We start from the raw sequence: 57,671 nt of genomic DNA, 5'->3' as shown, positions 1-57,671 counted from the left end.
CGTGCCGCACACCTCGGCGACGCCGCCGGCCTGGTGGGCGCGGCCGACCTCGCCCGGCACCGGTCCGGACGAAACGGACCGAGCGAGTGAGATGCTCGTCACGTCCGTCGGTGTGAGGCGGGACCCCGGCATGCCACGGTGTGCACGGCAACACCTCGCCGTCGTAGAGTCGATCGGCAGGCACGGTCTGCCTGCGCGTTTCGGAGACGGGGAAGGACGCCATGTGGTATTGGCTATTCAAGTACGTCCTGCTGGGGCCGCTGCTGTGGCTCATGGGGCGGCCGAAAATCGAAGGTGCGGAGAACATTCCGACCGACGGCCCCGCGATCCTCGCCAGTAACCACAAAGCCGTCCTCGACTCCTTCTTCCTTCCGCTCGTGGTGCGGCGGCGCATCACCTTCCTCGCCAAGAGCGAGTACTTCACCGGCACCGGATTCAAGGGCCGGTTCCAACGTTGGTTCTTCTCCGCGGTCGGTCAGGTCCCGATCGACCGCACCGGGGCGGATGCGGCGCAGGACGCCCTCAACGCCGGTGTCCGCGTCCTCTCCCAGGGCAAGCTGCTCGGCATCTACCCGGAAGGCACCCGGTCGCCGGACGGGCGCCTGTACAAGGGCAAGACCGGCATCGCCCGGCTCGCCCTGCAGACCGGCGTCAAAGTGATCCCCGTGGCGATGATCGGCACCGACGAGATGAACCCCATCGGGTCGAAGATGTGGAAGCCGGCCAAGGTGACGGTCCGGATCGGTGAACCGATCGACTTCTCCCGCTTCGAAGGCATGAGCGGCAACCGATTCGTCGAGCGCACCGTCACCGACGAGGTGATGTACGCGCTGATGCGCCTGTCGGACCAGCAGTACGTCGACATCTACGCCGCCACCCTCAAGAACCGGCCCGCCGAGGAGGATGCGGCGTCCGCAGCCGCCGACGCGGACCGCCTGCCCGACACGCAGGCCGGCTGACGCCGGCGCCGGCGGCACCGTCCCGGCCGTGACCGGGCGCCGGCGGCACCGCCCCGGCCGTGACCGGGCGCCGGCGGCACCGCCCCGACTGTGACCGGGCGCCGGCGGCACCGCCCCGGCCGTGGCCGGGCATAATGTGCGCACGTGCGTTACTTCTACGACTGCGAGTTCATCGAGGATGGTCGCACCATCGAGCTCGTGTCGATCGGTGTCGCCTGCGAGGACGGGCGCGAGTTCTATGCGGTGTCGACCGAATTCGATCCCGAGCGGGCCGGGCCGTGGGTACGCCGGAATGTGCTGCCGAAGCTTCCGCCCCCCGCGCACCCCGCCTGGAGGTCCCGGACCCGCATCCGCGACGACCTGCTGTCCTTCCTGATCCCCCGGCCGGGCATCCAGCCCGAACTGTGGGCCTGGCTCGGGGCCTACGATCACGTCGCGCTCGTCCAGCTCTGGGGCACGATGCCGGAACTGCCCGACGCGCTGCCCAAGTTCACCCGCGAGTTGCGCCAGCACTGGGAACAGCACGGCAGGCCGCCGCTTCCGGCCGTACCCGACGACAATCACGACGCCCTCGCCGACGCGCGTCACAACCTCGCCAAGTTCGAGGCCATCGAGGCCGCCCGACGACGCCGCTGAGGTCCCGAGCCGAGGTCGGCGCGGGGGGTGTGGCGTCGACCTACCCGGGGGTGCGTATCCGTCGTCGCGCCGGGGCCATATCCTGATGGTGTGAACTGGACTGTCGATGTGCCGATCGACCGCTTGCCGACCCTTCCGCCGCTCCCCGACGAGCTGCGCGAACGGCTGGACGCGGCCCTGGCCAAGCCCGCCCTGCAGCAGCCGAGCTGGCCCGAGGACCAGGCGTCGGCGATGCGCACCGTGCTCGAGAGCGTGCCACCGATCACCGTGGCCCGCGAGGTCGAGGAGCTGCAGAACCACCTCGCCGCGGTCGCGCGCGGCGAAGCCTTCCTGCTCCAGGGCGGCGACTGCGCCGAGACCTTCGCCGACAACACCGAGCCGCACATCAAGGCCAACATCCGCACGCTGCTGCAGATGGCCGTCGTGCTGACCTACGGCGCGTCGCTGCCGGTCGTGAAGGTCGCACGGATCGCCGGGCAGTACGCCAAACCGCGATCGTCGGACATCGATGCGCTCGGGCTGCAGTCGTACCGGGGCGACATGATCAACTCCCTCGTCGCGGACGCGGCCGTGCGCGCACACGATCCGTCCCGGCTCATCCGTGCCTACGCCAACGCCAGCGCCGCGATGAACCTGGTCCGGGCCATCACTGCCGCCGGCGAGGCGGACCTGCACCGGGTGCACGACTGGAACCGGGAGTTCGTCGCCTCGTCGCCGGCCGGTGCGCGGTACGAGGCCCTCGCCTCCGAGATCGACCGCGGCCTGCGTTTCATGGACGCGTGCGGCGTCGTCGACCCCAATCTGAAGGCCGCCACCATCTACGCCAGCCACGAGGCGCTGGTCCTCGACTACGAGCGGGCAATGCTGCGGCTCGACAACACCGACGGGCACCCGCGGCTGTACGACCTGTCCGCGCACTTCCTGTGGATCGGTGACCGTACCCGGCAGCTCGACGGCGCCCACATCGCCTTCGCCGAGCTACTCGCGAACCCGATCGGCCTGAAGATCGGTCCGAGCACCACGCCCGAGATGGCGGCTGAGTACGTCGAGCGGCTCGATCCCACCAACAAGCCGGGCCGGTTGACCCTCATCTCCCGGATGGGGCACGCGAAGGTGCGCGATCTGCTACCTGCGATCATCGCGAAGGTGCAGGCGACCGGACGTCAGGTCATCTGGCAGTGCGACCCGATGCACGGCAACACGCACGAGGCGTCCACGGGGTACAAGACCCGGCACTTCGACCGGATCGTCGACGAGGTGCAAGGCTTCTTCGAGGTGCACAACGCACTCGGCACGCACCCGGGCGGCATCCACATCGAACTCACCGGCGAGGACGTCACCGAGTGCCTCGGCGGCGCGCAGGACATCTCCGACATCGACCTGCACGGCCGCTACGAGACGGCGTGCGATCCCCGCCTGAACACGCAGCAGTCGCTGGAGCTGGCGTTCCTGGTCGCGGAGATGCTCCGCGGCTGACTCCGGCAGGGTCTCAGGGCAGGGCGGTGAGGGTCACCGTGCCGCCCGGCTCGACCCGGTCGCCCGCCCCCGGGCTCTGACCGATCACCACCGAGCGGTCGGAGCCCGCGAACTGGCGCACCTCGACGTCCAGACCGAGCCGGCCGAGTTCGTCGCGCGCCGCGGCGACCGTGCGGCCCAGCAGTGAGGGCACCTTCACGGCATTCGACACCAGCAGCGTGACGCTGCCGCCGGCGTTGACCCGGTTCCCGATCGCCGGATCGGTGCCGACGACTCGTCCCGCATCGACGTCCGCGTCGAACACCTCCCGCGACTCGCGCACCGTGAGTCCCACCGTGTCCAGGGCCCGCCGGGCCTCGTCGACGGTGCGGCCCGCGACGTCGGGCACATCCACCGGCGGTGACCCCTTGCTGACGATCACCGCGACTTCCGCCCCCACCGGAAGGACTGTGCCGGGTGCCGGGTCGAGCGCGGCGACCCCGCCCTCCTCGACGGCGGTGCTGTAGGCCGAGCCACCGTCCACCGGGACAAAGGTCCGGTTACGCAGTTCCTGTTCGATGACGTCGCGGTCGCCGTCACCGACGATCGTGGGCACGGTCGGCCGGCCCAGCGAGACGAGCAGCACGACCTCGTCGCCCCGGGCGACCCGGCTGCCGGCCTCCGGGTCGGTGCCGAGCACGGTGTCGACGGAGGCGTCGTCGGAGTACTCCCCCCGTACCTCGGGGGTCACGTCTGCGGCCTGCAGGGCCGCGAGCGCGGTGTCCCGATCGGCCCCGAGCACGCTCGGGACGGTGGTCATCCGCCCGGACCCGAGCCACCATCCGCCGAAGCCGACGGCCAGCGCCAGGACCAGGATCGCCAGTAGCCACAGCAGCGTCGTCCGCCGGTTCCGTCGGCGCTCGGCGGCGAAATCGGCCGGCTCGGCCCGGAGCCCCGAGGTCTCGGCACGCGGGTGTTGCTGGGTGACGACCTTGGTGTGCTGCGGACCGGCGGGGGAGAGCTGGGCGGCGAGACCCGGAGCCGCCGGAGGGGGCAACGGTCGCGACGGCGGTGCCGCTGCGCGCACGGCCACGGTCGGTGGCGCGGGATCCACCGTAGCCGTCGCCGGTTCCGCGGCGGCCGAACGATGCTGCGCGGACCGCTGCGGAGCGGGCACCCGGTAGCGGGGCAACGCCAGGGCATCGCAGACCTCGCTCAGCGCGGCGGCCATCGCCCCGGCATCCGGGAACCGCTCACCGGGCTCTCGTTCGGTGGCGTGCCGGACCAGCTCGTCGAACTGCTCCGGGACCCCGTCGATGAGGGCGCCGGGGTCCGGGACGTCCCGATCGACCCGCTGGTAGGCCACCGACAGCGACGTGTCGCCGGTGAACGGGGTGCGTCCGGTCAGCATCTCGAACAGCAGAATCCCGGTCGCGTACACGTCGCTGCGTGCGTCCGCGGTACCCGTGGTCACCTGTTCCGGCGACAGATATGCGGCGGTCCCCAGGATGACACTGCGCGACGTCGTCGTTGCCGCGGCGACCGCACGCACCAGGCCGAAATCGGCGATCTTCACCTCCCCGGCATCGGAGATCAGCACATTCTCCGGCTTGACGTCACGGTGCACCAGGCCGGCGCGGTGCGCCACGGCGAGCGCCCCCAGCACCGGCGCCGCGACGGCCGCCGCCGCGTGCGGGGGCATCGGGCCCCGCTCGCGCAGCAGTTCACGCAGCGTGCCGCCCTCGACCAGTTCCATCACCAGGAAGACGTGGTCCCCGTCCTGTCCCTGGTCGTACACCGCAACCAGACCCGGATGGGTCAACCGCGCCACCGAGCGCGCCTCGAACTCGAACCGCGCCAGGAACTGGGGATCGGCCGCGAACTGCGGATCCATGACCTTCACCGCCACCGGACGGTCGAGTCGCAGGTCCGTGCCTCGGTACACGATGGACATGCCGCCGCGGGCGATCGGTGCCTCGATGCGGTAGCGCCGTTCGAGCACCGTGCCGATCAGGCGGTCGCCTCCAGAGCTCACCCGGTGTACCCCCGTGTCCGTGCCGTCGTCTTGCTGCGTCAGGTGCGGCGTACGACGGGGAAGACCGCCGGGTTCGCCTCTGTCGATCGTAGCCAGCGCACGAACCGTCCGGTCGCCCGAGCGCGGCTCGCCGCGGTGACACCTGCGCGGCTCGCCGCGGTGACACCTGCGCGGCTCGCCGCGGTGACACCTGCGCGGCTCGCCGCGGTGACACCTGCGCGGCTCGCCGCGGTGGCCACCCGTACCGGCCGTTGACGGCCCGCCGCCGTGGACCCGATAACGTTGGCAGCGTGAGTGCTATCCCTTACAGCGAAGACGTCCTCGACCGCTCCGTACCCGTGCTCCAACTGGTCGACGTGGCGAAGCAGCTCGGTCTGGTGATCACCCGGGTCCACCAGCTGCTGCGTGACCGCCAACTCCTGGCGATCAAGCGGGACGGCGTGCTGGCGGTGCCTGCGGCATTCTTCGACGACGACGGTCAGATCCTCACGGGCATCCCCGGTCTCATCGCGGTGCTGCACGACGGAGGATTCCGGGACGACGAGATCCTGAACTGGATGTTCCGGGACGACGACACGCTCACGGGCGGCTCTCCGGCCGCGGCGATGCACACCCACGCGAGGCGGGAGGTCATGCGCCGGGCGCAGGCACTCGGCTTCTGACTCCGGGCGTTCAGCGCAGGCGGGCCAGCTGGGTCAGCGCAACCCGCGCACGGCGCCGGCCGGGGACCACGGCGCGCTCGTCCAGGACGCGGTAACCGCTGCGCTCGACCTCGTCGAGGATTCCGCCGTACAACGCGAAGGCGGTGCGGATGCCGGGCCGGATCCGGTCCGGCAGCAGCGCCAGACCGGGCTCGGCGCGCCGGTACTCCGCGCGCGTGAGCGCCACGAAGTGGGCCAGTGCCCGGCGCACCCGCGGATCCGGGGTCCCGCCGGTCCGCCGACCGTGCTCGAGCAGCGCGACATCGACCCCGAAGGCGGCCCACGTGTCGGCCGGCAGGTAGGTGCGTCCCCGGTCGAGGTCCTCGCCCACGTCCCGGATGAAGTTCGTGAGCTGGAAGGCTTCTCCGAGCGCCGCGGCGTAGGGTGCAGCCGCGTCGATGTCGGCCACCTCGAACACGGGCAGCAGCTGCAGCCCGATGACCGCCGCCGAACCGTACATGTACTCCCGCAGCTGCGGCATGTCGTCGTAGCGCGGGCGGAACTCGGGGGTGCCGGGAATGTCCATCCGCATCGACCGGACGAACGCCTCGAAGTACTCCAGAGGCAGGTCGTAACGCCGGATGGTCTCGGCCAGCGCCCCGACCACCAGACCGGTCGCGTCCGCCGGTCCGGGGTCGCCCGCGAGCGCGGCGTGCAGCCGGCGCTCCGTTTCGGTCACCTGCAGGGCAGCGGCGGCCGGGTCGTCGACGGCGGTCACGTCGACGATGTCGTCGACGAGACGAGCGAAGCCGTAGAGGGCGTGGACCGCCGACCGCCGCGGCCGGGGCAGGAGACGAGTGGCGAGATAGTACGTCCGGCCGTGTGTGGCCGCCAGTTCCTCGCAATAGCGGAATCCTGCGTCGGTCTCGGGCACGGTCACCTCGGATCCGGGCGGACGGTGGGGACGGGCGGTTCCCGTCGCGCGCGCAGCCGCAACGGGTCGACGGTACGCAGCGACGCGGCGGCGATCACCGAGGCGACCACAGCCAGGAGCACATGGGCGAGGTTGTACATGCCGATCGAGCCGTCGGGGTTGAAGATCAGCATCAGCCAGGTCGACAGGCCCACGAGCACCGCCAATGTGGTCGTCGACAGGGCGAAGCCCGCGGCCACCGCGAGCGGCCACGAGTAGTACCACGGCAGGGCGGCCGGCGAGAGCATCGTGATCGCGGTCAGCGTGATCACGATGCCGAGCACCGCATCGCGCTCGGTGCGCCGGAACCGCCACCACGTCACCACCATGATCACCAGCAACGCGACGGCGCAGAGCATGCGGGTGACATCCAGGATCGAGCCCAGCTGCCACGGCGTGAACCACGTGACCGCGTGCGCCATGATCGTCGGCAGCGACAGCCAGTTGATGATCTTCGACGAGCCGGACAAGGCCGTCAGCCAGCCGATGCCGACTCCTGCGAGCGCCGAGGCCGCCCCGAACACGGCCGCGAACACCAGCAACCCCGCGCCTGCGGTCTTCCCGAACAGCACGATCGGCGATGCCGGTTCGCGGCCCTGCGCCCGCGCCCGGTCCCGCTCGTGCAGAATCCAGATCCACACCAGGAAGGGCAGCGCGATTCCCGCCGATGCCTTGACCGCGGCGCCGACGGACACGAGGGCGATGCCGCCGACGTGTCGGCCCTCGAGTACGAGCACGATGCCGGCGATCATGAACCCGACCATCAGCATCTCGTTGTGCACACCGCCGATGAGGTGGATCAGGATCAGGGGGTTGAGCACCGCCAGCCACAGGGCGATGCGGGGGTTGCCGCCGAGCCGGCGTGCGAGCTTCGGCACGGCCCACGCGGTGAGCACCAGCCCCGGCAGCATCGTCAGCCGCAGCAACCAGGTACCGGTGACGACATCGTCGCCGGTCAGCGACGTGATGCCCGCGCCGAGCAGCAGATGCACCGGACCGTACGGGGTGGTGGTCGTCTTCCACACGTTGCTCACGTTGTCGAGCAGCACACCCGGGTTGACGACCGGACCGTCGAGGTACGGGTCGAAGCCGTCGCGCAGCATCGCCCCCTGGGCGAGGTAGGAGTAGGCGTCGCGGCTGAACATCGGCGGCGCCACCAACAGCGGCGCCACCCACATCGGCAGCACCGTCCACAGCTCGCGCAGGGTCACGTGCCCGGAGAGTGTGCTCCGGCCCAGCCGCACCCAGGCCGCGATCATCAGCAGGACGCCGGCCCAGATCAGGATCGTCGAGAGCAGCAGGCCGTGCCCGAACCGCAACCAGGACAGGTACAGCTCTTCGAGCAGCGGGTCCTGCCGCCGGACGCTGCCCGCCCCGAAGCCGCCGAACGTGACGAAGGCGGCGCCGAGGGCGCCCAGGAGGCCCGCATTGCCGGCCGGGCTCCGCAGGAAGTCGCCCGGTCCGCTCCGCGCGGGCCGCGAGGCGGCAGGCTGCTGTTCCGGCGGGCGCTGCTGTTCCGGGGGACGCTGCTGTTCCGGGGGACGCTGCTGTTCCGGGGGACGCTGCTGTTCCGGGGGACGCTGCTGTTCCGGGGGACGCTGCGGTCCGGACGGATGCTGTGGAGCAGCGTCGGAAGGGGCAGGGGACGACATGGTTGCGAGTTCCTCCCCCGGGAAGTCGTGGACGGTGCGGGGCCCGGGCGCGGCGCGGGCGGACAGGTGAACGAGGTGACAGTTTAGTTCAGCCGCCACCGTCCGCGGTCCACCACTCACCGCGAGGTGCGGACCCCGAGCCGCTCGGCCGCGAGCCGGCCCGACAGAACGACCGTCGGCACGCCGACCCCCGGCACGGTCCCGGAGCCCGCGAGCACGACGTTGGGATGGCGCGGATCCAGGTTCCGCCGCCGGAACGGGCCGGTCTGCCGGAAGACGTGCGCCCCGGAGAACGGGCTGCCTTCCAGCATGCCCCGGGCCTGCCAGGTGGCCGGGGTGTCGATGTGGTCGATGCGGAACTCGTCGGCGACGCCGTCGTATCCGCGCCGGCCGAGGACGGTCAGCAGTTCGGCGGCGTACGGGTCGGCCAGAGCGGACCAGTCGTACGGGGCGCTGTCCAGGTTGGGGCACGGCGCGAGCACCGACAACGGCTCGTGCCGGACGCCGTCGCGGACGAAGCCCTGACCCGGGTCGCTCAACGCCGGCCGGGTGATCAGCAGCGACGGGTCGCTCATGAGCCGGCCGCGGCCGCGTCCCGCGCTGATCTCGGCGAACGTCTCCTCCCACGACGCCCCGAAGTCGATGGTGTGGTGGTGGGTCGCGGGCCAACGCGCGGCAACGGCGGACGGCACGCTCCCGTGCAGCACCACGGCCGACGGTGACGCGAGCACGCGGCGCCGCCGACGTGGCGGCAGCAGCCTGTCCACGACCGGCAGGTCCGGGCTCAGCACCACGGCATCGCACAGCACGCGTTCCCCCGAGGCGGTGCGCACGGCGGTAGCCGTGCGGCCGTCGAAGTCGAGACCCGTGACCTCGGTGCCGAGGCGCAGGTCCCCGCCGGCAGCGACGATCGCGTCGGCCATCGCGCGGGCCAGCACCCGCATGCCACCCTCCACCGCATACACGCCGAGGGAGGTGTCCATGTGGGCGATGGCGCCGTACACCGCCAGGGCCCGGGCGGGTGCGACGCCCGCGTACAGCGCCTGGAAAGTGAACACGCGGCGCAACCGCGGGTCGGTGATCCGGCGGTTCACCTGGGCCCCGAGCCGGCCGAACCCTCCCAGCCGGAGCAGCGTCGCCAGGTCCCGCACCGCCGCGGGGGAGGCGACCAGGTCGAGGGGGGAGTCGAAGTTCCCGGCCATGAACCGGTCGAACTCGGCGTCGAAGATCTCCGCGAGCCAGGAGCGCAGCCGAAGGTAGCGTTGCGCCTCCTCGGCCCCGCACACCCGGGTGATCTCGGCGACCATCGCGTCCGGATCGGTGTGCACGTCGAGGGTCGTGCCGTCGGCGAACCGGGCGTGGTACGCCGGGGCGAGCCGGCGCAGCCGTACCGCCGGGGTGACGGACTCGAAGTCGGCGCCGACCGCCGCCAAGGCGTCGGCGATGAGTTCCGGCATGGTGAGCACGGTGGCGCCGTTGTCGATCTCGTAACCGGGTCCGGTGTGCACCCCCACCCGGCCGCCGACGGTCGCCTCGCGTTCGAGGACGGTCACCTTGCGGCCGGCGCCGAGCAGGTACAGCGCCGTCGAGAGCCCGGCCAGGCCGGCGCCGACGACGACCACGCGCTCGGCGCCCGTCACGGTGCGCATCAGGCGGCCCGCCGCGTCGCGTCGAGCGCCGCCGCCCGCAGGCGGGCCTTGCCCTCGTCCGTCGCGCCCGAGCCGTCGAGCGTCGCCAGCGCGGCGTCGGTGAGCGCGGCGATGCGCCGCTCCACCCGGTCCACGGCTCCGAGCTCGGTGATGACCGTCCGCAACCTCTCGACGTCCGCGTCGGACAGGTCCGAACCGATACTCTCGCGCAGCAGCCGGGCGGCCTCGGGATCCCGGGCGTCGGCGGATTCCAGGGCCAGCGCGTACAACACCGTCCGCTTGCCCGACCGCAGGTCGTCACCGGACGGCTTGCCCGTGACCTCCGGATCCCCGAACACGCCGAGCAGGTCGTCGCGAAGCTGGAAGGCGAGCCCGATATCGGTGCCGAACTCCCGGTAGGCGGTGATCAGCGCGTCGTCGGCGCCGGCGAGCGCGGCGCCGAGATGCAAGGGCCGCTCGATCGTGTACGCGGCGGTCTTGAACCGGTTGACACGCATCGCAGCGGGCACGGACTCGTCGGCGGACACCTCGCCCGCGATGTCGAGGAACTGCCCGCCGAGGACCTCGGTGCGCATCGCCGACCACACCGGTGCGATCCGCGCGGTCGTGGCCGAATCCAATCCGGCCTCCCGGACCATGTCGTCGGCCCAGGCCAGAGCGAGGTCACCGAGGAGGATGGCCACGGCGGTACCGAACTGCTCGGGCCGGCCCCGCCAGCCCGATGCGCGGTGCTGCTCGGCGAATTCGACGTGCACGGTCGGGAAGCCACGACGGGTGGTGGACGCATCGATGATGTCGTCGTGGACCAGGGCGCAGGCCTGCACCAGTTCGAGTGCCGAACAGGCCCGCAGCACGGCGGGTGCGTCGAGACCGGACGGATCGCCGCCGGCGCCGATCCAGCCGTTCCACGCGAACGCCGGACGCACCCGCTTGCCGCCGCGCAGCACGAAGGACTCGAGTGCCGTCACGGCCTCGGGATAGCCACCGCCGATCGGCTCGACGAGATCGATCCGCGAGACGAAGAAGTCGCGCAGGGCGCCCTCCACGAGATCGGGGAACAAGGCGGTGGGCACGGGTTCGGATCCGGTGAACAGGGCGTCCTCCTGGTCGTGTGTGGAGCGGCCCGTCGGGCGACGGCGGGTGCGGCCCGATCGCGCGACGAAACGCGCCGAGTCCACCCGCGCCCAGCCTATCCGGCGGCCGGGGGGCTTGCCCCGGTTCGGCCCGCTCCGACGTGCCCCTATGCTGGTCGGGTGACATTCGATTCCGACAGCGGGCCGGTCGGCGGTGGAGAATCCCGTACGCCGTCGGTGGTGGACCGTCTCCGTGCGCCCCGCGGCGCACGCATCCCGTTCTCGGTGGAGTTCTCCCCGCCGCGCGACGCCGACGCGGAGGCGCGCCTGTGGCGCGCCGTGCGCGAGTTCGAACGCCTCGGCCCGGCCTTCGTGTCGATGACGTACGGAGCGGGTGGTTCCACCCGGGACCGCACCGTGCGGGTCACCGGTCAGCTGGCGCAGGAAACCACGCTCCTGCCGGTCGCGCACCTGACCGCCGTCGGGCACAGCATCGACGAACTGCGCGCCATGGTCGGTGCCTACGCCGATCGCGGTATCACCAACATCCTCGCGTTGCGAGGTGACCCGCCGGGCAATCCGCTGGGTGAATGGACCCGGCATCCGCAGGGGCTCGAGTACGCGGAGGAACTCGTCCGTTTGGTCCGCGACCTCGGTGACTTCCATGTGGGGGTGGCGTCGTTCCCCGAGGCGCACCACCGCTCCCCGGACCTCGAGCACGACACGCGGTATCTCGTCCACAAGCTGCGCGCGGGCGCCGAGTACTCGATCACCCAGATGTTCTTCGACGTCGAGGACTACCTGCGACTGCGGGACCGGGTCGTGGCCTACGATCCGGAGCAGGGAGCCAAACCGATCATCCCGGAGATCATGCCGATCACGTCGTTGCGCACGGCGCGGCGCAGCCTCGAGCTGTCCGGGTCGAAGCTCCCGGCCACCCTCGAAGAGCGCCTCGTCCGGGCCGCCGGGAACGGCCCGGAGGAGGACCGTGCCGCCGTGCGGGAAGTGGGCATCGACGTCGCCACCGAGATGGCGGAGCGGCTCATCGCCGAGGGCGCGCCCTGCCTGCACTTCATCACCCTGAACTTCGCGCGGGCCACCCGCGAAGTGCTCGCCCGTCTCGGCATCGCGGTGCCCACGGCGGTCTGACCGGACGCTCGGAGCGGGGCACTCAGGGCAGTGGCACTCAGGGCAGGGGCACTCAGGGCAGGGGCCTGTCCTTCCAGCCGAGCCGGCCGGTGCGTCGCGCACGGAGCGAGTCGATCGCCAGCGCCGCGAACGCGCACACCGCGAACGGGTGGGTGCAGCCGGCCGCCACGTCGGACCGGTCGGGGCCGCCGCGTTCGGTCGCCCGGGCCACGGTCCGGGACACGATCGCCGCGGCGGTGCCCACGACCCCCCAGCGCCGGGCCGGTCCGGGACCGAGAACAACCGCCACGGGCGGCAGCACGTAGGTCACCGCGGCAGCGACGAGCACCGCCGCGGACCCGGCGGGGGAACCGAATGCCGACCACAGCCAACGCGTGTATCCGGCGCGCAGCGGCGCTGCGCCCTCGTACATCCGGCAGGACGCGAGGTTGCCGGCCGCGGCCACCATGGTGCGCCGCCCGGACCGGCGCAGAGCCCGGGCGAGGTCGAGGTCCTCGGTGGGGCTGGCCGCGACGGCGACGTGTCCGCCCACGGCGGCGTACGCCGACGCGTCGAACACCAGGAACTGACCACACGAGACCGCCATCGACGGTCGGTTCGAGCGGTGGGACACCGCGATCGGCAGCGTCGCGAACCAGGACCAGAACAGCAGCGGCTGTACGAGGCGTTCGGCGGCGGACCCGGCCTGCTGGAAGGGCCACGGGGTGAGCAGGTGGGCCCGGCGGTCGCGCAGCACGGTCACCGCGGCCGCCACTGCACCCGGGGCCAACCGCACGTCCGCGTCGACGAAGGCGACCACGCCGGACGGATCGGTGGCCGCGTAGGCACGTGCGCACGCCGCGGCCTTGCCCGTCCACCCGGGGGGTGGTGGCGCGGTCGAGCGGATCACCGTGACGCGGGGATCGTCCCCGGCCGCGAGCCGGGCCGCCTCGGTCGTGCCGTCGACCGAGTCGTCGTCGAAGATCACCACCCGCAGCCGGCGCAGACCGCGCTGGGCGCGCAGATCCGCGACGAGCGGGGGCAGGCGACGGGCTTCGTTGCGGGCGGGGACGATCACCGTCACCGGTTCGTCGACGACAGCGCCGGGGGCGAGCCTGGGCAGGGTGAGGCGATTGGCGACAGCCACGGCGGCTCCCAGTGTCGCGGCGACGGCCCCGGCACGGACGACGCCGACCAGCGCCCGCATCGCCTACGACGCCGTCGCGTCGTCGCGAGCTCGCCGCGGGGGAGCGGGGTTGCGGTTCATCCAGGCGAGCGCTCCGATGATCGCCGCGACACCCGTCGTGACACCGGCGACGATGCCTGCCCAGCCGGCGAATCCCCTGGTGTTCGGATCGGCGTAGCGGACCTCGGCGCGCAACGTGCTCACCTCCCCGGCCGGCAGCTTCCACGTGACGATCGAATCGGAGTCACGGTTGCCGTTGGTCGTCGCGACCCGGGCCGGGAACGCGATCGTGATCTGCACGTCGGTGCCCTGGACGGGTACCGACTCGAGGTCGACCTTGCCGTTGACGCTCACCAGGTCGCCGGCGCGCTGCAGCGCGAGCTGGAAGGTGCCCGAGGTCTGGTCCGACATCGACCCCAGCTGTTGCACGTCCCCGAAGCTCAGATCACTGAAGAACACCTGACTACCGACGTACCCGTCCTGGTCGTACTCCTGCACGCGGACCTTGCCGGCGAGCGAGTCGGGAGCCGTCAGTTGCGGTCCCTTGTCGTTCTCGTCGGCGGGGATCGTCGCGGCCACGATCTGCCCGGAGACACGGTCGTCGGCCGAGACCCCCATCGTCGCCTGCACCCGCAGGCACCCGGCGAGGACAGGGACGAGCAGGAGCAGGAGCGCCGCCGCCGCGAGGGACCGGCGGCGGGAGCGGGGCGAGGTGGGCGGCTGCACAGCGACATCGTGCCAGGAGCGGGGGGACGTGTCAGACGCGAGCCCCTACCCCGGCGCGTCGCCGCAGGGACCACAGCAGCGGGACGCCGAGCGTACTCATGACCGCCGCCCCGTAGAGAGCCGAGTACTTCAGCTCGGGTACGCCCAGGAAGACGCTGTGGGCGAGCGCGGACCCGAGCCACGTCCACAGGAACAGCACCAGTGGGACGGTGTCGGTGCCCGGCTGCACCGGTCCGGTCCGGTCGAGCAGATCCAATCCCACGGCCATCAGCGTGGCGACGACGATCCAGCCGAGGTAGTTGGTGAGCGGGATCTGCTCGAGACCGGGCAGGCCGCCGCCGTTGCACCAGCTCCACTGACCGTCGGAGACCATCTGCGGATCGAGGTACAGGTCCCAGCCGACCATCCCCACCGTGGTGAGCGCGATGCGGGTCACCCGCTCGCGGTTCCCGTCCGGCCGCGAGATCCCGCCGCGCCCGGCGAGCAGCGAGGCCACGTACCAGACCGGGTACATCCCCGCCGTCCAGGCGAGCGGCACCACGAGGGGCACGTCGAACAGCGCGGGACCGAGCCGGTCGACGGCGTATGCGTAGCAGCCGTACGGGTACCCGGTCGCCGTGCCCACCACCTCGGAGGCGAAGCCGACACCTGCCGTGATCGCGAAGAATCCGGCGGTCCAGACCGGGCCGCGTCGCGTCGCCGCGTGCGCGAGCCCGGCGGCCGCGAGGAGGGTGACCACGGCGACGGTGACGAGGTCGCGGGCCTGGCCGGAGGTCAGCGGGTAGGCGATCTGCGCGGCGATGGCACCGCCGGCGAGAACGACGGGAAGCCGGTTCATCGACGCCACCGCCCCAGCGCACGGCGCACCGGGCCACCCGCGGAATCGGCGAGCGCGCGCTGCGCGGCAGCGCGTCCGCTCGCGCCGGAGACCCCGCCCCCGGGGTGGGTGGACGCGCCGGTCAGATAGACCCCGTCGGCGCCCGGGACCCGGTGCCCGGACAGCTCCGGCAGCGGCCGCCACATGAACATCTGGTCCAGCGACATCTCCACGTGCATGACATTGCCGCCGAGCAGGCCCAGTTCGCGTTCGATCTCGTGCGGCGTCTGGATGTGCCGGTGCCGGACGGAGCCGGCGAAGCCGGGCGCGAACCGCTCCATCTCGGCGACGATCCGATCCGTCTCCGACTCGGCCAGCGCGGACCACTGCCGGCCGCCGGAGAGCCGGTACGGGTGCCACTGCGACCACAGGGTCACCTGGTGTTCGCCGGGCGGGGCGATCGACGGATCGAGCGCCGTGAAACTCATGGCCAGCACGGCCGGTCGCGGCGGCAGTTCCCCCGCCAGGGCGGCGCCGTGCGCGAGGCGGAGCCGGGCCCGGTCCTCGACGAGCAGCTGCAGACCGCGCACGGTCTCGGCGGCATCGGCGGGACCACTCGGATACCGGGGCAGCGCGTCGGTCGCCAGGCGTACCACCATGCCGATACCCGGACCGACGCGGATCCGTCGCCGCCACGCGTCGAGGCGGGCGCGGTCGAATCCGCCGCGTTCGAGCAGATCGAACGTGGTCAGCACGTGACAACCGGCGATCACGGCGCGCGCGGTGACGACCCGTCCGGAATCGGTGCGGACCGCCCAGCCGTCCCCGGCGCGGCGGATCTCGGTGACGGCGTCGCCGAGCGCGACGACGCCACCGTCGGACCCGAGACGGGCGGCCAGGGCCTGCGTCAGCGCGCCGCTCCCGCCGATCGCCCGGCCGGGCGGCAGGGTGTGCATCAACGCCGCGACGCCGACCATGGGTGCGGTGCCGGGCTCGGACATCGGGGGCCCGGACTGGGCGCCGAACCAGGCGAGGGCGGCTTTGAGCGGTTCGTCGTCGAAGTACTCGTCGAGGAGGGCGTCGCCGGTGCCGAGGAACTGGCGGGAGAGGTCGCTACCGCCGCTGCCGGTGTCGAGACCCCAGAAGGACGAGAGCAGGTGCCGGCCGGTCGGCGGCGCCGAGAACGAGCGCATCACGCGGGCGCTGCGCGGACCCCACACCGTCACGAAGCGGCGGTAGGCGTCGGCCTCGCGTGGACCGCACGCGGCCTCGACGGATCGGCACGTGCGGTCGAGATCGCGATGGAAGACGATCCCCGGGCGGTCGCTGCCCGCCGGGGCGGGAGCGAACGCCCACGGGTCGCAGTCGACATAGTGCAGGCCGTGCGCGGGCAGATCGAGTTCCTCGACGATGCCGGTGTGCCGGATCATGACGTGCGCCGACGAACCGCGGTCGACCGCGTGCCCCGGGAAGCGTTCCACAGTCGACACGGCGCCGCCGAGTACGGTGTCCCGCTCGAGCACCTCCACGGACCGGCCCGCGCGGGCGAGGTAGCACGCGCTCACCAGGGCGTTGTGCCCGGAACCCACTACGACCGCGTCGATCACCCTGTCCACGCTACGGACCTTCGAGCGGAAGGTCCCGGCCCAGGACGGCGAAGGGACGGGCGTCCCCGGTGAACCGGAAGTGGCGGACGACGTCGCGGAACCCGAATCGCCGGTACAACCGCCAGGCCCTGTTGTCCTCGCCGGGTGCCTCGGGAGTCGACAGCAGCACCGTGCGCTCGGGACGGTCGCTCAGCAGCCGGCGCAGGAGCGCCTCGCCGATACGGTGACCCTGGGCGTCCGGCCGCACGTGCAGCTCGGTCAGTTCGAAGTAGTCGCCGAGGACGGCGTCGATCGTCTCCGGGGGGTAGCCGGCGTGGCGCATCCCGGTCCGCACCTGCTGGTTCCACCACTGGTGTGGTGACCCGCAATAGCCGTAGGCGATCGCGACGAGCGTCGACGGCTCCTCCGGCAGAGCCGCCGCGACGGCCTTCCATCCCGGGCGGGCGGAGTGTTCGGACCACATGGGCGCGCGGTGGTACTCGGTGCCGCGCGGGTATCGCATGGCGGCCACGTAGATGGGCAGCACCTCGGGCAGTCGCGCGCGGAACTCGGCGGCGGAGAGATCGACGACGATCGGTGCCGCGCCCCGCGGGGTCGCATCCGTACTCATGACGGGGACTGGACCGCCTTCCCTTGACTGCGTGTCGGTAGGTGCAGCTATATTGAATACGTCGAACGGATGTTCGATACCGGGGATCCGGTGATGTTCGAGGGAAGCGAACATCACCGGATCGTCGGGGCCGTGACCCGGCCGGTGCCCGGCGGGGTGCAGGGAGGTGTTCGGAATGATGACCGCGGCACGAACCACACAGTCCGCTGCCACACCGTCGGCTGCCACACCGTCGGCTGCCACCCCGTCGGGTGCTACCGGTCCGCGGGCCGTCGGCCGTCCGGACTGCGCCGCCCGCCCGGTGTCCTCGCGCGCGGCAACCCTGCTCGACCGCGCGGACGAGTTGCTGTCGGCCGCCGCCGGCACCCCGGAGCCGTCCGAGCGGTTCCATCTGGCGTATCTCGCCGCGCTGCGCGGGGCCGGGGCCGTACTCGCGGGGGCCGAACTGCGGGCGGTCCACCGGCCGGCGCGTCGGCCCCGCACTCGCAACGCGTGGGTGCTCATGGCGCGCGCGGAGCCGGGATTCGCGGTCTGGGCCGACTTCTTCGCCGATCGTTCCGACACGCGCGCGGCGATCGAGGCGGGGGTCACCCGCTCCGTACCTGCCGACGAGGCGAGCCGCTTCTACGACGAGGTGGGCCGTTTCCTCCACGAGGTCGAGGACTACCTGACCGGCGCCGACGACCGCTCGGGGGGCGCAGAACCCGGCTCCGGAGCCGGCCGCCGCAGCGCATGATCGATGCGCGACGCAGCCCGGGTCGTTCGACGGCCCGGGCCGGGTCCGTCGGCCTCTCGTATGCAGGTCCTTCGGAACCGTGATCGAACTCGAATCCGCAGTTGGTGGTCCCCGCCGGGATGTACTCGTATTATTGAGCCAGGCGGCCGTCAAAGTCGGCCCCCCGTCGATCTGGACCGCAGATCCGGCGGCCACCGTTTAGTGCCGGGGGAGGTACCGTGCCACTCTCCGAGCACGAGCAGCGCATGCTCGAACAGATCGAGAGCGCGCTCTATGCTGAGGATCCCAAGTTCGCCTCTACCGTCCGGGGAAGCCGGATGGGGATGGCGTCCAGTCGGCGTCGGCTCCAGGCCGGCGCGTTGTTCGCACTGGGTTTGGCGTTGCTGATCGCGGGCGTCGCCCTCCCGGTGAAGCCGGGCGGGTTCCCGATCATCAGTCTCGTCGGATTCATCGTCATGTTCGGCGCGGGGGTCCTGCTCCTCCTCGGAGGCAAGCGCGGTCCAGGCGTCGGCGACGGTCCCCGCGGATCAGGTCGCGGTCCCGCGGAAGGTAGATCCCGCGGCGGCCGCAAGTCCGGCGGAGGGTTCAGCAAGAGGATGGAGGACCGCTTCCGTCGGCGTTTCGAGCAGGAGTAGCGCGCAGTACTTCACGCGAGTTCCCATGAACGGCGCGTCCCGGTAACCGGGGCGCGCCGTTCGGCTTCTCCCGGCGCGGCGGCGGGCGGCCCGCCGCCCCCACCGCACCCGACCGTCGTCCCCCACCTCTCCCCACCGCCCCCTCGCCGCCGTGCCCCACCGCGCCCCACTGCGGCACCCGGCTCCGGTGAGCGGCCGTCGAGGCCGAGGCGACCAGGGTGTTCTCCCGGGCCCGAGTCCGTCGTCTCGCGGCGGGCCCGAGTCTCCCGCGGCGCGGCGGCACCGGCCTCGTCGTCGTCACCCACTCCGCCCCACCCGCCGTGAACTGCGGACGGTCGGAAAACGGCGCCGCGCGTGGGCGCGTAAGCGGTTGAACGTGGGGGAAAGTGGGGTAGTGTGGGTCGCGGCGGAGGGGTTCCTCCGTCGAGCGAAGGACAGGGTCCGGCCGGGGCGTGGCGGGGGGTGTCGAGTGTTCCTCGGTACCCACACGCCCAAGCTGGACGACAAGGGGCGGCTCACGCTGCCCGCGAAGTACCGAGACGAACTGGCGGGAGGGCTGATGATCACGAAGGGTCAGGACCACAGCCTTTCCGTCTTCCCGCGCGACGAGTTCGCCGCCCTGGCCGAGCGTGCCGCCGCGGCTTCGCGGAGTAATCCGCAGGCCCGCGCGTTCCTTCGGAGCCTGGCGGCGGGAACCGACGAGCAACGTCCCGATGCGCAGGGCCGGATCACCCTGTCCGCGGCCCACCGCAAGTACGCGGGACTCACGAAGGACTGCGTCGTGATCGGTGCCGTCAAACATCTGGAGATCTGGGACGCGGCGGCGTGGGAGCAGTACCTCGCCGAGCACGAGGAAGAATTTTCCGAAGCGAGAGACGAGGCCCTGCACGACATTCTGTGACCGGAACCGCAGCAACGACCGTAGTGCCACCGCGGCGAGTGCCGCGAGGCCTCTGCCCGACAGCGACCCTGACACACTTCCCCAGTGCCAGGTTCGTGAAACGGAACCCTGACGTACTTCCCCAACGCCAGGTTTCCAGTTCGGACAGAGACCTCGATGCATTCGCCGCGGTCGTCTCCGGACCCAGCCGCGACCCCCACCGAAGCCACGATCCGATCGCCCACGAACCGAGCAGGACAACCGGAGGAAGAATGGCGGAGGGGCAGGACGCGGCGGCGATTCCGGAGGCCGCGAGTCCGGAGAGCTTCGGTCATGTCCCCGTTCTGCTCGACCGCGCCGACGAGTTGCTCGGCCCCGCCCTCGAAGCCGCCGGTGCGGGCGCGATCTACGTGGACGCCACCCTCGGTCTCGGCGGACACTCCGAGCACTTCCTGCGCACCTACCCGGGGGCGCACCTGATCGGACTCGATCGCGACCCCGACGCCCTCGCCGTCGCCCGCCGGCGGCTCGCACCGTACGCCGACCGCACGAAGTTCGTGCACACCCGTTACGACGGCATCGCCGACGCCCTCGCCTCCTGCGGACTGGATCGGGTCGGATCCGTCCATGCGATCCTGTTCGACCTCGGCGTGTCCTCGATGCAGCTCGACGAGACCGAGCGGGGCTTCGCCTACTCCCGCGACGCCCCGCTGGACATGCGCATGGACCCCACCACGGGGATGACCGCGGCCGACGTCCTCAACACCTACAGCCACGGCGACCTCGCCCGCATCCTCAGCACCTACGGGGAGGAGCGGTTCGCCGGGAAGATCGCCTCGGAGATCGTGCGCCAGCGGGCGAAGGCGCCGCTGCGCACGAGCGGGGAGCTGGTGGAGTTGCTCTACCGGACCATCCCGGCCGCGTCCCGCCGAACCGGCGGGCATCCCGCCAAGCGCACGTTCCAGGCGCTGCGCGTCGAGGTCAACGGCGAACTCGACTCGCTGCGGGCCGCGATCCCGGACGCCCTGGATGCGCTCGCCGTCGGGGGACGGGTGGTGTTCATGTCGTACCAGTCCCTCGAGGATCGTGTGGTCAAGCAGATCCTCACGCCGCTGACGAAGTCGAAGAGCCCCGAGGGCCTCCCGGTGGAACTTCCGGGTACCGAGCCCGAGCTGCGGGTGCTTACCCGCGGCGCGGAACGGGCGACGGAGCAGGAGATCGAGGCAAACCCGCGTTCGGCGCCGGTGCGCCTGCGTGCCGCGGAACGAATCGCCAGGAGGTACCGATGACCGTACAGGTGGCAGCACCTGCCCGCCGTCCGGCGCGTTCGACGGCCGCCCAGCGCGCCTATCAGCGGCGCAGTCGGCGTACGGCGCATCTGGCCGCGGAGTCGACGACCCCCGCCCGGGCCCGCCGCAGCGGTCGTGTGGCGGCGCGAATTCCGTTCGTGGCCACCATCATCGCTCTCCTCGGGATCGGCATGGCCGTGACCCTCCTGTTGACCACGCGCGCCGCGGAGGACTCCTACCAGCTCAGCGCCGCGCGCGACTACAACCAGCGCCTCGTCCAGGAGCGCGCCGTCCTGCAGCGCGACGTCCAGGCCGGCAACTCGGCGCCGGTGCTGGCGATGCAGGCCGCGAAGCTCGGAATGATCCCCACCGGTGAGGTCGCCCGGCTCGTCGTCGGGGACGACGGCGGGGTACGGGTGGTGGGAACGCCCGCACCCGCCGAGGGGGCTCCGGCCGCGCCGCTGAACCCGCCGTCCCCCGATGACCGGAACCGGGCGCAGCTTCCACCCCTCGCGGGCAGCGCGGGCAGCGAGAACCCGCGACCGGTGACCCCGTCGGCCGGCGCCGATCGGTCCGCCGCGCCCTCCGGTGCTGCCGGCGGTGAGGCTCCCACCGCGACGACATCCCCGCTCACTCCGCCGTCCGCCGAGTCTGCCCCGGCACCCGAGTCCGCCACGCCGTCGCCCGGCAATGCCGGGGCCGCACCCGGTCAGCCGGAACAATTGGTGCCCGTGACCCCTGCGACGCAAGCCGAGGACGGGCGCCGGTGAGGCGAGGGACCCCACCGTCTTCCCGGCCGGTCCGCGGCCGCCCCGCCCCCTCCCGCCGGCCGATGCCCGTCCGGCGGGCCCGCTCCCGCCGGGTCTCCGGCGGGGCCGACACCACCGGGTTCCGGTTCCGCTACCGGTACGGCCGCGCGGTGATGTTCCTGGCGCTCGGGGTCGCGGCCGCACAACTGCTGTGGGTGCAGGTCGTCCAGGCTCCGCAGTTGACCGCCGAATCGGCCAGCCAGCGCACGACGCGGCTCGTCGAGCCCGCCACCCGCGGCACCATCGCCGACCGGAACGGCAATCCGCTGGCCTACACGATGGAGGCGAAGGCGCTGACGTTCCAGCCCGTGCGGGTGCGGCGGGAACTCGACGAGGCGCGGGCCGAGGACCCGACCCAGCCCGAGACCGACGCGTATCTGGAAGGCGTCGCCGCCGCGATCCACGAGGCGCTGGGCGCGGCCGCTCCCGAGGACGAGATCCTCGACAAGCTGCGCAGCGACGAGACGTTCGTCTATCTGGCGCGAGGCGTCGATCCGGCGGTTGCCACCGCGATCGTCGACGAATACGACCGGGTGGGTCTCGAGCGTCAGGACATCCGGCTGTATCCCGGCGGTGCGCTCGCCGCCAATCTCGTCGGTGCGACCGGCTGGGACGGGCACGGCCTCCTCGGCCTCGAGGACGCCATGGACTCCGTGCTCGCCGGCACCGATGGTTCGTCGACGTACGATCGGGGCTCCGACGGCGCGGTGATCCCCGGCAGCTGGCGCGATCAGCAGCCCGCCGTCGACGGCTCCGCGGTGGAGCTGACCATCGATTCCGACATCCAGTACTACGTGCAGCAGCAGGTTCAGCGGGCCAAGGACCTGTCCGGGGCGAAGAACGCCTCCGCCGTCGTGCTCGACGCCCGGACCGGCGAGGTCGTCGCCATGGCCAACGACGGTACGTTCGACCCCTCGATCGGGGTCGGCAACAACCCGAAGGACGCCGAACTCGGCAACCCCGCCGTCAGCACCCCCTTCGAACCGGGATCGGTGAACAAGATCGTCACCGCCGCCGCCGCGATCGAGGACGGGCTCACCACCCCGGACGAGGTGCTGCAGGTGCCCGGCACGATCCGGATGGCCGGCGTCACCGTCAAGGACGCATGGGACCACGGCGTCGTGCCCTACACCACGACCGGTGTGTTCGGAAAATCCTCCAACGTCGGGACTCTGATGCTCGCCGAACGGGTCGGTGAGGACCGGTTCGCGCAGATGCTCGACCTGTTCGGCCTCGGGCAGCGCACCGACGTGGGCCTGCCCGGCGAGTCCGCCGGCAGCGTGCCCAGTCGCGAGCAGTGGTCCGGTGGCACGTTCGCCAACCTGCCGATCGGGCAGGGTCTGTCCATGACGCTGCTGCAGATGGCCGGGATCTACCAGGCCGTCGCCAACGACGGCGAGCGGATCCCGCCGCGCGTCGTCCGCGCCGTCGTGGCCCCGGACGGCACCCGCACCGAAACACCCCGGCCGGAGCCGGTGCGGGTGGTCAGCCCGCAGACCGCTGCCACGGTGCGCGACATGTTCCGGGCCGTGGTGCAGGACGACACCGGCAATCAGCGCGGCACCGGTACCCCGGCCGCGATCGAGGGCTACCAGGTCTCGGGCAAGACCGGCACCGCCCAGCAGGTCGACCCGGCCTGCAAGTGCTACTCGAACTCGAACTACTGGATCACCTTCGCCGGGATCGCGCCCGCCGACCGTCCCCGCTACGTGATCGGCATCATGCTCGATGCGCCCACCCGCAGCGCCGACGGCAGTGGCGGCCAGTCCGCCGCACCGCTGTTCCACACGATCGCCTCGTGGTTGCTGCAGCGCGAGGGCGTGCCGCTGTCGGCCGACCCGGGCAGCAAACTGATCCTGCAGGTGGACTGAGCCGCGCGGGTGCGGTCGATCGCCGAGCACCTGTCGGCGCCGCCGCCACCCGTCGGTAACCTGACACGTCGGTACCGTGACACCGCGGTCGAGCCCGGGCACATGGCGGCCGCGGGAGTACGAAGAACGGCAGAGACACTGCCGCGGAGCGAGAGGAGCCTGGTGCCTGTGCCGTCGAGTCCGGACCCGTCCCCGCCGGGAGGCGGCCTGAGACCCGAGCATCCACCGGTGACGCCACTCCGCGACCTTGCTGCCGCCGTGGACGCGACCGTCGGCACCGTCGAACCGGGCGTCGCGGCCGCCACGACTCCCGTCGCCGACGTGTCCGTGACCGGGGTCGACCTCCGCGCCCAGGGGGTGCGGCCCGGTGACCTGTTCGCCGCCCTGCCGGGCGCCCGCGCGCACGGCGCCGAGTACGCGGCGGAGGCGCTGGAGCGCGGCGCCGTCGCCGTCCTCACCGACGCCGCCGGCTGCGAACGCCTCGCCGCCGTCGTCACCCGTCCCGTGCCGGTGCTGATCCATCCGGATCCGCGGTCGGTCCTCGGCATCGTCTCCGCCGCCGTCTACGGCGAACCGTCGCAGCACATCCAGGTCGTCGGGATCACCGGCACCTCCGGCAAGACCACCAGCTCCTATCTGGTCGAGGCGGGACTCGCCGCGGCCGGGCGGGTGACCGGCCTGGTGGGCACCATCGAGACCCGGCTCGCCGGCCGGCGCGTACCCAGCGCGCTCACCACCCCCGAGGCTCCGCAACTGCACGCCCTGTTCGCGGCCATGCGCGAGCAGGGCATCGACACCGTGGTGATGGAGGTCTCGAGCCACGCCCTGTCCCTCGGCCGGGTCGCCGGGGTCCGCTTCGCGGTCGGTGCCTTCACGAACCTGTCCCAGGACCACCTCGACTTCCATCGTGACCTCGACGACTACTTCGGCGCGAAGGCCCGGTTGTTCGCGGCGGACTCGCCCGTACGGGCGCACCGCGCCGTCGTGTGCGTCGACGACGAGTGGGGCGTGCGGATGGCGGAGATCGCCCGGGCCGCCCACCCCGCCGAGCCCGACGCCGTGCGCACCGTCGCCACCACCGGCGCGGCCGACTGGACCGCGACGGCGGTGCGCACCGATCCGTCCGGCTCCCAGACGTTCACCCTCACCGGCCCCGACGCCGCCGAGCGGCGCGTCGCGGTGCGCCTGCCCGGCCACTTCAACGTCGCCAACGCCGCCCTCGCCGTCGCGGTGTGCGCGGCCGCCGGGGTCGACGTCGACGCCGCGGCCGCGGGCATCGCCGACGTCGACGTGCCCGGGCGCGTCGAGCGGGTCGACCGCGGTCAGGGATTCCTCGCCGTCGTCGACTACGCGCACAAGCCTGCTGCGCTCGAGGCCGTCGTCGCGACGCTGCGCGGGCGGGCGGGCGGTGGCCGCCTCGCCGTCGTCGTCGGCGCCGGCGGCGACCGGGACCACGGCAAGCGGCCCCTGATGGGTGAGGTCGGAGCCCGGGGAGCGGACCTGCTCGTCGTCACCGACGACAACCCCCGCACCGAGGACCCGGAGGTCATCCGGGCCGCGGTGCTCGCCGGTGCCCGCGCCGTCCCCGACCACCAGCGGGGACAGGTCCGCGAGATCGGCGACCGGGCGGCTGCCATCGAAGCGGCCGTGCGCTGGGCACGTCCGGGCGACATCGTCCTCGTGGCCGGCAAGGGCCACGAGACCGGTCAGGAGATCCACGGGGTCAAGCACCCCTTCGACGACCGCGAGGTGCTCGCCGCGGCCATCGACCGGTTCACCGGCGCAGGTAGCGAGCAGTACGGAGGCACCCGATGATCCCGATGACACTCGCCCGCATCGCGGAGGTGGTCGGCGGGACACTGCACGACGTCGACGACCCGGCCGTCGAGGTGACGGGCACCGTCGAGTTCGACTCCCGCAAGGTCACCCCGCACGGGCTGTTCCTCGCCCTGCCGGGAGCCCGTTCCGACGGGCACGATCACGCCGCCGAGGCGATCGCCGCCGGTGCCGCCGCGGTGCTCGCCGCCCGGCCGGTGGGTGTGCCCGCCGTCGTGGTGCCGCCGGTGCCGCCGGTCGAGACCAACTCGCTGGCTTTCGAGCACGACGCCGACGGTTCCGGCGCCGCGGTGCTCGCCGCGCTGGGTGCCCTCGCCCGCGCCGCGGTCGACGAACTCACCGCGGCCGGACTGACCGTCGTCGGCGTCACCGGCTCCGCCGGCAAGACCTCCACGAAGGACCTGCTCGCGGCGGTGCTCGCGCCGCTCGGTCCCGTCGTCGCACCGCCCGGCTCCTTCAACAACGAACTCGGACATCCGTGGACGGCGCTGCGCGCGACCCCCGACACCCGGTTCCTGGTCCTGGAGATGTCGGCGCGCGGACCCGGGCACATCGCGGCCCTCGCCACCGTCGCCCCGCCACGGATCGGGGCGGTACTCAACGTCGGCACCGCCCACCTGGGGGAATTCGGTTCCCGGGAGGTCATCGCGCGGACGAAGGGCGAGCTCGTCGAAGCCCTGCCGCCCGCCGCGGAGGGCGGCGTGGCGATCCTCAACGCCGACGATCCGCTGGTCGCCGCGATGGCGCCCCGCACCCGTGCCCGCGTCGTGTTCGTCGGCAGCGACCCGGCCGCGCACGTCCGGGCGACCGACGTCCACCTCGACGAGCACGCCCGGCCCACGTTCACCCTGGTCGTGCGCGACGGCGACACCGAGCGCCGCGCCGCGGTCACCCTCGCGGTGCACGGCGAGCACCACATCGGCAACGCCCTCGCGGCCGCGGCCGTCGCCCTCGAGTGCGGCGCCACCCTCGAGCAGGTCGGGACCGCGCTCGGCGGCGCCGGCGCGGTGTCGGCGCACCGCATGGACGTGCGCACCCGCGCCGACGGCGTCACCGTCGTCGACGACGCCTACAACGCGAACCCCGATTCGATGCGCGCGGCGCTCAAGGCGCTGGTGACGATGGCGCGCGCGGGCGAGAGCCCGCGCCGGACCTGGGCGGTGCTGGGGGAGATGGGTGAACTCGGGGACGAGTCGGTCGTCGAGCACGACGCGATCGGCCGGCTCGCGGTGCGCCTGGACGTCACCCGCATCGTCGCGGTCGGCGCGACGCGTCCGGTCCGCGGTCTCTACCAGGGTGCGGTGATGGAAGGATCCTGGGGCGACGAGGCGACCCACGTCCCCGACGCCGACGCGGCGATCGCGCTCCTCGAGCGCGAACTGCAGCCCGGCGACCTGGTGCTGGTCAAGGCCTCGCAGTCCGTCCGGCTGTGGACGGTGGCGGAGGCGATCCTCGCAGGATCGGTGGGCACGGCAGGAACGGAAACGGAGGCCGCACGGTGAGACAGATCCTCTTCGCCGCGGGAATCGCACTGGCGGTGTCGATCCTGCTGACGCCGGTGCTGATCAAGGCGTTCTCGCGGCAGGGATTCGGCCAGGAGATCCGCGTCGAGGGACCGCAGAGCCATCAGTCAAAGCGCGGCACCCCGACGATGGGCGGCGTGGCGATCCTCGCCGGCCTGTGGGCCGGCTACTTCGGCGCGCACGCCATCGGCCTGGCCTACGAGGGCGCGGAGGGACCGTCGGCCTCGGGCCTGCTCGTGCTGGGTCTGACCACCGCGCTCGGCGGCGTCGGCTTCCTCGACGACTTCATCAAGATCCGCAAGCAGCGCAACCTGGGCCTGAACAAGACCGCCAAACTGGTCGGCCAGCTCGTCGCCGCCGTCGCCTTCGGCATCCTCGCCCTGCAGTTCCGCAACGGCGACGGGCTCACCCCCGGCAGCACCCACCTGTCCTACGTGCGCGACATCGCCACGGTCTCGATGGGTGCGGTGGTGTTCATCCTCTTCGTGTACCTGCTCGTGAGCGCGTGGTCCAATGCCGTCAACCTCACCGACGGCCTCGACGGCCTCGCCGCGGGATCGATGAGCCTGGTACTCGGCGCCTACGTGATCATCACGTTCTGGCAGTACCGCAACTCGTGCGTCGCCGACCCCGGCAAGGGCTGCTACGACGTACGGGACCCGCTCGACCTGGCGTTGCTGTGCGCCGCCGGCGCCGCCGCGTGCATCGGTTTCCTGTGGTGGAACGCCGCCCCCGCGAAGATCTTCATGGGGGACACCGGCTCGCTCGCCCTCGGCGGCATGCTCGCGGGTCTGTCCGTCACGACGCGCACCGAGCTGCTGATGGTCGTCATCGGTGCCCTGTTCGTCGCCGAGGCGGCGTCCGTGGTCATTCAGGTTGCGGTGTTCCGGTCCAGCCGGCGTCGCGTGTTCCGGATGGCGCCGTTCCATCACCACTTCGAACTCGGCGGCTGGGCCGAGACGACGGTGATCATCCGGTTCTGGTTGCTCGCGGCCATCGCCTCGGCCATCGGCATGGCCCTGTTCTACAGCGAATACCTAGCGGCGATCGGGGACTGACACCGTGACTGACGAACTGCGCCGCCAAGACCTCGACCGGCTCCGCGGCGCCCGCGTGCTCGTCGCCGGGGGCGGGATGTCCGGCCGCGCCACCCTCGGGCCCCTCGCGGACCTCGGCGCGGCGGTGACCGTGGCCGACCGCGACCCGCAGGCCCTCGCGCGCTGCCGCGAACTCGGTGCCGACACCGTCGATCTCGACGACCTCGTCGCGGACGCCTCGTCGCTGCATGCATACGCCCTGGTCGTGACCAGCCCCGGCTTCGCGCCGGACGCACCGCTGCTCTCGCACGCCGCGGGGGCGGCCGTGCCGATCTGGGGGGACATCGAACTGTCCTGGCGCATCGACCAGGCCGAGATCTACGGCCCGCCGCGGCGCTGGCTCGTCGTCACCGGCACCAACGGCAAGACCACGACGACGATGATGCTGCAGTCGATTCTCGAGGCTTCGGGGCTCGCGTCCGTGGCGTGCGGCAACATCGGCCTGCCCGTGCTCGACGCGCTGCGCCGCACAGAACCCCGCGCCGACGTCCTCGCCGTCGAACTGTCGTCGTTCCAGCTGCACTGGGCGCCGTCGGTGCGGCCCGAGGCCGGCGTGATCCTCAACATCGCCGAGGACCACCTGGACTGGCACGGCGGGATGGCGGGCTACATCGACGCCAAGGCGCGAGCGCTGGCCGGCACCGTCGGCGTGCTCGGCCTCGACGATCCGATCGCCGGGAGCCTGCGCGACCGGTCGCGGGCCGTCGTCACGGTCGGCTTCACCCTCGGCTACCCGCAGGCCGGTGAGCTCGGCATCAGTGGCGACGTTCTGGTCGACCGCGCGTTCGCCGACTCCGCAGTGCTCGCTGCGGTCGCCGACGTGACCCCGGCCGGGCCCGCCGGCCTGTCCGACGCGCTCGCCGCCGCGGCACTGGCCCGGGCGATCGACGTCCCCGCCTCCGCCGTGCACGACGGTCTGCGCCGGCACCGCGTCGGACCGCACCGCGCCGCCCCCGTCGGCACCGTCGACGGCGTCGCGTACATCGACGATTCGAAGGCCACCAATCCGCACGCGGCGCGCACGTCGCTGCTCGCCCACGACCGGGTGGTATGGGTCGCCGGCGGCCTGCTCAAGGGCGCCCACGTCGACGACCTGGTGGCGGAGGTCGCCCCCCGTCTCGCCGGGGTGGTGCTGCTCGGCCGGGACGCCGACCGCATCGCCGACGCGCTCGCGCGACACGCCCCCGACGTCCCCGTGGTCGTCCTCGACACGCGCGACGATGGACCGATGAGCACGAGCGAACCGGGGACGGTCCCGACTACGGCACGCCGGGTGGCGCTCGCGGGTGTGGACGGGCCCGAGGCCATGCGGACCGCGGTGCGCGAGGCGGCGTCGCTGGCGACGGCGGGGGACACCGTGCTGCTGGCGCCGGCCGCGGCGTCGCTGGACATGTTCGCCGACTACGCGCAGCGTGGTCGCGCGTTCGCCGCCGCGGTCGAGCAACTGCGCGGGGGCGGGACGCGGCGGTGAACGCGCCGCAGCCCGCCGACGGGGCGGCGCGGAACCGGGTCGGGCTGTGGCTGGCCCGGCCCCTGGCCTCGTTCCACCTGGTCGTCACGATCGCGGTGCTGCTCACCGTGCTGGGCCTGGTGATGGTCCTGTCGTCGTCGAGTGTCGAGGCCGTCGCCACGAACGGTTCGGCCTACGGCCTGTTCACCTCGCAGGCGATCTTCGCGGCTCTCGGCCTGGTCATCTTCTACCTCGCCCTGATCGTTCCGGTGCGGGTGCTGCGCCGGTTCTCGTTCCCGGCGTTCGCGGTCACCGTCGTGCTGCTGGTCCTGGTGCTCATCCCCGGCATCGGCACGGAGTCGCAGGGCACCCGCGGGTGGTTCGTCGTCGCCGGCGTGTCGCTGCAGCCCTCCGAGCTGGCCAAGATCGCCATCGCCGTGTGGGGTGCGCACCTGCTCGCGTCGCGCCGCGCGGAGCGCTCCAGCACCCGCGAGATGATGATTCCGTTGGTCCCGGCCACCCTCGTGGTCACCCTGCTGATCATCCTCCAGCCGGACCTGGGCACCACCGTCTCGCTCGCGATCATCGTCCTGGCGCTGCTCTGGTTCGCGGGTCTGCGGCTGCGGGTGTTCCTGACGATCGTCGGTACCGCCGCCGGGCTCGCGGTGCTCCTCGCCCTGACCGCCGGGTACCGGTCCGCACGTGTACGGGCCTTCTTCAACCCCGGCGCGGACCCCCAGGGCATCGGCTACCAGGCACGCCAGGCGAAGTTCTCCCTGGCCGACGGCGGATTCTGGGGCCGCGGGCTCGGACAGAGCCGCGCCAAGTGGAGCTACCTGCCCAACGCCCACAACGACTTCATCTTCGCCATCATCGGTGAAGAGCTCGGTTTCCTCGGCGGCCTGGCCGTGATCGGCCTGTTCGGTCTGTTCGCGTACGCCGGCCTGCGGATCTCGCTGCGCTCGGTCGATCCGTTCCTGCGGTTGCTCACCGCCACCGCCACCACCTGGATCATCGGACAGGCGTTCATCAACATCGGCTACGTCGTCGGACTGCTGCCCGTGACCGGACTGCAGCTTCCGCTGGTCTCGGCCGGCGGCACCTCCACTGCGACGACGCTGCTGATGTTCGGTCTGATCGCCAACGCGGCCCGGCACGAACCGGAGGCCGTCGCCGCCCTGCACGCCGGGCAGGACGGCCGCTTCGGACGGCTGCTGCGGCTGCCGAAACCGGAGCAGTACACCCCGGCGCGCGGCGAGGCCGTGCGACTCGACCGGCGTGCCGATCCCGCCCGGGCCGAGCCGCGCCGGGCCGGCGCCGAGCGGGGCAGCGGCACGGCGGTCCGCAAGCGGCCGGCCCCACCGGAACGCGCATCTCACGAACGCGCGCGCGGGCGCACGACACAGTCCGCGACGCCGCGGGACCAGGCCCCTCGCCGGGCGAGACGCCCGGCGCGCACGACCGACAGCAGAGACGGACGAACCGGAGAGCGAGGAAACCGTAGGTGAGCGGCGAGCAGTCTGCCCTGTCCGTGGTGGTGGCCGGGGGCGGCACCGCCGGGCACATCGAGCCGGCCCTCGCGGTCGCCGACGCGATCCGCGAGTTGGTGCCGACCGCGACGATCACCGCGCTGGGCACCGAACGGGGACTGGAGACCACCCTCGTGCCGCAGCGCGGCTATCCCCTCGAACTGGTCCCCCCGGTGCCGCTGCCCCGCAAGCTCACCGCCGACCTGGCCCGGCTGCCGGCGCGGGTCCTCGCCTCGGTTCGCCGGACCCGCGAGGTGCTCGACCACGTGCACGCCGACGTCGTCGTCGGATTCGGCGGCTACGTGGCGCTGCCCGCGTACCTGGCCGCCGGTGCCGGGCCGCTGCGCCGTCGGCGCCGCATCCCCGTCGTCGTCCACGAAGCCAACGCCCGCGCCGGTATCGCCAACAAGATCGGGGCTGTGCGCGCGGCCCGCGTCCTGGCCGCGGTCCCGGGGTCGGGCATCGTGCGCCGCGGCGAGGCCGAGATCGTCGGCATCCCCGTCCGGTCGTCCATCACGGGGCTGGACCGCGCCGCGCTGCGCGCCCGGGCCCGGGCCCACTTCGGGCTGCCCCCGGACGGGCCGGTGCTCCTGGTGTTCGGCGGTTCGCAGGGCGCCCGCTCGCTCAACGAGGCCGTCTCGGGTGCCGCCGGGCAGCTCGCCGCCGCGGGCATCGCCGTGCTGCACGCCCACGGCCCCAAGAACACCGTCGACGTGCCGGCACGTCCCGAGCACGACCGTTGTCCCTACGTCGCGGTGCCCTACCTGACACGGATGGACCTGGCGTACTCCGCTGCCGATGCGGTGATCTGCCGCTCCGGTGCGATGACCGTCGCCGAGGTGTCCGCGGTGGGGTTGCCGGCGGTGTACGTGCCGTTGCCGCACGGCAACGGAGAGCAGGAACTCAACGCCCGGCCGGTGGTGGCGGCCGGAGGTGGGATGATCGTGGCGGACGAGGAACTGACCCCGGCGTTCGTGGCCGACACGGTGATCCCGCTGTTGCGTGACGCCACCCGCCTGGCCGTGATGGGACGGCGGGCGGCAGGAGCGGGCCACCGCAGCGCCGCCGCCGAGGTGGCGCGGATCGTGCTGGACGTCGCAGGCGTGGAAGCGAACAGGAGTGATCGATGAGCGAGCAGCTGCCCCCGGAGCTCGAGCGGGTGCACATGGTAGGTATCGGCGGGGCCGGGATGTCCGGCATCGCCCGGATCCTGCTCGCTCGCGGCGGGAAGGTCTCCGGATCGGACGCGAAGGAGAGCCGCGGCGTGCTGGCATTGCGTGCGCGCGGCGCCTCGGTGCGCATCGGACACGACGCAAGCGCGCTGGACCTGCTCGAGGGCGGCCCCACCGCCGTGGTGACGACGCACGCCGCGATCCCCCAGGACAATCCCGAGCTGGTCGCCGCCCGCGAACGCGGTGTTCCCGTCCTGTTGCGCCCGGCGGTGCTGGCCGCACTGATGCGCGGGCACCGCACCTTCCTGGTCGCCGGCACGCACGGCAAGACGTCGACGACCTCGATGCTGGTGGTGACTCTGCAGCACTGCGGCTTCGACCCGTCCTTCGCCGTGGGCGGCGAACTCAACGAGTCGGGCACCAACGCGCACCACGGCAGCGGGGACGTGTTCGTCGCCGAGGCCGACGAGAGCGACGGTTCGCTCCTCCAGTACGACCCCGACGTGGTGATCGTGACCAACATCGAGGCCGACCACCTCGACTTCTTCGGCACCGAAGAGGCGTACGTGCAGGTGTTCGACGACTTCGTCGACCGTATCGCCCCCGGTGGGCTGCTCGTGACCTGCCTCGATGACCCCGGCTCGGCCGCCCTGGCGCGACGCGCGACGGCCCGTCGCCCGGACGACCTGCGCGTCACCGGATACGGCACGGCGGCGGCGACCGGTGACGGCGCCGAGGTCGACGGGGTGCGGGTGGGGGTGCGTCTGCTCAACTGGGAGGCCAAGGACGTCGGGGGAGTGGCCGAGTTCCACCTGGCCGACGAGGCGGCACCGCGCACGGTGCGGCTGTCCGTTCCCGGCCGGCACATGGCGCTCAACGCGCTCGCCGCACTGCTTGCCTCCCTCGAGGCGGGCGCCCCGGTCGAGGAGGCGGTCGAGGGTCTGGCCGGTTTCGGCGGGGTGCATCGGCGATTCCAGTACAGCGGCCGCGAACACGGCGTGCGGGTGTTCGACGACTACGCCCACCATCCCACCGAGGTCCGCGCGGTTCTCGCCGCGGCCGCGGAGCTGGTCGCCGGCGAGCCGGTCCGCTACACCGAGACGGGCACCGAGCGGCCGCGCGTGATCGTCGTCTTCCAACCACACCTGTACTCGCGCACCGAGACCTTCGCGACCGAGTTCGGCGCGGCCCTCGACCTCGCCGACGAGGTCGTGGTCCTGGACGTCTACGGGGCGCGCGAGAAGCCGCGACCGGGCGTGAGCGGTGCCCTCGTCGCGCAGTCGGTGTCCAGGCCCGTGCACTACCAGCCGGATCTGTCCCTCGTGCCGCGCCAGGTCGCGCGACTGAGCCGTCCCGGCGACGTCGTGATCACCATGGGTGCCGGGGACGTGACCATGCTCGGGCGCCAGATTCTCGATGCCCTGCGCAGCAAGCCCGGCCGGCTGCGGCCGGGAGCTGCCGCCGGACCGGGACCGGTCGGTCCGTGACGCCCGCCGCCACCACCCGCATCCGCCCTCGCGGGGCGGCGCGGCCCGCGCGACGGCCGTCGGGCCGGTCCGTGCGGGTGCGGACGGTGCTGATCGGTGCGGCGGTGGTGGCGGCGGTACTCGGCCTGATCGGCATCGCGTGGCTGTCGCCGCTGCTGTCCGTGCGGACCGTCGAGGTCGTGGGGGCGACGGCGATCCCGCAGGAGGACGTGCTGGCCCGTCTCGAACTCGCGGAGGGCACACCGCTGCTGCAGGTCGACACGGCGGCGGCGGCGCAACGGGTCGCGGCGCTGCCGCGGGCCGCGTCCGTACGGGTCCAGCGCGTCTACCCCTCCACCGTGCGGGTCACGGTGACCGAGCGGGAGGCAGTGGTGTTCGTCGACGCGCCCGACGGCACGCACTCGCTCGACGCCGACGGGGTGGACTTCGCGGTCGAGCCGCCGCCCATGCTGACCCCACGCCTGGTCACCCCCGCCCCCGGTCCCGGCGACCCGGCGACGGCCGCGGCGATCGAGGTGCTCGCGGCGCTGCCGCCCGAGCTGCGTGTGCAGGTGGGGGAGGTGAACGCTCCGTCGGCATCCGAGGTCTCGCTCACCCTGCACGACGGCCGGGTCGTGGTGTGGGGCACGGTGGACCGCTCGGATCGCAAGGCCCGGGTGGTGCTGCCGCTGCTCACCCAGCCGGGGCAGACCTACGACGTGGCGGCGCCCGACCTGCCGACGGTGCGATGACGACGCGGACGGCGATCGCGGCCCCAGGACGAAAATCATGCGCGCCGTCGGCGCGCCTGCTGGCGGATCGCCGCCACAGTGCCATAGCGTTTCGCACCAGTCGAGATACTTGACATAACCATCGACCTGTGGTTGAGGGTTTGTCCGTACCTCACCGATGATGATCGAAGCGTGACCGATTTCTCAGGAAGGCGAGAGCCCATGACGCCCCCGCACAACTACCTCGCCGTAATCAAGGTCGTCGGTATCGGCGGTGGCGGCGTGAACGCGGTCAACCGCATGATCGAACAGGGACTCAAGGGAGTCGAGTTCATCGCGGTGAACACCGACGCGCAGGCCCTGCTCATGTCCGACGCCGATGTCAAGCTCGACGTCGGCCGCGAACTCACCCGGGGGCTCGGCGCCGGTGCGGACCCCGAGGTCGGCCGCAAGGCCGCCGAGGACCACAAGGACGAGATCGAAGAGGTGCTCAAGGGCGCCGACATGGTCTTCGTCACCGCCGGTGAGGGCGGCGGGACCGGCACCGGCGGCGCGCCCGTGGTCGCGAGCATCGCCCGCAAGCTCGGAGCGCTGACCGTCGGCGTCGTCACGCGGCCGTTCTCGTTCGAGGGCAAGCGCCGCGGGAGCCAGGCCGACACGGGCATCCAGACCCTGCGCGAGTCGTGCGACACCCTCATCGTCATCCCCAACGACCGGCTCCTGCAGCTCGGCGACGCCGCCGTCAGCCTCATGGACGCGTTCCGCTCCGCCGACGAGGTGCTGCTCAACGGTGTCCAGGGCATCACCGACCTCATCACCACCCCGGGCCTGATCAACGTCGACTTCGCGGACGTCAAGGGCGTGATGTCCGGCGCCGGCAGCGCCCTGATGGGCATCGGTTCCTCCCGGGGCGAGGGCAGGGCCATCAAGGCCGCCGAGGCGGCGATCAACTCGCCCCTGCTCGAGGCGTCGATGGAGGGTGCACGCGGCGTGCTGCTGTCCATCGCCGGCGGCTCCGACCTCGGCCTGTTCGAGATCAACGAGGCCGCCTCGCTGGTGCAGGAGGCCGCCCACATCGACGCGAACATCATCTTCGGCACGGTCATCGACGACTCCCTGGGCGACGAGGTGCGCGTCACCGTCATCGCGGCCGGGTTCGACGGCGGCACCCCGGCGCGACGTCCCGTCGAGTCGGCCCCGCCGACCCCCGCAACGCGCGGCGGCACCATCGGCGCGGGGCGTGCCGGCGACGTCGGTCGCTCGGAGCGGGAACGGGCCGAGGAGATGCCGGCGCGCGAGCAGCAACCCGTCGCGGGCAGCTCCCTCCCGCCGATCGGGTCGGCCCAGCCGGCGCGGCCGGTCGAGACGGACGAGGACGGCGACGACGACGTCGACGTGCCGATCTTCATGCGCCGTTGACGGTGACACAGCCGGTGCTGCGGGCGCGGCGGGTCGTCACCACCCGTGCCGGCGGCGTCTCCGCCCCGCCCTACGACTCTTTCAATCTCGGTGACCACGTGGGTGACGACCCGGCCGCGGTCGAGGCGAACCGGCGCCGGCTCGCCTCGGTGATCGGGCTGCCCTACGAGCGGCTCGTGTGGATGGAGCAGATCCACAGTCGCAACGTCACCGTCGTGGACGGCCCGGTCCGCGGCCCGGTGCCCGCGACCGACGCGCTGGTCACGCGCGAGCCCGGTCTCGCGCTCGTCACGTTGAGTGCGGACTGCGTGCCGGTGCTGCTGTCCGACGAGGAGGCGGGCGTGATCGCCGCCGTGCACGCGGGCCGGATCGGTGCCCGCGTGGGGATCGTGCCCCGGGTCCTGGACGCGATGACCGAACTCGGTGCGCGACCGGAGCGCATCGGCGCGTTCCTCGGACCTGCTGCGAGCGGCCGCCGGTACGAGGTGCCCGCTTCGATGCAGGCCGACGTGGAGGCGCATCTGCCCGGTAGCGCCACCCGCACCGTCGCGGGCACGCCCGCGCTGGACCTGCGGGCCGGGTTGCGACGGCAACTGCTCGAACACGGCGTCACGGCCGTCGCGGAGGATCCCCGATGCACCATCGAGGATCCGACGTTGTTCAGCCATCGCCGGCAGGCGCCGACCGGACGGCTGGCGGCGGTGATCTGGCTCGAGGCCGGACCGGACCCCGCCGCCGGAGGTGGCCGATGAGCCCCGCCGCCGGAGGTGGCCGATGAGCCCCGCCGCCGGAGGTGGCCGATGAGCCCCGCCGCCGGAGGTGGCCGATGAACCCCGCCGCCGGAGGTGACAGGTGACCGCAGCGGACGCCGACGCGCGGCGTGCCGAGATCGCCGACGGACTGCGCCGGGCACACGAGCGGCTCGACGCCGCGGCCCGGGCGGCGGGCCGCGACCCGGCGGAGATCGCGCTGCTGCCGGTGACGAAGTTCTTCCCGGTCTCCGACGTGGAGATCCTCTACGGACTCGGGTGCCGCGCCTTCGGTGAATCCCGGGAACAGGAGGCAACCGCGAAGGTTGCCGAATTCCGTTCGCGGACAACCGATCCTGCCGTCGCTTGGCATATGATCGGCCGGGTGCAACGCAACAAGGCGCGTGCCGTGGCCCGCTGGGCCCACACCGTGCACTCGGTCGACAGCGCCCGGCTGGCGCACGCACTGGACTCCGGTGCGCGGGCCGCGCGGGATTCCGGTGACCGCGACACGCCGCTGTCCGTCCTGCTGCAGGTCAGTCTCGACGACGACCCGCAGCGAGGCGGGGTGAGCTCCGCCGACCTGCGCGCGCTCGCGGACGAGATCGCCGGGACCGCCGGGCTCGCGTTGCGCGGGCTCATGGCGGTGCCGCCGCTGGGCTGGGACCCGGACGCCGCCTTCGAACGGCTCGCCGGGCTCCATGCCGCGCTGCGTTCCGATCATCCCGAGGCCACCGAACTGTCGGCCGGGATGTCCGGCGACCTCGAGGCGGCGGTGCGATGGGGTTCGACGTGCGTGCGTGTCGGAACCGCGGTGTTGGGCGCGCGGCCGTTAGCCTGAGTGGCGACCGCCGCGCGAGGAAGGTTGATCCATGAGCTCACTCCACAAGTTCAAGGCGTACTTCGGGATGGTGCCGCTCGAGGAGTACGAGGACGACTACCTCGACGACCCCGCGAGCGCCCGCCGCGAGCGCGACCGGGACTACGACGAGCCGCCGTACGCGGGCGGTGGTTACGGACCGTCGCACCGGGACGAGTACAAGGCGTCGCGGCGGGAGGATGCCGGCCGCGACTTCGAACCGGACGGTTTCGATCGTTACGAGCCGCCCGTGCGGGCGGCGCGCGTGGAGCCGATCACGGCCCGCGCACCGCGCCCGACCCCGCCGCCGGCCCGCGCCGCCGCGCGGTCGTCGCTCGGTTCCGAGGGCCGCCTGGAACGGTCCGAGGCCCGTCGCGGCGCGCTGTTCGACGAGGGAGGCCCGTTGTCGAAGATCACCACGCTGCGTCCCCGGGACTACGGCGAGGCCCGCACGATCGGTGAGCGGTTCCGCGACGGCACCCCGGTGATCATGGACCTGGTCGAGATGAGCAACGCCGACGCCAAGCGGCTCGTCGACTTCGCGGCCGGGTTGGCCTTCGCGCTGCGCGGTTCGTTCGACAAGGTCGCCACGAAGGTGTTCCTGCTGTCCCCGGCGGACATCGACGTCTCCGCCGAGGAACGCCGCCGGATCGCGGAGACGGGGTTCTACAACCAGCAGTGACCTGATCCGCCGCGGCGGTTCCCGGCACGGTCGACGCCCGGTGCCCGGTGTGCAACACCGGATGCCGGGCGTTTCGGTTTGGCTCGATGCGCCGTCGTCGGGCAGAGTGGGCGGGTGGCCGTATTCGAGGTGCTCTGGTTCCTGCTGTTCATTTTCTGGCTGCTGCTGATCGGCCGGATCATCGTCGAGTTCATCCGGACGTTCGCGCGGGACTGGAAGCCGACGGGATTCGTCGTCGTCGTTCTCGAGGCAATCTTCACGGTCACCGATCCGCCGGTGAAACTGTTGCGCCGGCTCATTCCTCCGCTGAATCTCGGCGGGGTGCGACTGGATCTGTCCATCATGGTGCTGCTCTTCATCGTCTACTTCCTCATGGCATTCATTCCCCGAGGTGGGACGCTCTGACGGCCGACACCTGCTCGGACGATCCGCGTGAAAGCCGCCCTGTGCCAGAATGGGGTGCCAGTTACAGTGAGTTTGATACGCGTGACGCACTGTGGATATAACTGAATGCTTGCTTGACCGCTCACACGACGCGTGAAGGGATCCTTCCATGCCGCTGACCCCAGCTGATGTGCACAATGTCGCGTTCAGCAAGCCGCCGATCGGAAAGCGTGGTTACAACGAGGACGAGGTCGACGCATTCCTGGATCTCGTCGAGCAGGAACTGACCCACCTGATCGAGGAGAACGCCGACCTGCGGCAGCGGGTGGCCGAGCTCGACCAGGAGCTGGCCGAGGCCAAGAAGGGTGCCCGTTCCGGTGGGGCTCCGGCCCCGGCCGCCAAACCGGAACCCGCGCGCGTCGTCGAGGCGCCGAAGCCGCCGGAGCCCGCGCCCGCTCCGGCGCCGGCGCCGGCGCCCGCACCGGTCGCGGCCGCACCGGCCTCCGCGGACGCGAGCATGCAGGCGGCCAAGGTGCTCGGTCTGGCCCAGGAGATGGCGGACCGCCTCACCGGCGACGCCAAGACCGAGGCCGAGGAACTGCTGCGCAACGCCCGCACCAACTCCGAGCAGCTCATCTCCGATGCGCGCACTCGCAGCGAGGCGATGATCGCGGACGCGCGGCAGAAGTCCGAGGCGATGCTGGCCGACGCCCGGACCCGTTCGGAGACGCAGCTGCGCCAGGCCAAGGAGAAGGCCGACGCGCTGCAGGCGGACGCGGAGAAGAAGCACACCGAGATCATGGCGACCATCAACCAGCAGCGTTCGGTGCTCGAGGGTCGCATCGAGCAGCTCAAGACGTTCGAACGTGAGTACCGGGTGCGCCTGAAGTCCTACCTCGAATCCCAGCTCGAGGAACTCGAGCAGCGCGGCTCCGCCGTGCCGGTCGACGGCGGCCAGGAGGCGTTCAACCAGTCGAACTCCTCGTTCGGGTCCACGTCCTTCGCCAAGGGCAACAGCTGATCGAGGCGGGGGTCCGATGCCGGGTTCGGAGGAGGGTGCGCCGTGCTGGTAGTGACGCTCTCCCTCGCAGCCGTCGGCTTCGGCATGCTCGTCGTGGCGCTCATGACGGGCTCCGTGCTGTGGGCCTGGGGTTGCATCGTCGTGTGTGTGGTGGGCGCGGTCCTGCTGCTGATCAGCGCGCTGGGCGGCAAGCGGACCGCGCCCCCGACGGCGACGGCAGCCGAACCGGACCGGCGTCGCGGGGGACGCGATGCCGGCGAGTGAGCGCGGCGGCATAGAATAGTTCGAGGACAGACTCTGTAGTCCTGCCCCGGCGGCCGCCGGGGACGGCGACGATCCGGCCATCACCGGGGAGCCTTCGGAAGAAAGGCCGTGCCGACCGGCACTGCTCAGTAGAACCGAACGGGTGGGCCCGTCACAGCCCGAACGAGAGGCCCGTCTCGCCGGCAGAGCCCGGAGAGACGGTGCAAGCGGGGTGGTACCGCGGTTGCCGGCGCACAGTGCGCGGTGATCGTCCCCGTGCCGGACACGTCTAGGCACGAGGAGTCACGCTGTGACGAAGAGCACCCCCGACACCCCGCAGGCCCCGGTCGCGTCGACCGGCAAGTACCCGCTCGTCGACTACGGGGTGGCCAAGGATTCGGGCGTCGATTTCCCCGAGCTCGAGGTCGAGGTCCTCGACGGGTGGACCAAGGACGACACCTTCCGCGCCTCGGTGTCGAACCGCGACGGCGCCGAGGAATTCGTCTTCTACGACGGCCCGCCCTTCGCGAACGGTCTGCCGCACTACGGCCACCTGCTCACCGGTTACGTCAAGGACCTGATCCCGCGCTTCCAGACGATGCGCGGGAAGAAGGTCGAGCGGCGCTTCGGCTGGGACTGTCACGGCCTGCCCGCCGAGCTCGAGGCGGAGAAGCAGCTCGGCATCACGGACAAGTCCCAGATCGACACGATGGGACTCGCCGAGTTCAACGCCTACTGCAAGACGTCGGTGCTGCGGTACACCGGGGAGTGGCGCGACTACGTCACCCGGCAGGCCCGCTGGGTGGACTTCGACAACGACTACAAGACCCTGGACCTGGACTTCATGGAGTCGGTCATGTGGGCCTTCAAGCGGCTCTACGACAAGGGCCTGATCTACCAGGGCTTCCGGGTGCTGCCCTACTCGTGGTACGAGCAGACCCCGCTGTCGAACCAGGAGACCCGGCTCGACGACGCGTACAAGATGCGCCAGGACCCGGCGGTGACCGTGGACATGGTGCTGCGCGCCCCCGGCTCCGAGCTCGACGGCGCGTGCGCGCTGATCTGGACCACCACGCCGTGGACCCTGCCGTCCAACCTCGCGATCGCGGTGCATCCCGACATCGAGTACGTCGGCGTGCGCGGCGCCGACGGCAAGACCTACGTGCTCGCGCAGGAGCGGGTCGGTCACTACGCGCGCGAACTCGGTGACGAACCCGAGGTGCTCGGCCGCTATTCCGGCGCCGACCTCGTGGGTCTGGCCTACGAGCCGCCGTTCGACTTCTTCGTGGGCCGCGAGAACGCCCACCGGATCATCGCCGCCGACTATGTCACCACCGACTCCGGCACCGGAATCGTGCACTTGGCACCGGCTTTCGGTGAAGAAGACATGGAGTACTGCCAGCGCAACGGCATCGAACTGGTGCAGCCGCTCGATCCGGGCGGGAAGTTCACCGCGATGGTCCCGCCCTACGAGGGGCTGCAGGTCTTCGACGCCAACCCGGTGATCATCAAGGACCTCAAGGCCGCCGGGAAGCTGTTGCGGCACGAGACGATCGAGCACTCCTACCCGCACTCGTGGCGGTCCGGGCAACCGCTGATCTACATGGCGGTGCCGTCGTGGTTCGTCGCCGTCACCCAGTTCCGGGACCGCATGGTGGAGTTGAACAAGCAGATCACCTGGGTGCCCGAGCACATCCGCGACGGACAGTTCGGCAAGTGGCTCGAAGGTGCCCGCGACTGGAACATCAGCCGGAACCGCTACTGGGGCAGCCCGATTCCGGTGTGGGTCTCGGACGACCCGGCCTACCCGCGGATCGACGTCTACGGCTCCCTCGACGAACTCGAACACGACTTCGGGGTGCGCCCGGCCGACCTGCACCGGCCGATGATCGACGAGCTGACCCGGCCCAACCCGGACGACCCGACCGGGACGTCGACGATGCGCCGCGTCCCCGAGGTGCTCGACTGCTGGTTCGAGTCGGGCTCGATGCCGTTCGCGCAGGTGCACTACCCGTTCGAGAATCAGGGGTGGTTCGACTCCCACTATCCGGGCGATTTCATCGTCGAGTACAACGGGCAGACCCGCGGCTGGTTCTACACCCTGCACGTGCTGGCCACCGCGCTGTTCGACCGGCCCGCCTTCAAGACCGTCGCGGCGCACGGCATCGTGCTCGGCGACGACGGGCTGAAGATGAGCAAGTCCAAGGGCAACTACCCCGATGTCAACGAGGTGTTCGCCCGCGACGGCTCCGATGCCATGCGCTGGTTCCTGATGTCCTCGCCCATCCTGCGCGGCGGCAACCTCGTCGTCACCGAGCAGGGCATCCGCGAGGGTGTCCGGCAGGCGCTGCTGCCGCTGTGGAACGCGTGGAGCTTCCTGCAGCTGTACGCGTCCGAGCCCGGCACCTGGCGCACCGACTCGCCGCACGTGCTCGACCGGTACATCCTGGCCAAGCTCGCTGCCACCCGCGACGCGATCACCGACGCCCTCGAGGTGGTCGACATCGCCGGGGCCTGCGACGAGCTGCGCACGTTCTGCGACGCCCTCACCAACTGGTACGTGCGCCGCTCCCGCAGCCGGTTCTGGGACGAGGACGCCGACGCGATCGACACCCTGCACACCGTGCTCGAGGTCGTCAGCCGCCTGGCGGCCCCGCTGCTGCCGCTGGTCACCGAGGTGATCTGGCGGGGCCTGACCGGCGGTCGCTCCGTGCATCTGGCGGACTGGCCGGCGGCCGGGGAGCTGCCGGCCGACCCGGCCCTGGTCGAGTCGATGGACGAGGTCCGCGCGGTGTGCTCGACGGTGCTCTCGCTGCGCAAGGCCCAGAAGCTGCGCGTGCGGCTGCCGCTCCCGCAGGTCACCGTGGCCGCCCCCGACGCCCACCGGCTGCAGCCGTTCGCCGATCTCGTCCAGGACGAGGTGAACGTGAAGTCGGTCGAGCTGACCGACGACGTCGATGCGCACGGGCGCTTCGAACTGGTCGTCAACGCCCGCGCCGCGGGGCCGCGCCTCGGCAAGGACGTGCAGACGGTCATCAAGGCGGTCAAGGCCGGGGACTGGTCGGAGGCGGACGACGGCACCGTCACCGCCGCCGGCATCGCCCTGCTGCCGGAGGAGTACACCACGCGCTTGGTGGCGGCGGAGCCGGAGTCCACGGCGGCGCTGCCCGGCGGCGCCGGCCTGGTGGTGCTGGACTCCACGGTCACCGAGGAGCTCGAGGCCGAGGGCTGGGCGAAGGACCGGATCCGCGAGCTGCAGGACGCGCGCCGCAACCTGGGCTTGGAGGTCTCGGACCGCATCGGCGTGGTGTTCGAGGTGCCGGCCGACCGCGCCGACTGGGCGATGCGGCACCGCGCGCTCATCGCCTCGGAGGTGCTGGCCACCAGCTTCGAACTGGCACCCGCCGGCGACGGGGCGCTCGAGCTCGGCGAAGGGGTGCGTGCGGCGATCGTCAAGGCATGAGCGTCCCGGTGACGCCGGCGCGTGGCGCGGCCACGGCGGTGACGCCGGCGCGTGGCGCGGCCACGGCGGTGACGCCGGCGCGTGGCGCGGCCACGGCGGTGACCCCGGCGCGTGGCGCGGCCACGGCGGTGACCCCGGCGCGTGGCGCGGCCACGGCGGTGACGCCGATGCGGGCGTGATGTCGGTGCGAGGGGCGAAGATTCGCGGGTGTCCGACGTGGTGACTCGCGGCGGTGGACGTTGGGTCCTGCACCTGGACCTCGACGCCTTCTTCGCCTCGGCCGAGCAACTGACCCGGCCGACCCTTCGGGGGCGACCGGTGCTCGTCGGCGGTCTCGGCGCGCGCGGCGTGGTCGCCGGGGCCAGCTACGAGGCTCGGGTCTTCGGGGCGCGGTCGGCGATGCCGATGAGCCGCGCGCGCCGGCTGGTGGGGCCCGCGGCGGTGGTGCTGCCGCCGCGGGGCGTGCTCTACCAGACCCTCAGTCACACCGTGTTCGAGGTGCTGCGCGAACAGATCCCCGTGCTCGAGACGCTGTCGCTCGACGAGGCGTTCGCCGAGCCCGCCGAACTCGCCGGCGCCGCGCACCGGGAGGTGGAAGGGTTCTGTGCGCGGCTGCGTGAACAGGTGCGGGACCGCACCGGTCTCGTCGCGTCCGTCGGCGCCGGCTCCGGCAAACAGATCGCCAAGATCGCCTCGGGCCTCGCCAAGCCCGACGGAGCGCTGGTCGTGCGGCCCGAGGAGGAGCTGACACTGCTGCACGGTCTGCCCGTGCGCAAGCTGTGGGGGATCGGTCCGGTGTCGGAGGAGCGGCTGCGCCGGCTGGGGATCGACACGATCGGGGACCTGGCGGCGCTGCCGGTCGCGGAGGCGGCGTCGATCCTGGGTGCGACGGTCGGTCCTGCGCTGCACCGGCTCGCCGGTGGGCACGACGATCGGCCGGTCCTCGAACGCGCCGACGCCAAGCAGGTCAGCGCCGAGACGACGTACCAGACCGACATCGTCACGCTCGCCGAGCTGCGACGCGCCGTCACCACCGCCGCCGACGCCGCGCACCGCCGGCTGCGGCGCGACGGTCGCGCCGCCCGGACCGTCGTGCTCAAGTTGCGCAAGGCCGACATGAGCATCCTCACCCGGTCGTCGACGTTGCCGTACGCCACCGAGGACGTGGCGACGCTCACGGCGGCGGCGCAGCGGCTCGTGCTCGATCCGCTCGAGATCGGCGCGATCCGCCTCGTCGGTGTCGGCCTCGCCGGGTTGTCCAGCATCCGGCAGGACTCGCTCTTTCCCGAGCTCGAGCAGGCCCCGGAGGGCACGGTGGAATCGTCGCCGCAGGTCCGGCCCGAGCGGGCCGCGCCGCCGGCGGGACCGCGGTGGCGTCCCGGCACGGACGTGCGGCATCCGGAATTCGGGCACGGCTGGGTGCAGGGCGCCGGACACGGCGTGGTGACGGTCCGCTTCGAGACCCGCTCGTCCGGACCGGGCCCAGCCCGCACCCTCGACGAGAACGATCCCGCCCTGTCCGAGGCCGATCCGCTCGCCGCACTCGGGTGAATGCGCGTGCCCCGCCGCTCTCAAAGTCTTCTTACTACCGCCGGGTACGCTTACGGGCGATCCGCTGTCCCGGTGGAGCATCCGCTGCTGGATGAACCGAGCACGGTATCCGTGCACGATCGAGAACGAGAAGGACGAGAACTTGAAGCTTCGCAAGATCACTGTCGCCACGGTGGCTGTGGCCGCCGCCCTCACGATGTCCGCCTGCAGCTCGGACGACGGAGGTAGCTCGACCTCGACCTCGGCGAAGACCACCACCAGCACCACGACGGCCGTCGCGCAGTACCCGCCGGTGCCGACCGTCGAGGATCTCAACGCCATGCTGGCCAAGGCGTTCGACGAGACCGTCCCGGCCGAGGAGAAGGTGAACCTCGTGCAGGGCGCCGAGCAGGATCCGGCACTGATCGACCAGGTCGCCGCCGCCGCTGAGCAGGCCGGCGCGCAGATCACCGTCCTGGACGTCAACGACAACCAGAACGGCACGGTCACCGCCGGAATCGAGACCCTGCTGGCCGGTGCGCAGCAGCCCGCCGTCGGCACCGTCGACTTCGTCGCCGAGGACGGCGTGTGGAAGCTGTCGAAGAACAACGCCTGCGCCATCGTCGCGACCGCTCAGCTGCAGTCGCCCGCCTGCGCCTGACGAAGACCGACGCGGCGGCCGGGGCGGAGATTCCGCCCCGGCCGCCGTCACGTCCGGCGGGCGCTCAGGACTGCCAGCGCACCCGGTCCACCAGGGTCTGTGCCAGGCGCGTGGTGCCCGCGGGATCGCTGTAGGCCTGTTCACCGCCGACAGTCAGATCCCCGGCGATCGGGAGCGGCCGGCCCAGGTCGATCGTCATCGTGCCCTCGCCTGTCATCTCGTACCGGTCGATGTTCAACTGGCCGGACCCGTTCGGCAGAGCCCAGGTGGACTCCCGTGGGGTCTGCGTGATGCGCAACTGCACGGTCAGCCGGTCGCCGTCCCGTTCGAGCAGGCTCGCGGTGGCGACCTGATCGAGCGCCATCCCGCTCATCACCTGCTGGTGGATCTCCCACACGGCACCCACGCCGATCTCGTCCTCGGGGAACGACACCATCCGGTACACGGCCTGGTAGAAGGCCTGTTCGATGGCCGAGCGGGCGATGTCCGCGGAGTCCGGGGTGGGGTCGAGCCGCAGCGCGCTCACCGCCCCGGACGGCGACATCGTCAGCCCCGCCTCGGATCCCTCGGCGGGACCGAGCGCCGCGGCGAGGGCCGCGTCCGGGGATGTCGCATCCGCGATCCGCAGGTCCACGAGGCTGCTCGGCGCGGTGTCCGACACGGCTTCGCCCACGGTTGCGGTGAGCGGCAACGTCAGTTCGGGGGTGGAGAAATCCTGCTCCGGCTGATCACCGATCGACTGGAAGACCTGCGAGGACGTCGTGAGCGCCACCTGCTGGGTTGTGCCGGCGGGCGGGGTGAGACGGATCCGGCTGCGCGGCTCGGCCCCCGGGTCCAGGACCACCGCGGTGACCGCGGCGACGGGCACCGTGACCTCCGTCGAGGTCGCCGTCGAGGCAGGGGCCGCGCCGTCGGCGGAGTTGCCACACCCGGCGAGAAGGGTGGTCAGGGACAGGGCCACACCGAGGGAGCGGGCCCTCGGGCGGGCGAATCTGGGCAGCACAGGCACGCACCCCAGGGTAGCCACGGCGGGCGGGGTGGCCGTCGTGCTCCTCCGATGGGGGATGATGACAAGGTGACCGACGACCCCACCGAGCACGATGCCCACCCCGACACCGTCGCGGAACCGAGTGCGTCGGCGCCGGCCGACTCCCCGGGGAAGGATGCGCCCGCGCCGGTCCGGCGACTGCGTGCGCTGCTCGCCCTCGCCGCGGTGGTCTTCGGCCTCGATCTGCTCACGAAGATCCTCGCGGTCCACTACATCGACCCGGCCGACCCGATCTCCGTCGTCGGGGACACGGTGACGTTGACGCTGGTGCGCAACCCGGGTGCCGCCTTCTCCATGGCGACCGGTATGACGTGGCTGCTGACCCTCGTCGCGGTCGCCGTCGTGGTGGGTGTGGTCCGGATCGGCCGCACGTTGCGGTCGGGGTGGTGGGCCCTGGGACTCGGACTCGTCCTCGGCGGAGCGCTGGGTAATCTGGTCGACCGGATCTTCCGGTCCCCGGGCCCGCTGCAGGGGCACGTCGTCGACTTCGTGTCCGTCGGCTGGTGGCCGGTGTTCAACGTCGCCGATTCCGCCATCGTCTGCGGCGCGATCCTGCTCGTCGCGCTGACCGTCTTCGGCATCGAACCGGACGGCTCACGCAAGACCGACTCCGCCCGCAGCAGCAGAAAGGAAGCACACCAGTGAGAGAAACCCGGGCGATGCCCGTCCCCGACGGGCTCGACGGGATGCGGGTCGACACGGGCCTGGCACGGCTGCTCGGCCTGTCGCGCACGGCGATCGCCGCCCTGACCGAGGAGGGTGCCGTCCTCGTCGACGGCGCCGCCGCGGGAAAGTCGGACCGGCTGTCCGCCGGTTCGTGGCTCGAGGTGGAACTGCCCGAGCCGCCGCGGCCGCTGACCATCGAGGCGACCCCGGTCGAGGGCATGGAGATCCTCTACGCGGACGACGACATCGTCGCGGTGGACAAGCCCGTGGGCGTCGCGGCGCACGCGAGCGTCGGCTGGACCGGACCGACCGTGATCGGCGGCCTGGCCGCAGCCGGGTTCCGGATCTCCACCTCCGGCGCCCACGAACGGCAGGGCATCGTCCACCGGCTCGACGTGGGAACCTCCGGAGTGATGGTCGTCGCGACGTCCGAGCGTGCCTACACGGTGCTCAAGCGGGCCTTCAAGCAGCGCACCATCGACAAGCGCTACCACGCCCTCGTGCAGGGACACCCCGATCCGAGCAGCGGCACGATCGACGCGCCGATCGGCCGGCACCGCAGCAGCGACTGGAAGTTCGCCGTCACCGCCGACGGCAAGCCCAGCATCACCCACTACGACACCGTGGAGGCGTTCCAGGCCGCGAGCCTGCTCGACATCCACCTCGAGACCGGCCGCACCCACCAGATCCGCGTGCACTTCTCGGCGCTGCGCCACCCCTGCTGCGGGGATCTGACCTACGGCGCCGACCCGCGCCTGGCGGAGCGGCTCGGTCTCGAACGCCAGTGGCTGCACGCCCGCTCTCTCGGGTTCGCGCACCCGGCCGACGGACGCTGGGTCGAGATCACCAGCAAGTACCCGGCCGACCTCGAGCACGCGCTCGCCGTGCTGCGCAGCGCCTGACCGTGCGGCGCGTGTCCCTGCCCTGGGCGGCGACGGCGGCACTGCTGCTGGCGGTGCTCGCGGCCGGACTGCTCACCCCGCCCCGGCCGGCGACGGTGCGCACCGACACGCTCGGTCCGGACCACGGCGAGGCGGTCGCCGGCTACCTCGCGCGCGCCCAGGCGAGCGTCGAGTCCGCCACCGGCGAACCGCGGTGGGCACTGGTCTCCTTCACTGCGCCGGTGCCGGTCGAGCAGGCGGCGGCGCTGCCGGGAGACCCCCGCATCGCGCAGGTGCTGTTCCGCGTCCCGATCGAGCGGGTGCAGACCCCGCTGGTCGCGGTCGACGTGCCCGAGCACCCGGAGGCGCTGCGGCGTGCGCCTGCCGTCGCGGCGGGCCGACTGCGCCAGGCGGCCGGCGCCGACCGGGCCGCGCGTGTCGCCGCGGTCTCGGCCGATCGCCTCGCGGACGGGTGCGCCTGCGTCGTCGGCGTCGTGGTGCGCGTCGCGCCGGCGGCGGCGACCGAGCTCGCCGCCGCCCCCGGCGTCCGCGCCGTCGAACTGCTGCCGCCGGACGCCGTCGCGGGGGCGTTCTCGGTGAACCCGCTGCTGCCCGAGCACGTCGACGTCGTCGCTCCGGGACCGGACGACGGCGAGCCCTGAGCCCGGTCGGCGGGACAGGCGCGTCGCCACTGGGTACGGTGACGCCGTGGCACGGGTTCTGGGGTACCTCGTGGTGGCGCTGCTCGCCGCGGCCGGTCTGCTGTGGCCGCTGCTCGCCGGGCTCGACACCGGCGAGGCCTCCGAGGCGGCGGATCCGGCGCGGATCACGAACTACAGCGTCGACTACGCCGTCGACGCCGACGGCGGCCTCACCGCCACCGAAACCGTCACGGTCGACTTTCCGGCCGACCGGCACGGCATCTTCCGGTACTGGGACGTCACCACGGGCGCCGACCCGCACGTGCGCCACATCCCCGAGATCGTCTCCGTCGAACGTGACGGCGAGCCCGAGCCGTACGAGACGAGCTGGGAGCAGGGCCGCCGACTCGTCGTCGCGAAGATCGGCGACCCCGACGTGTACCTGGAGCCGGGCACCCACACCTATCGCCTCGCGTACACCACGGAGGGGGTCCTCGACCCGCCGGGCGCGGCCGCCGGCACGTTCGACACGGCCGCCGGGACGGCGGCCCCGGTCGGATCGGTCTTCCACTGGAGCGTGGTACCCGGCGGGTGGGAGATGGCCGTCGACCGTGCCGACATCACGGTGCGGCTGCCCGCGGCGTCGGGCGTGGTCGAATGTGCGGCGCCGGGGGCGACCTGCGTCCTCGGCGGGGCCGGCACCGACACCGTGTCCGTCGGCGTGACCGGGCTCGCACCCCGCACCGCGGTGAACGTGCGCATCGGGCTCGGGCTCGACGCCCCGGCCCGGAGCACGGTGCCCTGGTCGGTCGCCTGGGATCCGATCGTCGGCCGGTCGGCGCCGATCGTGGCCCTGGTCGCGGCGTCGAGTCTCCTCGCGTTCGCCGCCGCCGCACGATGGGCCTGGACGGCCCGCGAACCCGAGCCGGGGTTGCCGGTGCTGTACGCGCCGCCGGACGGTTTCGGACCGGTGCAGACCGTCTACGTCGCCTCCGAACGCCCCGGACCTGCACCGCTCGCGGCCACGCTGCTGTACGCCGCAGAGGAGGGGCTGGTCGAGTTGCGTCCCGCCGGGACCGGCAAGAAGTCGGACGTGTGGGAGGTCCGGGGCGTCGCCTCCGCGGACACGTGGGCGGCGACCGATCCGGTGACCCGGGCGGTCGGCGACGCGCTGCAGATCTCGTACCCGGGGGCGGTGCTGCGGGCCGACGGCTCGAAGTCGGCGGGGGAACGGCTGTCGAAGGCGACGACGGAGCTGGCGTCCCAGTGCCGGATCTGGGCCCGCAACGAGGGTCTGGTGGCCCCGTCCACGCGCGAGCGCCTCGGTAAGGCGGCGGTGGTGCTGGCGCTGGTGCTCGCGGTGGCCGGGTTCGCCGTGCCGGTGTGGCCGAGCATGTGGGGCCTGCCGGCGGCGGCGTTCGTGTTCGGGGGCTGGGAACTGCTGCGCCCGGAGGCGGGGACCCGGCGCACCGCGAAGGGCCGCGAGCTGTGGTCGCGTGCCGGCGGGTTCCGGCGCATGCTCGTGACCCCGTCGAGCGAGGACCGCTACCGGTTCTCGGCGGAACAGGACCTCTACACCCGCTACATTCCGCACGCGGTCGCCTTCGGCGTGGCCGAGAAGTGGGCGGAGAAGTACCGCACGGTCACCGGGGCGGAGCCACCGGTGCCGGCGTGGTACCCGTATCCGGTCGGAGTGCACGGATTCGCTTCCGGGGCAGGAGGATTCGACAGTTTCGAGTCGGCCCTGTCGTCGTCGATCGGCGCGTACACCGCGTCCCAGTCCTCGTCGTCGGGCGGTGGCGGCGGCGGCGGTGGTGGCGGCGGGGGCGGCGGCTCCTGGTGACCGAGTGGTGAACGAGGCACCGGCGCGCCCGCACCGGTGCCGGGCAGCGGAAGGAGGGCGGTCCCATGGTGACCGCAGTCGTGATCGTCGTCGTGCTGGTGGTGGTGCTCGTCGCCGTGTTCGTGGTCGGGTTCAACCGGCTGCGCCGCGCCGACGTGCTGGCCCAGGAGGCCCTGGGCGGCATCGACGTGCAACTGAGCCGGCGCGCCGACCTGGTGCCGAATCTCGTGTCGACGGTGCGAGGCTACGCGGCGCACGAGAAGAGCGTGTTCGAGGAGGTCACCGCCGCGCGCACCGCCGCGTCGCGGGCCGCCTCCGGCGGCACGGTGGCGGAGAAGGCCCAGGCCGACGCGCGCCTCGAGAAGGCGATGTTCGACGTGCTCGCCGTCGCCGAGAACTACCCGGACCTCAAGGCCTCGGCCAACTTCCTGGACCTGCAGCGTCAGCTGGGGGAGACCGAGGACCAGCTCGCCTTCGCCCGCCAGTACTACAACGACGCCGCAGGCCGGCTCAACACGTCGCTGAAGACCATCCCGTGGATGTTCTTCGCAGGGCCGGCAGGGGTGCGCGAGCGCGAGTTCTACACCGCCCCGGCGGGCACGGAACTGCCGCCGACCGTGTCGTTCTGATCGCCCCGGCGCGCTCCGGAGCATCCGCCCGCCCTACCGTTGACTGGTGAGCAGCACCGCATCCCGCCCCGACACCGGCATCCTGTTCGGACTCGGCGCCTACCTGACGTGGGGGATGTTCCCCGCGTTCTTCGGCCTGCTCGAACCCGCCGGAGCCGTGGAGATCCTCGCCCACCGGGTGCTGTGGACGCTGCTGGCGATGCTGCTGCTGCTCGCCGTCCTCGGCCGGCTCGGCTCGCTGCGGGGACTGGGGGTGCGGGTGTGGGCGCTGGTCGCGGCGGCCTCCGCGGCCATCGCCGTCAACTGGGGCACCTACATCTACGGCGTGGTCTCGGGTCGGGTGGTCGAAACCGCACTGGGCTACTTCGTCAACCCGCTGGTCAGCGTGCTGTTCGGGGTGCTGTTCTTCCGGGAGCGGCTGCGCCGCGCGCAGATCGCGGCGCTGCTCGTGGCGACCGCCGCGGTGGCGGTGATCACCGTGGACTACGGGCGGCCGCCGATCATCGCGCTCACCCTCGCGTTCTCGTTCGCCCTGTACGGGGTGATCAAGAAGATCGTGCCGCTCGACCCGCGCACCTCGCTGACGGGGGAGGGCGTCGTCGCCGTGCCCTTCGCGGCGGGCTACCTGATCTTCCTCGCCGTCACCGGCACCGGCACGTTCCTCGGTCACGGCGCCGGGCACTCGCTGCTGCTCGTGTCGGCCGGGCTCGTCACGGCGCTGCCCCTGCTGCTGTTCGGTGCGGCCGCCCAGCGGGTTCCCCTGGTCACCCTCGGCATGCTGCAGTACCTGACGCCGAGCCTGCAGATGGCGTGGGGTGTGCTGGTCCTGCACGAGGACATGCCCGCCTCCCGCTGGATCGGGTTCGGGCTGATCTGGATCGCGCTCGCGATCTTCACCGCCGACGCCGTGGCCCGGGGTCGTCGGGCTCGCGGGACGCTCGAGCCAGTCCCCTCGAGTGCACCGCAGTAACACCGGTCACGACACGCCGTCCGGGCCGGTGTGGCGGTCCGATCCCGTCGCCGCGGGGGCCTACACTCGGGATGCTCACAGACCTTCCGGGAGAGGCACGCGTGGCTGACTCGTTCGTTCATCTGCACAACCACACCGAGTATTCGATGCTCGACGGAGCCGCGAAGGTCGGTCCCCTGTTCAAGGAGGCCGAGCGGCTGGGGATGACGGCGGTCGGGATGACCGACCACGGGAACATGTACGGCGCCAGCGAGTTCTACAACGTCGCCGAGAAGCAGGGCATCAAGCCGATCATCGGCATCGAGGCCTACATCGCGCCCGAGTCGCGGTTCAGCACCAAGCGCGTGCAGTGGGGCGACCCGAGCCAGAAATCCGACGACGTCTCCGGCTCGGGCTCGTACACGCACATGACGATGGTCGCCGAGAACGCCACCGGGCTGCGCAACCTGTTCAAGCTGTCGTCGCTCGCGTCGATCGAGGGGCAGCTCGGCAAGTGGGCCCGCATGGACGAGGATCTCATCGCCCACCACGCCGAGGGCATCATCGCCACCACCGGTTGCCCGTCCGGGGAGATCCAGACCAGGCTGCGTCTGGGCCACGAGCGCGAAGCGCTCGAGGCGGCCGCGAAGTGGCAGGAGATCTGGGGCAAGGACAACTTCTTCCTCGAACTCATGGACCACGGCCTGTCCATCGAGCGTCGGGTCCGTGAGGGCCTGCTCGACATCGGCCGCAAGCTCGACATCCCGCCGCTGGCGACCAACGACTGCCACTACGTCACCAAGGACGCCGCCGAGAACCACGAGGCGCTGCTGTGCATCCAGACCGGCAAGACGCTCTCGGATCCGACCCGCTTCAAGTTCGACGGTGACGGCTACTACCTGAAGTCCGCCGCGGAGATGCGGGCGCTGTGGGACGACGAGGTGCCGGGCGCGTGCGACAACACGCTCCTGATCGCCGAGCGGGTCCAGCCCTACAAGGAGGTGTGGACCCACCGGGACCGGATGCCGATCTTCCCCGTCCCCGAGGGGCACACGCAGGCGACGTGGCTGCGCGAGGAGGTTCTGCGCGGGCTCGACCGGCGATTCCCGGACGGCGTGCCGCAGGAGTACCTCACCCGCGCCGAGTACGAGATCGGCGTCATCAACGAGATGGGCTTCCCCGCCTACTTCCTCGTCGTCGGTGACCTGATCAGCCACGCTCGCGAGGTCGGCATCCGCGTCGGCCCCGGCCGCGGTTCGGCCGCGGGCTCCCTCGTCGCCTACGCGATGGGCATCACGAACATCGACCCGATCCCGCACGGTCTGCTGTTCGAGCGGTTCCTCAACCCCGAGCGCGTGTCCATGCCCGACATCGACATCGACTTCGACGATCGCCGCCGCGGTGAGATGGTGCGCTACGCCACCGACCGGTGGGGGGCCGACCGCGTGGCCCAGGTGATCACGTTCGGCACCATCAAGACCAAGGCCGCGATCAAGGATTCGGCCCGCGTGCAGTTCGGCCAGCCCGGATTCGCCATCGCCGATCAGATCACCAAGGCGCTGCCGCCGCCGATCATGGCCAAGGACATCCCGGTCTCGGGCATCACCGATCCGAACCACGAGCGGTACAAGGAGGCCGCCGAGGTCCGGGCGCTGATCGAATCCAACCCGGACGTGAAGAAGATCTACGACACCGCGCTCGGCCTCGAGGGCCTGATCCGCAACGCGGGCGTCCACGCGTGCGCGGTGATCATGTCCTCCGAACCGCTGATGGATGCCATCCCGCTGTGGAAGCGGGCGCAGGACGGCGCGATCATCACCGGTTGGGACTACCCGTCGTGCGAGGCCATCGGCCTGCTGAAGATGGACTTCCTCGGTCTGCGCAACCTCACCGTCATCGGCGACGCGATCGAGAACATCAAGAACAACCGCGGCATCGACCTCGACCTCGACACGTTGCCGCTCGAGGATCCGCCCACGTACGAGCTACTGGCCCGCGGCGACACCCTCGGCGTGTTCCAGCTCGACGGCAGCGCGATGCGGGATCTGCTGCGCCGCATGCAGCCGACCGGGTTCGAGGACATCGTCGCCGTGCTCGCGCTGTACCGGCCCGGACCGATGGGCATGAACGCCCACAACGACTACGCCGACCGCAAGAACGGCCGGCAAGAGGTCAAGCCGATCCACCCCGAGCTCGAGGAACCGCTGAAGGACATCCTCGCCGACACCTACGGTCTGATCGTCTACCAGGAGCAGATCATGCAGATCGCTCAGAAGGTGGCCGGTTACTCGCTCGGACGAGCCGACATCCTGCGCCGCGCGATGGGCAAGAAGAAGGCCGAGGTCCTCGCCGCCGAGTTCGAGGGCTTCGAGGAGGGCATGCTCGCCAACGGTTTCTCCAAGCCGGCGATCAAGGCCCTGTGGGACACGATCCTGCCCTTCGCCGGGTACGCGTTCAACAAGTCGCATGCCGCCGGGTACGGCCTGGTCTCCTTCTGGACGGCCTACCTCAAGGCCAACTACCCGGCCGAGTACATGGCGGGCCTGCTCACGTCGGTCGGCGACGACAAGGACAAGGCCGCGGTCTACCTGTCCGACTGCCGCAAGATGGGGATCACGGTGCTGCCGCCGGACGTCAACGAGTCGCGGGTGGACTTCGCGTCGGTGGGGGAGGACATCCGATTCGGCCTCGGCGCGGTCCGCAACGTCGGCTCCAACGTCGTCGCGTCCATCATCCGCGCGCGGGAGGAGAAGGGCCGGTTCACCGACTTCTCCGACTACCTCAACAAGATCGACGCTCTCGCCTGCTCGAAGAAGGTCACCGAGTCGCTGATCAAGGCCGGCGGCTTCGACTCGCTCGGCCATCCCCGCAAGGGCCTGATGCTCGTGCACGCCGACGCGATCGACGCGGTGATGGGCACCAAGAAGGCCGAGGCGATCGGGCAGTTCGACCTGTTCGGCGGCGCGGATGCCGACGAGTCGGTGACCTCGGTGTTCAACGTGAAGATCCCCGAGGAGGAATGGGACACCAAGCACAAGCTCGCCCTCGAGCGGGAGATGCTGGGACTGTACGTGTCCGGGCATCCGCTCAACGGCGTCGAGCACGTCCTCGCCCAGCAGGCCGACACCGCGATCCCGACCATCCTCGAAGGCGCGATCAAGGACGGCGCCCAGGTCACCGTGGGCGGCATCCTGGCCTCGGTGAACCGCCGCATCAACAAGAACGGCCTGACATGGGCGTCCGCTCAGCTCGAGGACCTCGCCGGCGGGATCGAGGTGCTGTTCTTCCCGCAGTCCTACTCCGTGTACGGCATGGACGTCGTCGAGGACTCCGTGGTGCTGGTCAAGGCCCGGGTGTCGGTCCGCGACGACCGGATCTCGTTGATCGCCAACGATCTTGCCGTGCCCGACCTGTCTCAGGTGGGGGTGGCCAAGCCGCTGTCGGTGTCGATGCCCACCCGGTTGTGCACCCCTGACAAGGTGGGTGCGCTCAAGAGCGTGCTCACCCGCCACCCGGGTACCTCGGATGTGCACGTGCGGTTGATCTCCGGCAGCAAGGTGACCGTGCTGAAGGTGGACGACAGCCTGCGGGTCGAGCCCTCGTCTGCGCTGATGGGGGATCTCAAAGCCCTGCTCGGGCCGGCCTGCCTGGCGACGTGACCGGCTCCCGGGACGGGGGCGGTCAGGGCTCGCGGCGGTAGTGCAGCAGGCGGGCCCACCACACGACGGTGGCGGTGCCGGCGGCGGCGAGCACGGCGGTCTGCGCGTCCGCGGTGATCGCGAACAGCGCCAGCAGCACCAGGACGGCCGCGACGAGCGCCTCGAGCTTGTACAGCGGCCATGCGGTTCCGGCCACGTCGACGGACGCGGGCCGGCGGCGGACGCGAGCGGGCGAATCCGTCGTCATCTCGACCTCCGTGCGCCTCGGGGAATCCGTTCACCAGGCTACTCGCAGACTTGTGTTCGGGCCACCGAACTTTGCCGATCGCGGGGGTGATGTCGGACCCGGGCGGACGGATCCGCCCGGTGCGCTGCGGCGGAGTGCGCGCCGGTGTTGACTGGAGCCATGCCTCTCACCGGAGAATACGAACCGAGTCCGTCCCAGTGGGCCGCCGATCAGGTGGCGCTGTACGAGGGTTCCGGCGGCACCGAGGGCACGACCCTCAACGGCCGGCCGGTGGTCGTGCTGACCAGCCGCGGAGCGAAGAGCGGCAAGCTCCGGAAGACCCCGCTGATGCGGGTCGAGCACGACGGGGTGTACGCGGTGGTCGCCTCGCTCGGTGGTGCCCCGACGCATCCGGTCTGGTACTTCAACGTCCGGGCGGATCCGCACGTCGAACTGCGTGACGGGCCGACGGTCCGGGACATGACCGCCCGCGAGGTCCACGGCAGGGAGAAGGACCTGTGGTGGCGGCGTGCGGTCGAGGCGTTCCCCGACTACGCCGAGTACCAGAAGAAGACGGATCGGGAGATCCCGGTCTTCGTCCTCGAGCCCCGGTAGCGCGCGGGGTCCGGCGGCCGCGGCAGCGGACGCAGTGGCGAAACCCGCATTGGGGGTTCCGGGTCGGTAGTGGCAGCATGGGTAGGTGACCACTACTTCGCGAACCGCTGATCCGATGCACCTGCCCGCCCTGAGCGTGGCCGACATCGAGGCCGCGGCGGAGCGAATTTCCGCGGTCGTCGCCCCCACACCGCTCGAGTACAGCGAGCGGCTCTCCGTCCTCACCGGGGCGAACGTCTATCTCAAGCGCGAGGATCTCACCCGCGTGCGCTCGTACAAGCTGCGCGGCGCCTACAACGTCATGGCGCAGCTCTCCCCGGCGGAACGCGAGGCGGGTGTGGTGACGGCCAGTGCCGGCAATCACGCACAGGGCGTGGCCTACTCGTGCCGGGCGATGGGGGTCCGGGGCCGGATCTACGTGCCCACCCGGACCCCTAAGCAGAAGCGGGACCGGATCCGCGCGCACGGCGGGGCGTTCGTCGAACTCATCCCGACGGGTGACACCTTCGACGCGGCCGCCGCGGCGGCCGCGGAGGACGTCGCGCGGACCGGCGCGACGATGGTCGCGCCGTTCGACGACGCCCGCACCGCGGCGGGTCAGGGCACCATCGCCCGGGAGATGCTCGATCAGCTGCCGGCGGCGCCGGACCTGGTGCTGGTTCCGGTCGGCGGCGGTGGCTGCCTGGCCGGCATCGCGGCGTACCTGCACGAGAAGTCGCCGCACACCTCGATCGTCGGGGTGGAACCGGCCGGGGCGGCGTCGATGACCGCTGCCCTCGTCGCGGGCGGGCCGGTGACCCTGCCGGAAGTGGATCCGTTCGTCGACGGAGCCGCCGTGAAACGGGTCGGCGACGTGCCGTACGCGGTCGTCTCCCGGCTCGGCCCCGAGATCGTCTCCCACGCGAACCTGCCGCTGGTCGCGGCGCTGCGCAACGACGGCCTGGGCACCGGGCCGTTCGGGATGACCCAGGTCGACGAGGGCGCCGTGTGCACGGCGATGCTCGACCTGTATCAGAACGAGGGCATCATCGCCGAGCCGGCGGGGGCGCTGTCCGTCGCCGCGCTCGAGGGGCTGACCGTCGCGCCGGGTGCGACGGTGGTGTGCCTGATCTCGGGGGGCAACAACGACGTCTCCCGCTACGGGGAGGTCATCGAGCGTTCTCTGGTGCACCGCGGTCTCAAGCACTACTTCCTGGTGGACTTCCCCCAGGAGCCCGGGGCGCTGCGACGGTTCCTCGACGAGGTGCTCGGTCCCGACGACGACATCACCCTGTTCGAGTACGTCAAGCGCAACAACCGGGAGTTCGGTGCGGCGCTGGTCGGCATCGAACT

Annotated in this window: 52 protein-coding genes (2 of these 52 only partly in view); 40 read left to right on the top strand and 12 right to left on the bottom strand. The window is 71.8% G+C overall.

The window, feature by feature from the left end; genetic code table 11:
* The 4 genes from ACWPQI_RS14115 to ACWPQI_RS14100 form a co-directional block, all read left to right on the top strand.
* On the top strand, positions 1 to 90 hold the end of the coding sequence (locus tag ACWPQI_RS14115; protein ID WP_010594362.1) for an ROK family protein. 885 nt of this gene lie to the left of the window's left edge; 90 of the gene's 975 nt are visible here — the last part of the coding sequence; the start codon falls outside the window, past its left edge; it ends in the stop codon at positions 88 to 90.
* Between the two features lie 131 nt (positions 91 to 221).
* A complete protein-coding gene (locus ACWPQI_RS14110; protein ID WP_010594363.1) occupies positions 222 to 959 on the top strand; it encodes a lysophospholipid acyltransferase family protein in 738 nt (245 codons plus the stop codon).
* 144 nt (positions 960 to 1,103) lie between these two features.
* Positions 1,104 to 1,595 (top strand): polyadenylate-specific 3'-exoribonuclease AS, encoded by a 492-nt coding sequence (locus tag ACWPQI_RS14105; RefSeq protein WP_010594364.1) that lies wholly within the window; start codon positions 1,104 to 1,106, stop codon positions 1,593 to 1,595.
* Between the two features lie 90 nt (positions 1,596 to 1,685).
* Entirely contained in the window at positions 1,686 to 3,071 is a 1,386-nt protein-coding gene (locus ACWPQI_RS14100; protein ID WP_010594365.1) for a class II 3-deoxy-7-phosphoheptulonate synthase, read from the top strand.
* A gap of 13 nt (positions 3,072 to 3,084) precedes the next feature.
* Here the strand turns inward: ACWPQI_RS14100 and pknB are convergent, their stop codons facing one another.
* Complete coding sequence (gene pknB / locus ACWPQI_RS14095) at positions 3,085 to 5,085, bottom strand: Stk1 family PASTA domain-containing Ser/Thr kinase (RefSeq protein WP_124258976.1); 2,001 nt, start codon at positions 5,083 to 5,085, stop codon at positions 3,085 to 3,087.
* Between the two features lie 290 nt (positions 5,086 to 5,375).
* On the opposite strand from pknB, the gene ACWPQI_RS14090 reads away from it, so the two are divergent.
* Positions 5,376 to 5,747: an Rv2175c family DNA-binding protein gene (locus ACWPQI_RS14090; RefSeq protein WP_026138005.1), complete on the top strand. Its 372-nt coding sequence runs from the start codon at positions 5,376 to 5,378 to the stop codon at positions 5,745 to 5,747.
* A 10-nt stretch (positions 5,748 to 5,757) separates the two neighbouring features.
* Here ACWPQI_RS14090 and ACWPQI_RS14085 read toward each other — a convergent pair whose 3' ends face one another.
* From ACWPQI_RS14085 to ACWPQI_RS14070, 4 genes are all read right to left on the bottom strand, one after another.
* Positions 5,758 to 6,666: a phytoene/squalene synthase family protein gene (locus ACWPQI_RS14085; protein ID WP_010594368.1), complete on the bottom strand. Its 909-nt coding sequence runs from the start codon at positions 6,664 to 6,666 to the stop codon at positions 5,758 to 5,760.
* Positions 6,663 to 8,351 carry an alpha-(1->6)-mannopyranosyltransferase A gene (locus ACWPQI_RS14080; RefSeq protein WP_140188664.1) on the bottom strand — a complete coding sequence of 563 codons (1,689 nt, stop codon included), beginning with the start codon at positions 8,349 to 8,351 and terminating at the stop codon, positions 6,663 to 6,665. Before ACWPQI_RS14080 ends, ACWPQI_RS14085 begins: the two co-directional genes overlap by 4 nt.
* 116 nt (positions 8,352 to 8,467) lie before the next feature.
* Positions 8,468 to 10,000, bottom strand: a complete 1,533-nt coding sequence (gene crtI, locus ACWPQI_RS14075) for a phytoene desaturase family protein (RefSeq protein ID WP_017681753.1) — start codon at positions 9,998 to 10,000, stop codon at positions 8,468 to 8,470.
* Positions 10,000 to 11,046, bottom strand: a complete 1,047-nt coding sequence (locus ACWPQI_RS14070; RefSeq protein ID WP_040272706.1) for a polyprenyl synthetase family protein — start codon at positions 11,044 to 11,046, stop codon at positions 10,000 to 10,002. Before ACWPQI_RS14070 ends, crtI begins: the two co-directional genes overlap by 1 nt.
* Positions 11,047 to 11,253: 207 nt before the next feature.
* Here ACWPQI_RS14070 and metF point away from each other — a divergent pair, with 207 nt between their 5' ends.
* On the top strand, positions 11,254 to 12,222 hold the full coding sequence (gene metF, locus ACWPQI_RS14065; RefSeq protein WP_172603580.1) for a methylenetetrahydrofolate reductase [NAD(P)H]: 969 nt from the start codon (positions 11,254 to 11,256) through the stop codon (positions 12,220 to 12,222).
* A gap of 52 nt (positions 12,223 to 12,274) precedes the next feature.
* On the opposite strand, the gene ACWPQI_RS14060 is transcribed toward metF, so the two are convergent.
* From ACWPQI_RS14060 to ACWPQI_RS14040, 5 genes are read right to left on the bottom strand one after another with little or no spacing between them, the layout of a single operon-like run.
* Entirely contained in the window at positions 12,275 to 13,408 is a 1,134-nt protein-coding gene (locus ACWPQI_RS14060; protein WP_064066191.1) for a glycosyltransferase family 2 protein, read from the bottom strand.
* 3 nt (positions 13,409 to 13,411) lie between these two features.
* Positions 13,412 to 14,113, bottom strand: coding sequence for an LppM family (lipo)protein (locus tag ACWPQI_RS14055; RefSeq protein WP_010594375.1), 702 nt, complete (start codon positions 14,111 to 14,113; stop codon positions 13,412 to 13,414).
* 31 nt (positions 14,114 to 14,144) lie between these two features.
* Entirely contained in the window at positions 14,145 to 14,951 is an 807-nt protein-coding gene (locus ACWPQI_RS14050) for a carotenoid biosynthesis protein (protein ID WP_010594376.1), read from the bottom strand.
* Entirely contained in the window at positions 14,948 to 16,537 is a 1,590-nt protein-coding gene (locus ACWPQI_RS14045) for a phytoene desaturase family protein (protein WP_048771139.1), read from the bottom strand. The genes ACWPQI_RS14050 and ACWPQI_RS14045 overlap by 4 nt, the downstream gene beginning before the upstream one ends.
* A 10-nt stretch (positions 16,538 to 16,547) precedes the next feature.
* Positions 16,548 to 17,147 (bottom strand): GNAT family N-acetyltransferase, encoded by a 600-nt coding sequence (locus ACWPQI_RS14040; protein ID WP_010594378.1) that lies wholly within the window; start codon positions 17,145 to 17,147, stop codon positions 16,548 to 16,550.
* Positions 17,148 to 17,448: 301 nt separating this feature from the next.
* Between ACWPQI_RS14040 and ACWPQI_RS14035 the strand changes: the two genes are divergently transcribed.
* The 25 genes from ACWPQI_RS14035 to ACWPQI_RS13915 all read left to right on the top strand — a co-directional run bounded on the left by ACWPQI_RS14035 (position 17,449) and on the right by ACWPQI_RS13915 (position 45,182).
* Entirely contained in the window at positions 17,449 to 17,883 is a 435-nt protein-coding gene (locus tag ACWPQI_RS14035; protein ID WP_043805390.1) for an SAV_6107 family HEPN domain-containing protein, read from the top strand.
* 218 nt (positions 17,884 to 18,101) lie between these two features.
* Positions 18,102 to 18,518: a DUF3040 domain-containing protein gene (locus ACWPQI_RS14030; protein WP_010594380.1), complete on the top strand. Its 417-nt coding sequence runs from the start codon at positions 18,102 to 18,104 to the stop codon at positions 18,516 to 18,518.
* 469 nt (positions 18,519 to 18,987) lie between these two features.
* The gene (gene mraZ, locus ACWPQI_RS14025) at positions 18,988 to 19,419 is read left to right on the top strand and encodes a division/cell wall cluster transcriptional repressor MraZ (protein ID WP_010594381.1); all 432 of its coding nucleotides are present in this window, start codon (positions 18,988 to 18,990) and stop codon (positions 19,417 to 19,419) included.
* A 251-nt stretch (positions 19,420 to 19,670) separates the two neighbouring features.
* On the top strand, positions 19,671 to 20,687 hold the full coding sequence (gene rsmH, locus ACWPQI_RS14020; RefSeq protein WP_102031189.1) for a 16S rRNA (cytosine(1402)-N(4))-methyltransferase RsmH: 1,017 nt from the start codon (positions 19,671 to 19,673) through the stop codon (positions 20,685 to 20,687).
* Positions 20,688 to 20,824: 137 nt separating this feature from the next.
* Positions 20,825 to 21,457 carry a cell division protein FtsL gene (gene ftsL / locus ACWPQI_RS14015; RefSeq protein WP_048770980.1) on the top strand — a complete coding sequence of 211 codons (633 nt, stop codon included), beginning with the start codon at positions 20,825 to 20,827 and terminating at the stop codon, positions 21,455 to 21,457.
* Between the two features lie 62 nt (positions 21,458 to 21,519).
* Positions 21,520 to 23,367 (top strand): peptidoglycan D,D-transpeptidase FtsI family protein, encoded by a 1,848-nt coding sequence (locus ACWPQI_RS14010; RefSeq protein WP_102031188.1) that lies wholly within the window; start codon positions 21,520 to 21,522, stop codon positions 23,365 to 23,367.
* Positions 23,368 to 23,595: 228 nt separating this feature from the next.
* Positions 23,596 to 25,182, top strand: coding sequence for a UDP-N-acetylmuramoyl-L-alanyl-D-glutamate--2,6-diaminopimelate ligase (locus ACWPQI_RS14005; RefSeq protein ID WP_228287195.1), 1,587 nt, complete (start codon positions 23,596 to 23,598; stop codon positions 25,180 to 25,182).
* On the top strand, positions 25,179 to 26,705 hold the full coding sequence (locus tag ACWPQI_RS14000; protein WP_474738381.1) for a UDP-N-acetylmuramoyl-tripeptide--D-alanyl-D-alanine ligase: 1,527 nt from the start codon (positions 25,179 to 25,181) through the stop codon (positions 26,703 to 26,705). Before ACWPQI_RS14005 ends, ACWPQI_RS14000 begins: the two co-directional genes overlap by 4 nt.
* On the top strand, positions 26,702 to 27,784 hold the full coding sequence (gene mraY / locus ACWPQI_RS13995) for a phospho-N-acetylmuramoyl-pentapeptide-transferase (protein WP_003934158.1): 1,083 nt from the start codon (positions 26,702 to 26,704) through the stop codon (positions 27,782 to 27,784). The genes ACWPQI_RS14000 and mraY overlap by 4 nt, the downstream gene beginning before the upstream one ends.
* A gap of 4 nt (positions 27,785 to 27,788) precedes the next feature.
* Positions 27,789 to 29,294: a UDP-N-acetylmuramoyl-L-alanine--D-glutamate ligase gene (gene murD / locus ACWPQI_RS13990; RefSeq protein ID WP_010594387.1), complete on the top strand. Its 1,506-nt coding sequence runs from the start codon at positions 27,789 to 27,791 to the stop codon at positions 29,292 to 29,294.
* Positions 29,291 to 30,781, top strand: coding sequence for a putative lipid II flippase FtsW (gene ftsW / locus ACWPQI_RS13985; RefSeq protein ID WP_010594388.1), 1,491 nt, complete (start codon positions 29,291 to 29,293; stop codon positions 30,779 to 30,781). Before murD ends, ftsW begins: the two co-directional genes overlap by 4 nt.
* A complete protein-coding gene (murG, locus tag ACWPQI_RS13980) occupies positions 30,778 to 31,932 on the top strand; it encodes an undecaprenyldiphospho-muramoylpentapeptide beta-N-acetylglucosaminyltransferase (RefSeq protein ID WP_102031187.1) in 1,155 nt (384 codons plus the stop codon). The genes ftsW and murG overlap by 4 nt, the downstream gene beginning before the upstream one ends.
* Positions 31,929 to 33,461 (top strand): UDP-N-acetylmuramate--L-alanine ligase, encoded by a 1,533-nt coding sequence (gene murC / locus ACWPQI_RS13975; protein WP_048770986.1) that lies wholly within the window; start codon positions 31,929 to 31,931, stop codon positions 33,459 to 33,461. The genes murG and murC overlap by 4 nt, the downstream gene beginning before the upstream one ends.
* A complete protein-coding gene (locus ACWPQI_RS13970; RefSeq protein ID WP_017681762.1) occupies positions 33,458 to 34,192 on the top strand; it encodes a cell division protein FtsQ/DivIB in 735 nt (244 codons plus the stop codon). The genes murC and ACWPQI_RS13970 overlap by 4 nt, the downstream gene beginning before the upstream one ends.
* Before the next feature lie 201 nt (positions 34,193 to 34,393).
* Positions 34,394 to 35,590, top strand: coding sequence for a cell division protein FtsZ (ftsZ, locus tag ACWPQI_RS13965; protein ID WP_017681763.1), 1,197 nt, complete (start codon positions 34,394 to 34,396; stop codon positions 35,588 to 35,590).
* Positions 35,587 to 36,342: a peptidoglycan editing factor PgeF gene (gene pgeF, locus ACWPQI_RS13960; RefSeq protein ID WP_167522736.1), complete on the top strand. Its 756-nt coding sequence runs from the start codon at positions 35,587 to 35,589 to the stop codon at positions 36,340 to 36,342. Before ftsZ ends, pgeF begins: the two co-directional genes overlap by 4 nt.
* 100 nt (positions 36,343 to 36,442) lie before the next feature.
* On the top strand, positions 36,443 to 37,180 hold the full coding sequence (locus ACWPQI_RS13955; RefSeq protein WP_010594394.1) for a YggS family pyridoxal phosphate-dependent enzyme: 738 nt from the start codon (positions 36,443 to 36,445) through the stop codon (positions 37,178 to 37,180).
* 31 nt (positions 37,181 to 37,211) lie between these two features.
* On the top strand, positions 37,212 to 37,880 hold the full coding sequence (locus ACWPQI_RS13950; RefSeq protein ID WP_003938220.1) for a cell division protein SepF: 669 nt from the start codon (positions 37,212 to 37,214) through the stop codon (positions 37,878 to 37,880).
* 114 nt (positions 37,881 to 37,994) lie between these two features.
* Positions 37,995 to 38,285 carry a YggT family protein gene (locus ACWPQI_RS13945; protein ID WP_003938221.1) on the top strand — a complete coding sequence of 97 codons (291 nt, stop codon included), beginning with the start codon at positions 37,995 to 37,997 and terminating at the stop codon, positions 38,283 to 38,285.
* 148 nt (positions 38,286 to 38,433) lie between these two features.
* Entirely contained in the window at positions 38,434 to 39,285 is an 852-nt protein-coding gene (wag31, locus tag ACWPQI_RS13940; RefSeq protein WP_010594395.1) for a DivIVA-like cell division protein Wag31, read from the top strand.
* 42 nt (positions 39,286 to 39,327) lie between these two features.
* On the top strand, positions 39,328 to 39,549 hold the full coding sequence (locus ACWPQI_RS13935) for a hypothetical protein (protein ID WP_010594396.1): 222 nt from the start codon (positions 39,328 to 39,330) through the stop codon (positions 39,547 to 39,549).
* 289 nt (positions 39,550 to 39,838) lie between these two features.
* A complete protein-coding gene (gene ileS / locus ACWPQI_RS13930; RefSeq protein WP_102031186.1) occupies positions 39,839 to 42,991 on the top strand; it encodes an isoleucine--tRNA ligase in 3,153 nt (1,050 codons plus the stop codon).
* Positions 42,988 to 43,170 carry a hypothetical protein gene (locus tag ACWPQI_RS13925; protein ID WP_234575009.1) on the top strand — a complete coding sequence of 61 codons (183 nt, stop codon included), beginning with the start codon at positions 42,988 to 42,990 and terminating at the stop codon, positions 43,168 to 43,170. Before ileS ends, ACWPQI_RS13925 begins: the two co-directional genes overlap by 4 nt.
* 28 nt (positions 43,171 to 43,198) lie before the next feature.
* Positions 43,199 to 44,542, top strand: coding sequence for a DNA polymerase IV (locus tag ACWPQI_RS13920; protein ID WP_010594398.1), 1,344 nt, complete (start codon positions 43,199 to 43,201; stop codon positions 44,540 to 44,542).
* Between the two features lie 142 nt (positions 44,543 to 44,684).
* The gene (locus tag ACWPQI_RS13915; RefSeq protein ID WP_026138151.1) at positions 44,685 to 45,182 is read left to right on the top strand and encodes a WKL family lipoprotein; all 498 of its coding nucleotides are present in this window, start codon (positions 44,685 to 44,687) and stop codon (positions 45,180 to 45,182) included.
* 64 nt (positions 45,183 to 45,246) lie between these two features.
* Here the strand turns inward: ACWPQI_RS13915 and ACWPQI_RS13910 are convergent, their stop codons facing one another.
* Entirely contained in the window at positions 45,247 to 46,191 is a 945-nt protein-coding gene (locus ACWPQI_RS13910) for a hypothetical protein (protein ID WP_372446869.1), read from the bottom strand.
* Between the two features lie 66 nt (positions 46,192 to 46,257).
* Here ACWPQI_RS13910 and lspA point away from each other — a divergent pair, with 66 nt between their 5' ends.
* The 7 genes from lspA to dnaE all read left to right on the top strand — a co-directional run bounded on the left by lspA (position 46,258) and on the right by dnaE (position 55,498).
* Positions 46,258 to 46,875 carry a signal peptidase II gene (lspA, locus tag ACWPQI_RS13905; protein WP_010594402.1) on the top strand — a complete coding sequence of 206 codons (618 nt, stop codon included), beginning with the start codon at positions 46,258 to 46,260 and terminating at the stop codon, positions 46,873 to 46,875.
* 14 nt (positions 46,876 to 46,889) lie between these two features.
* The gene (locus ACWPQI_RS13900) at positions 46,890 to 47,798 is read left to right on the top strand and encodes an RluA family pseudouridine synthase (RefSeq protein WP_017682382.1); all 909 of its coding nucleotides are present in this window, start codon (positions 46,890 to 46,892) and stop codon (positions 47,796 to 47,798) included.
* 11 nt (positions 47,799 to 47,809) lie between these two features.
* Positions 47,810 to 48,439, top strand: a complete 630-nt coding sequence (locus ACWPQI_RS13895; RefSeq protein WP_082061290.1) for a hypothetical protein — start codon at positions 47,810 to 47,812, stop codon at positions 48,437 to 48,439.
* Between the two features lie 46 nt (positions 48,440 to 48,485).
* Entirely contained in the window at positions 48,486 to 50,261 is a 1,776-nt protein-coding gene (locus tag ACWPQI_RS13890) for a DUF2207 domain-containing protein (RefSeq protein ID WP_342661216.1), read from the top strand.
* 65 nt (positions 50,262 to 50,326) lie between these two features.
* Positions 50,327 to 50,890 carry a LemA family protein gene (locus ACWPQI_RS13885; RefSeq protein ID WP_119699845.1) on the top strand — a complete coding sequence of 188 codons (564 nt, stop codon included), beginning with the start codon at positions 50,327 to 50,329 and terminating at the stop codon, positions 50,888 to 50,890.
* Positions 50,891 to 50,936: 46 nt separating this feature from the next.
* The gene (gene rarD / locus ACWPQI_RS13880; RefSeq protein WP_017682028.1) at positions 50,937 to 51,860 is read left to right on the top strand and encodes an EamA family transporter RarD; all 924 of its coding nucleotides are present in this window, start codon (positions 50,937 to 50,939) and stop codon (positions 51,858 to 51,860) included.
* Between the two features lie 101 nt (positions 51,861 to 51,961).
* Positions 51,962 to 55,498: a DNA polymerase III subunit alpha gene (gene dnaE, locus ACWPQI_RS13875; RefSeq protein WP_010594408.1), complete on the top strand. Its 3,537-nt coding sequence runs from the start codon at positions 51,962 to 51,964 to the stop codon at positions 55,496 to 55,498.
* A 22-nt stretch (positions 55,499 to 55,520) separates the two neighbouring features.
* On the opposite strand, the gene ACWPQI_RS13870 is transcribed toward dnaE, so the two are convergent.
* Entirely contained in the window at positions 55,521 to 55,745 is a 225-nt protein-coding gene (locus ACWPQI_RS13870; protein WP_010594409.1) for a hypothetical protein, read from the bottom strand.
* A 159-nt stretch (positions 55,746 to 55,904) separates the two neighbouring features.
* On the opposite strand from ACWPQI_RS13870, the gene ACWPQI_RS13865 reads away from it, so the two are divergent.
* Positions 55,905 to 56,339, top strand: a complete 435-nt coding sequence (locus tag ACWPQI_RS13865; RefSeq protein WP_010594410.1) for a nitroreductase family deazaflavin-dependent oxidoreductase — start codon at positions 55,905 to 55,907, stop codon at positions 56,337 to 56,339.
* A 115-nt stretch (positions 56,340 to 56,454) separates the two neighbouring features.
* Positions 56,455 to 57,671: the 5' portion of a threonine ammonia-lyase IlvA gene (gene ilvA / locus ACWPQI_RS13860; RefSeq protein ID WP_010594411.1), read on the top strand. 106 nt of this gene lie beyond the right edge of the window; the window shows 1,217 of its 1,323 coding nt (coding positions 1-1,217); the start codon lies at positions 56,455 to 56,457; the stop codon falls past the right edge of the window.

The sequence above is a fragment of the Rhodococcus sp. LMD genome (assembly GCF_056108245.1).
Note: the sequence above shows the minus strand (reverse complement) of the source record. Positions and strands in the feature narration are given on the sequence as shown.

Coding starts and splice junctions, on each gene's coding strand:
- ACWPQI_RS13950 (WP_003938220.1), top strand. CDS start 37,212: ATGAGCTCACTCCACAAGTTCAAGGCGTACTTCGGGATGGTGCCGCTC.
- ACWPQI_RS13870 (WP_010594409.1), bottom strand. CDS start 55,745: ATGACGACGGATTCGCCCGCTCGCGTCCGCCGCCGGCCCGCGTCCGTC.
- rsmH (WP_102031189.1), top strand. CDS start 19,671: ATGGCGGAGGGGCAGGACGCGGCGGCGATTCCGGAGGCCGCGAGTCCG.
- ACWPQI_RS14000 (WP_474738381.1), top strand. CDS start 25,179: ATGATCCCGATGACACTCGCCCGCATCGCGGAGGTGGTCGGCGGGACA.
- ACWPQI_RS13925 (WP_234575009.1), top strand. CDS start 42,988: ATGAGCGTCCCGGTGACGCCGGCGCGTGGCGCGGCCACGGCGGTGACG.
- ACWPQI_RS13885 (WP_119699845.1), top strand. CDS start 50,327: ATGGTGACCGCAGTCGTGATCGTCGTCGTGCTGGTGGTGGTGCTCGTC.
- ACWPQI_RS14080 (WP_140188664.1), bottom strand. CDS start 8,351: ATGTCGTCCCCTGCCCCTTCCGACGCTGCTCCACAGCATCCGTCCGGA.
- ACWPQI_RS14110 (WP_010594363.1), top strand. CDS start 222: ATGTGGTATTGGCTATTCAAGTACGTCCTGCTGGGGCCGCTGCTGTGG.
- ACWPQI_RS14010 (WP_102031188.1), top strand. CDS start 21,520: ATGCCCGTCCGGCGGGCCCGCTCCCGCCGGGTCTCCGGCGGGGCCGAC.
- ACWPQI_RS14040 (WP_010594378.1), bottom strand. CDS start 17,147: ATGAGTACGGATGCGACCCCGCGGGGCGCGGCACCGATCGTCGTCGAT.
- ACWPQI_RS13865 (WP_010594410.1), top strand. CDS start 55,905: ATGCCTCTCACCGGAGAATACGAACCGAGTCCGTCCCAGTGGGCCGCC.
- ftsZ (WP_017681763.1), top strand. CDS start 34,394: ATGACGCCCCCGCACAACTACCTCGCCGTAATCAAGGTCGTCGGTATC.
- ACWPQI_RS13900 (WP_017682382.1), top strand. CDS start 46,890: ATGCCCGTCCCCGACGGGCTCGACGGGATGCGGGTCGACACGGGCCTG.
- murC (WP_048770986.1), top strand. CDS start 31,929: ATGAGCGAGCAGCTGCCCCCGGAGCTCGAGCGGGTGCACATGGTAGGT.
- ACWPQI_RS14060 (WP_064066191.1), bottom strand. CDS start 13,408: ATGCGGGCGCTGGTCGGCGTCGTCCGTGCCGGGGCCGTCGCCGCGACA.
- wag31 (WP_010594395.1), top strand. CDS start 38,434: ATGCCGCTGACCCCAGCTGATGTGCACAATGTCGCGTTCAGCAAGCCG.
- ACWPQI_RS14050 (WP_010594376.1), bottom strand. CDS start 14,951: ATGAACCGGCTTCCCGTCGTTCTCGCCGGCGGTGCCATCGCCGCGCAG.
- crtI (WP_017681753.1), bottom strand. CDS start 10,000: ATGCGCACCGTGACGGGCGCCGAGCGCGTGGTCGTCGTCGGCGCCGGC.